The organism is Shinella agrisoli, assembly GCF_046557955.1.
Lineage (GTDB): Bacteria > Pseudomonadota > Alphaproteobacteria > Rhizobiales > Rhizobiaceae > Shinella.
Map to the genome: position 1 here is coordinate 1 of NZ_JBJIEP010000002.1, position 53,559 is coordinate 53,559.

Consider the following 53,559-nt stretch of genomic DNA (forward strand, 5'->3'; position numbering starts at 1 on the left):
CGCGACCGGCTGCGTATCGGCGCGGGTCTTTCCTGGAACGTGTCGGACGACATGACCGTGCGTGCCCGCTACGACGGCCTGTTCTCCGGCGAGCAGGCCAACCACGCGGCCTCCCTCGGCCTCAACATCCGGTTCTGACGTGCGGCCTCTTCGTGTTCAAAGGGTTTCACGGACCCTCGCCGCCGCCTTGCTCCTTTGCGGCGGCAGCGCGATCGCCCAGGGGCTGCCGGGCGGCGCGACCTCCCTCAACGAAACCCATGCCGATTGGACCCTCACCTGCGCAGCTGTCCAGAGTACGGTGCGCTGCACCGTCTCGCAGGCGCAGGTGAACGGCGCGAACCGGCAGCGCATCCTCGCCATCGAACTGACCCCGGCCGAGGGCGGCAGCGCGGCCAACGGAACGCTGGTCCTGCCGTTCGGGCTCGCCCTCGATCAAGGGATCGTGCTGTCCATAGACGAGGACGCATCGTTGCCGCCGCTGCGCTTCTCGACCTGTCTTCCGGCCGGCTGCCTGGTGCCGCTCGCGTTCGACCGGGACGCGGTAACATCGATGCGGATCGGCACCGCGCTGAAGGTCAAGGCGACCGCGAGCGGCAACGCCCAGGAGGTCGGCTTCTCGATCTCCCTCTCCGGGTTCACCGCTGCGCTCGCAAGGGCCGCGGAACTCGGCGGGCCTTGACCGCCATCCGGCACGGGAAAAAGGCCGTTCAAAAGCCACCGGGATTCGTCACGTTCATCCATTCGGTCCAAACTGGACCAATCGACACGCCACTTCGCATCATAGCCGCCTATCCTTTCCACGGTCCTGCACGGGAGAGCAGGACCGGCCGCTTACTGTCCTGCGGCATGCACTACGGGAGGATCATGGTGCTTTTTGCCGTCCATTGTCTCGACCATGCCGATGCGCTGCCGCGCAGATTGGCCAGTTACGAGGCCCACAAGGCCTATCTCGCCAGCGGATCGATCACAACCGTGATTTCGGGACCGCTGCTCGCCGCCGACGGCGAGACGATGATCGGATCGCTTTTCGTCTTCTCCGCCGACAGCATCGAGGATGTGAAGGCGTTCAACGCGGCTGACCCCTTCACCGCCGCCGATGTCTGGCGAAACGTCGAGATCCATCCCTTCCTGCTGCGCGTCGACAATCGCGCCTGACGGGGAAGAACCGCCATGCAGAACTTCATCTACAATGGCCAGCCGGCCCGCGTCGTCTTCGGCTCAGGCACGATCGCGCGCCTGCCGGAAGAGATCGAGCGGCTCGGCCTGAGGCGTGTGCTGATACTCGCGACACCGCAGCAGGCGGCGGATGCACGGCATCTTGCAGACACCTTCGGCGACCGCGCTGCGGGTGTCTATGCCAAAGCGACGATGCACACGCCTGTCTCCGTCACCGAGGATGCGATGCGGGAGGTGGCGGAGCGGGAAGCCGACGGTTTGGTTGCGGTCGGCGGCGGCTCCACCACCGGCCTTGCCAAGGCGATCGCGCTGCGCACCGATTTGCCGCAGATCGTGGTGCCGACGACCTACGCCGGCTCCGAGATGACACCTATCCTGGGCGAGACGAAGGACGGGGTGAAGGTCACCCAGTCGAGCCCGAAGATCCTGCCGGAAGTGGTCATCTATGACGTCGACCTGACCATGACCCTGCCTGCCGCGATGTCCGGAGTGAGCGGCATGAACGCCATCGCCCATGCCATCGAGGCGCTTTACGCCAGGGAGAGCAATCCCGTCATCGGCCTCATGGCGGCGGAGGCCATCGGCGCTCTTGCAGATGCTCTGCCGGTCATCGCGGGCGAGCCGCAGGACCGCGAGGCGCGCTCCCGGGCACTCTATGGCGCCTGGCTCTGCGGCATCTGTCTGGGTTCGGTCGGCATGGCGCTGCACCACAAGCTCTGCCACACGCTGGGCGGTACGTTCGACCTGCCTCATGCCGAAACGCATACGGTCGTGCTGCCGCATGCCCTCGCCTACAATGCTCCGGCCGTTCCGGCGGCGATGGCAAAATTGCGGGCCGTTCTGAAGACGGACGATCCCGCGACGGCGCTCTATGACCTCGCCGAGCGGATCGGCGCCAAGCGCGCGCTTTCGCAGATCGGCATGCCCGAGAACGGGATCGACCTTGCGGCGGACCGTGCCCTGGCCAATCCCTACTGGAATCCGCGCGCCTTGGAGCGCGAACCGATCCGGGCGCTCATCGCCCGCGCCCATGCCGGCGAACCGCCGCAGACGTGAGACCAGCTTTGCAGGAGGAGTTCCATCATGACCAATGCCGCCGAGCCGGCCCGGCCGAAATATCCGTATTTCGAGGAAGAAACCTCTGTCGATGTGGTCAATGCCCGCATGGGCCCCGACGTCGATCCGCGGTTGCGTATGGTGATGAGCGTGCTCGTCAAACACCTTCATGCCGCTGTCAAGGAAATCGAGCCGACGCATGAAGAATGGTTGCAGGGAATAGACTTCCTGACCGAGGTCGGCCGAATGTGCTCAGAATGGCGGCAGGAGTTCATCCTGCTTTCCGATACGCTTGGCGTCTCCATGCTCGTCGACGCCATCAATCACCGGCGTCCGAACGGTGCCACGGAGAACACCATCCTCGGTCCATTCTATGTGCCTGAGGCTCCGCGCTACGAACACGGCACCAATATCTGCCTGGACGGCAAGGGCGAACCGATGGTCGTGCGCGGGCGGGTGCTGGATACGGCGGGCAAGCCGATCGCCGGCGCACTGATCGATGTCTGGCAAACCAATGATGACGGTTTCTACGACGTCCAGCAGAAGGGCGTACAACCGGACTGGAACTTGCGCGGCGTCTTCACGACGGACGAGGAGGGCAGATACTGGTATCGCTCCGTGAAGCCGCGCTATTATCCGATCCCGGACGACGGCCCCGTCGGCAAGATGCTCGCAGCCCTCGGGCGGCATCCGAACCGCGCCGCGCACGTGCATTACATCGTCACCGCGCCGGGTTATGATCCGATCATCACCCACATCTTCACACCGGACTGCCAATATCTCGCCGAAGACGCCGTGTTCGGCGTGAAGGATTCACTGGTTGCCGATTTCAGGAAGGTCGCCGATCCGGAAAAGGCGCGGCAGCTCGGTTTCGAAGCACCTTACTGGTCCGTGGAATGGGACTTCGTTCTCGCCCCCAAGACAGACGGCAACTGATCGGATTATCCTTCGCCCCTCCGGGAGGAAAATGGCTGGATGAACGATCACGAATTCCTGCGCGTCTACGATTTCGTGGACCGCCTGCGCAAACCTTTCCTCGATGTCGTCGATGTCGAGGACGAAGCGGCCTGGCGCATCGTCCACTATCTCATGCGGTCGGAGCTCGAGGGCTATCCGGTTTCGATCAGCAAGCTCGCGCTCGTCTCGAACCTGCCGCGCGGCACTGCGATCCGCCGCATCCAGAGCATGATCGATAACGGGCTGATCGAGAGGCGGCCGGCCTCCGATACGGCCAAGCGCTTCACCCTGCATCCGAGCGCACGCCTTTCCGACCTCGCCGCCAACTATGCAGCCCAGACGAAGGCGCTGATTGCCGAAATCGTCGGCGGGCGCCACAACGAGGAACACGAGGCGAACTACTATTTCGGAGCGCCGCGACGCGGCAATCCCATCATCCCGCCGATAAATCTCCTTACGAACCGGGTGACCAAGGGCGTCGAGCTGCAGTTCCTCCTGAACGACGACAACTATTTCGCCGCGATGCGCAACATGTGGTCCGACTTCCGCAACAACCTGGCGAGCGCCAAAAGCTTCAAACTGATGCACCAGAACGACCTCTACCGCGAGGGGCTTGCGAACGGGGCGCGGGCCGTTTCGGCCTATGACATCATCGCGATCGACATGCCGTGGCTAGGTGAATTCGCGAGCAAGGGCCTCGTCTTGCCGATCGGTGAGATGATCCGCGACTCGGGTATCAACCCCATGGACTTCCATCCCTCGATCTGGTCCACGACGACCTGGAAACGCGTGGAATACGGCGTGCCGATCTACTGCACGATCGAGGTCCTTGCCTGCCGCTCCGATCTCTTCGAACAGGAAGGGATGGCACTGCCGCGCACCTTCGACGACGTCATCAATGCCGGGCGTGCCTTTCACAATCCGGCCATGGGGCAATACGGCATAGCCTGGAACGCGGCGCATCGGCCGCTTGCCTCCAGCTTCATGTTCTTTCTCGGCTGCTGCGGACAGACCGTGCTGTCGATCCGACGCACGCCCACGGGGTTTTCGACCGAAAATCTCGATGCGCAGCACATGCGTCCGCAGATCGACAGCGAAGCGAGCCTGCTGGCGCTCGATTACATGCACCGCTTGCTGGAAATTGCCCAGCCGGGAGCGCTCGATGCCCATTGGGACGATTCCTGCGCGGCCTTCCTGCATGGCCAGGCCGCAATGGGCTATGTCTGGACGATGCGCGCCGCGCGGTTCGAGGCCGAAGTGCGCTCGGCGGTCAAGCGCCGGGTTGCCTATGTGCCGCAGCCTTCCGGTCCAGGCGGCACGAACACGTCGCCGATCGGCGGCTTTCTGCTGTGCATTCCCTCCAACATCGATCCGAAACGCCTGCCGCTCGCGACAGAGGCGCTTGCCTGGATGGCCTCGCGGGAGGCGATGAAGGAGCATGTGAAGAACGGTTTCCCCGTTGCTCCGCGCTTCTCGGTGAGCGCGGATCCAGAGGCGATCGGCAGCTCGCAGCTCGTCCGCTTCGTCGGCAGCCTCGCCAACCGGAACCTTCTGCGCAACTGGCAGCGACCGCCGGTCCCCTTCTATACGGACATGGAGCGCATCGTCGGCGAGGAAATCCACGACGCTCTCTCCGGCCGGAAATCCGATCGGACGGCCCTGAAGGATGCGCAGGACCGCCTCGACCGGATCATCGAGCGCAAGAGCCTCGACGGCTGAACCGTCAGGCAATCGCACGGATCGAGCCGCCATCCACGCCCCAGACCGAGGACGTGACGAAGGAGGCGAGATCGGAAGCGAGGAAGACGATGACGTTCGCCACTTCCTCGGGCTTTCCGAGGCGGCCGAGCGGAAGCTGCCGCAACGACATTTCATGCTCAACCGCCTTCTGCGGTTCCATGTTGTGGAATTTCCCCATGGTTTCGGCGAAGCCACCGGGCTGGGTCCAGAACGGCGTCCACACCGGACCCGGCGCGACCGCGTTTATGCGGATGTTGTTGGCCCCTTCGGTGCGCGCAAGCCCCTTGGTCAGCGCCAACACCGCAGCCTTAGACGCCGAATAATCGATGGGCACTCCTTCCGGTTGACGGGCAAGGTCCGAGCCGTTGTTAACGATCGCGCCGTAACCCTGCTTGCGCATGACCGGCAATACGATGCGCGTGGCGCGGACGTAGCTCATGAAGTTGAGCGAGAAGGTCTTCTCCCACTCCGCATCTGTCAGTTGGTCGAAGGTGCGCACGGCGCCAGCGCCGACATTGTTGACCAGCACATCGACCCTTCCTTCGAAATGGGCAATCGCCGCCGAGACCTTGGCCTCGATATCGCTCGCCGAGGAAAGGTCGACCTTGAAGGTGTCGGCATTGCCGCCCGCAGCCTCCACAGCCAGCGCCGCGTCCGCAAGCGCGGCCTCGTCGATGTCGAAGAGAGCAACATGGCTTGCCTCGCGGCCGAAGGCCACGGCCGTTTCCCGGCCGATGCCCTTTGCCGCGCCGGTGATCAGCACCACCTTACCCTTGAGATTGGTTTCCATCTGCTTCTCCCTCGTTTCCAGAAAACTGCGCCATCGTGGTTTCAAACGAGCGCCGCGCCGCCTCTTCGAGCGGCAGGACGCGATGCCTTTTCGAGATCACTTCGACCGAATAGAAGCTGTCGAAGCCGGTCTTCCGAATTGCATCGATGAAGGCTGGCGGATCGAGCACCCCCTCCCCGCAGAGCCTGCGTTCATAGATCGTGTCTTCCCAGAGGGTACCGACGACCGCTTCATCGGCATCGTCGAGCTCGACGGACACGACGTATTGCTTCGGGATGCCGGCGACGGCCTCGTAGGCAATGCCGCCCCGGCCGATATGCCAGATATCGAGGAGCAGGCCGCCATTCGGCTGCGCCGCGCCCTCGACGATCGCGCGCGCCGTCTCAAGCGTACGCACGTTCGAGAACGGCATCACTTCGAGCGCGATCTTCGTCCCGTAGCGTGCTGCGTCCTGGCAGATGGCGGCAAAGCTGTCGGTCACCTGCGGCAGATCGATGCCATCGGCATCGAACTGGGGAGCGATCTTGACGTCGCGCGCGCCGAGAACCTCTGCGGCCTCGAAAAGCTCCCGGCGCACCTTGTCCGATGCGGCGCGAAGATCGCCTGAAGCGAACCAATGCGTGATGAACTCCAGCTCGACATGCGGCATGCCGTTGGCATCGAGAATGCGGCGCATTTCCTTGAGGCCGATCTTCCCGCGCGTGGCCTGGAGATCCGCGTGGATCAGGCCCACGCCCTTGTACCCGGCCTTCGCCGCCGCTTCGACACGGTCGGCAAAGGGAAAGGGGCTGATTTCGTTTTCGGCGAAGGGATAGACGTCGCCGGAGATGGTCCAGTACGCGGCGACCAGTTCAATAGGCTTGCTCATCATGAATTCCTCAGACCGACGCGCCTTCCGACCCGGTGCGAAAATCGAAACTGGTGGTCAGGCCGCCATCGGCAACGATCTCCGCGCCGTTGAGCGCGGTGGAAGCGTCGGACAGCAGAAAGAGCGCGGCACGGGCGACCTCAGCCGGATCGAGGATGCGGCCGGACGGTTGCCGGTTCGCCCGCGTGGCAAGGAAGCGATCCGGATCGCTTGCGGATTTCATGTGGCGCTCGAAGAGGCCGGCGAGCATCGGCCCCGGGCTCAGCACGTTCGCACGAATGCCCTGGCGCGCATGGTCCATCGCTACGGTGCGGGCGAGCTGGCGGACCGCGCCTTTCGATGCCGCATAGACGGCAAGCTGCTGTTCGGCAAAGGTCGCATCGATACTGGCGACCGCGACGATCGGGCCGCCCCCGCGCGCGATCATCAAAGGCAGCAAGGCACGAAAAGCGAGCGCAGTGCCGATGAAATTGACCGACATGGTCTTTTCGATCGCCGCCTTGTCGAAGTCGAGGATCGTGCCGACATTCAACATGGCGGCCGACGTGACGAGACCGAGCGTGCCGGGATTGGCCCTGGTGATCGTGTCGGCGATTTGCGACCAGGTCGCCTCCTCGGTGACATCGCCCCGGACATGGGCGTAAAATTCGCCGGCAAGGCCTTCCGGCGCGGCCGCGACGTCGATTCCGATCGTGCGCACGCCGTTTTCCGTCAGCAATTGCGCGATGCCGGTACCGAGACCGGAAGCCGTTCCCGAAACCACCACAAGTTCGGGCAGGGCGTTGCTAAAGACTGGCTCCGCGGCCATGGCGTATTCCTTTTTCCTTGGGTCATGAAAGGGCACGGCGGCGTTCGCCGTGCCCGGATTCAGGATCAACGACCGAGAGCGGCGTCGCAGTCGGAGATGTTTTCCTTGGTGATGATCTCGTGCGGCAGGAAGATTTCCTTCTCCACGGATTTGCCGTCGAGAAGGTCGACAACCGCTTGCGCGGCATATTTGCCGTCATCGATCGGCGACTGCAGCACGGTGGCATACTGCGTGCCTTCGTTGATCTGGTTGACGCCTTCGATCGAGCAATTGGAACCGACGAGCACGAGGCTTGCCGGATCGATGCCAGCGCGCTTGGCTGCGACGATGACGCCGGACATCATGTTGTCCGCCTGGGCGTAGACGCCTTTTACCTCCGAGCCGATCTGCGTGAACAGGGCGGCAGCGGCATCCGTGGCCTTGGTCTGATCCCAGTTTCCGTTCTGCTTGCCGGCAATCTCGATGCCGCCTGCCTTTGCGCCCAGAACCTCCTCGAAGCCCTGTGAACGCTGGATTTGCGGCGGGGTCCCCGGAACACCCTCGATGATGAAGATCCTGCCCTCGTCGCCGAGGCTCTTCTCGGCAAAGCCCTTGATCATCGCCTCGGCGGCCGACTGGCCATTGCCGATGTCGGACGGACCGGTGAAGACGTCCCAGAACTCGGCATACTTTTCGTCCGGCCGCGAGTTCGTGATCACCAGCGGGATGCCGGCCTGCTTGATCTTGCGCAGCGAGGGAACGATGGCGCTCGAATCCGCCGGCCAGAGTACGATCGCCGCCGGATTTTGGGCAATCGCCTGATCGACCTGCGAGGCCTGTTCGGCGGCGTCGTAGTTGGTGATCTTCACTTCGAGGTCGACGCCGGCAGCGCCAGCCACCTCCTTGAAGGCCCGCTGGTGCAGCGCGCAGTATTCGCACTCCTCCGTCACCGTCAGCAGGATCACCTTCGATCCCTTGGCCTCGGCGAACGCTGCCGTCGATACCATCAAACTGCCGAGCAGCGTCGTCGCCGTCATCAATTTTGTCAGTGTTGCAAGATGCATGTGATTGGTCCTCCCGTTTCAAGATTGCACGTCTCCCTGCCCCGCCGGTTGGGCCGGCGGCGGATGAAAGGGGCCGTACGGTGGTTCCGCTACGCGGAATTCCGGGCTCGCGACATCGCGATCCGTTCGCTCATCCATGCGCCCAGCTGGCCGTCGAGCAGCACGATTCCCATCAGCACGAGGCCGTTGGCGAAGAGAATCCCGGTTGCGCCCATGCCGATCAAACTCAAGCCATTGTTCATCACCGTCAGGATCAGCGATCCGATAAGGACATGGACCGGCGTGCCCGATCCGCCCGAAAGCGCCACGCCGCCGACGATTGCCGCAGAAACCGCCTGCAGCATGAGAGAGCTTCCGGTCGTTGCCGCGGCACTCGCAAGGCTCATCGAAAGCAGGCTTCCGGCAAGTGCCGCCGCGACCGCGGAGACGACAAAGACGATCCGCAGCGACCGGCCGACATTCGCGCCGCTCGCGGCGGCAACCTGGCGCTTGCTGCCGACGACGCGGATGTCCCGCCCCATCAGCGTGTAGTGCATGAAGAGACCGACGATCAGGAAGGCGGCGAAAGTGATGACGCTGCGCCATGAGAGAACGGCGAGCATGGGATCGTCGAGGGCAAATCCGAGGTCGAAGTTGTCGGTGCTGACGACCTTGCCGCCGGCGAGCCAGAAGGCAAAACCGGAAAGCGCCATCATCGACCCGACCGTTACGACGAGCGACGAGACATTGAAGCGGCTGATGACAATCGCATTGGCCAGACCCACGAGTGCCGCAAAGGCGAGCGCTGCCACCATGCCGTAAACAAGGCTGTCGCCGCCAACGACAAGCGTGAGAAGACCGCCGGCAGCGACCATCGAGCCGACGCTGAGGTCGAACTCGCCCGCAATCATCGTCAGCGACAAGCCGAGCGCGACCAGGCCGAGCAGCGAGAAGGATTGCAGCAGGGCGTAGAGGTTGCGGCCGCTGACGAAGGCCGGGTTCCAGATCGCGAAGAGTGCGACGAGGATAACGAGAAGAGCAAGGCGAAGCAGGGTCGCGCTGGAGATCGCCTTGGATTTGTGAAGGACCGCCATGGACTACCTCCGAAAGCCGAGCGCAAGCGCGCCGAGAATGACAGAGCCGATCACCACCAGCCCCTTGACGATGAGCTGGATTTCCAGCGAGAGTCCCTTGAGGAGCAGGATGTTCGAGATCATCGCCAGGAACACCGCGCCGATCGCCGCGTCGAGCACGCGCCCCTGCCCTCCCTTGATCGCGACGCCGCCGACGAGAACCGCCGCGATCGCGTCGAAATCCAGTCCCGCGCCGAGCTTGAGGTTGCCCTGCGCCGCCTGGGAGCCGTAGAGCGCGCCGGCAAAGGCGGCGGCCATTGCGGCAAAGACATATGCGAGGACCAGGGTGCGGCCGACGCGCAGGCCGGTGAAGTTTGCAGCCTTCGGATTGAGCCCGATCAGGCGCAGCTCCCGACCGAAGCGGGTGCGCTCCACGATGAAACCGAAGACGATCGCGGTCATGGCGAAAAGCAGGATCTGGTTGGGCAGACCCAGAGTCCGCCCGACGCCAAGCCAGCTTGCATCCCCCTGCCCGACAATCGTCAGACCGCCGGAATAGAAGGACCCTGCGCCGGTGATGATCGACGCCATCGCTATCGTGGTGATGATCGGATTGGTCCGGAACAAGCCGACGGCAATACCCTGGGCGAGCCCGAACAGCCCTCCGATCATCACCACCATGGTCAGGCTTGGGAGCAGGCCGAGATGGAGGAAGGAGGCAAACAGGATGGTGGAGACGGCAGCCGTTGCCCCCATCGACAGCATGAAGAGATTGCCGGAAAGGGTGATCAGCGCCATTCCGACCGCGGCGATGCCGACGGCAGAGGTGGAATACATGATCGCCGATATGTTGGCGCCGGACGAAAATCCCGGGATCGCAAGCGTTGCCCACGCGGCGAGCAGCACGGTTGCAACCCACACCGCAGTCGACTGAATGCGTTCCGGCCGCACCAGGCTGGCGCCGAGCGCCTTCACGTCAAATCCGGCCAACACCGTTTCTCCGCCCGTTGTATTGCTTTTGCCGTTCATGCGGCCCTCCCCGCGGCCGGACCGCGCACGACATCACCGAGGATGGAATCCATCGTGGTCTCCTCGACCGGAAGATCATTGACGATTTCACCCCGGAAGACGGTGAGCACGCGCTGCGACAGCTCCCGGATCTCTTCGAGGTCCGTGGAGAAGAAGAGGACCACGAGGCCCTGGCGGGCGAGTGCCTGGATTTCGCGATAGATTTCGGTGCGGGCGCCCACGTCGACGCCGCGCGTCGGTTCGTTGAGGACAAGCACCTTCGGCTCGAGCGCGACCGACTTGGCGATCGCCACCTTCTGCTGGTTGCCGCCCGAAAGCGTGGAGACCGCGAGCGGCAGCCGGCGGGCATCGATCTGGAACCGGCGGGCAAGGTCGGCGGCCCTCTCACGCGCGTCGGCAAGCGTCAGGATGCCGGCGCGATTGAGGCGGTCGAGGATGGCGGCCGTCAGGTTGACCTCTATCGGCGCGCCAAGGAACAGGCTCTTGCCGGCCCGGTCTTCCGACACATAGGCGATGCCGGCCCGCATCGCGGCGGTGATCGACGTGATGTCGACCGGTGTTCCGCAGATGCGGATGGATCCGGCGTGATGCGGCTCGAGGCCGGCAAGGGTTTCGATGAGGGCATTGGCCCCGGAACCGAGCTGGCCGATAACGCCGACGATTTCCCCGGCGCGGAAGGACAGGTCGACCGGCCGGTATTTCCCGGCAACTCCCAGACGCTCAAGTTCCACCACCGTTTCCGCCGCAGCGAGTTCGGAGCGGTTCCGCATGCTGTGGGCGGACGTCACTTCCCGGCCGATCATCTCCGCGACGAGCTCGTCGTTCGTCCAGTCGGCCGTCGCCTTCGTCAGTATGCGCCGGCCGTTGCGGAACACCGTGGCCCGATCGGTCAACGCGAAGATTTCAGGCAAGCGGTGGCTGATATAGATCACCGCTGTTCCCTGGCTGCGCAGCCAGCGCACCGTCTCGAAGACGCGCTGGATTTCCGCGTCGGAGAGGCTTGCCGTCGGCTCGTCGAGGATGAGGACACGCGCTCCGCGCATCACCGCGCGACAGATTTCCAGGAGCTGCTGTTCGGCGATCGCCAGCCGGCCGGCCTCGACGTCGAGCGGTATGCCGGCAAGGCCGAGCTGGTCGAGCGTTTCGCGCACGCGTGCCTTGTAACGCTTGCGGAAATAGAGCTGCGCAATGTCCGGATCGCCGAGCAGCACATTGTCCAGCACCGAGAGGTGCGGGATGATCGAAAGCTCCTGATAGACGACCGACACCTGTTTCGGGCTCGTAAGCTCACCCGGCCTGAGGAGCGCGCCATCAACGCGGATCTCACCCTCGTCCGGAACCATGAGGCCGGCGATCATGCGCACCAGCGTGCTCTTGCCCGCACCGTTCTCGCCGCAAAGAGCGTGAATCTCGCCGGCATGAAGGTCGAAATCGACGCCCTTCAGCGCCTGGATTCCACCGAACGATTTGCGCAGGTCCTTGACCGTCAGAACGGCATGCATGCTCATGAAACCTCCCGACACCGCGCCTCCGAGCGATGTAAGGAGATGCTAAACGACAATTCCGGATGGCCTACCGCTGATTGGTCCAGATTGGACTGCTTTTCCCGCTCAGGCTATTCCATCAGGAACCGATCTGAGCGCTTCTACCGGGATCTAAAGCGATCTGAAGACAACGTCACGCATCTCGGCCACGGGTATCTCGCTCCCGCCGATCGTCAGCGTGCGTCCGGCGGTGTCCCGCTGCGCACATTCCTGTGTGCCGAGGACACCGTCAGATTCGGTGAAATATTCCACTTTCAAGCCGAAGGGCGTCCGTATGTTCGGCACGACCTTGAGGATCTCGTATTCGCCGGAGAAATCGACCGCGCCATCGCCGCACAGCGCCCAGAGGACATCCCGATCCGCTATATTGCCAAAATGCAGCTTCCTGTCTGCGGTTTCGACCAGATCGCGCCTCAAGCTGACGGCCTTGACCGCATTCAACCGGCCGCTGTTCCATGACTGTCCCTCCAACTGCGCATCCGTATCGACGGCGGCGAGTATGCGGATCTTGATATCCTTGGGCTGCTGCAACCCGAGGGAACGCACGAGGCCCGCGGTGAAGGAGACGAGTGCCGTCGCGGGCGACGAGCCGGAATCGGCAACGATATTCCCATCGCCATTGCGCGTTGCAACGCCGCAGCCCGGAGCCGCGAGATCCACATATTCATGGGCGTAGTGGGAAAACGGCGCTTTTCTTCCGGACAGGCCGTGGGCGGCAACCGTGATGATGTTTGGCGCGGAAAAACCGCCATAGCGCGCGGGATACTGCTTTGTGAACACGAGGTTCTGCCCCGGCCCGCCGCCCTGCCTGTTTCCAGCGGCGACGACAAACAGCATTCCCTGCCTTTCCGCAAAGTACCGCTTCACACCGACATGGTCTTGCTTGCCGGCCAGGCTGATATTGACGATGGCGACCTTGTCGCGCTCCAGTTGATCGACCGCCGTCGGCAGCTTGAGCGCGGAAACCATGCCGCCGCTCGCCTCCGAGGATGCAAAATTGACGATGCGAAGCTTGATCGGGGGACGCTTGCCACCCCATTGAGAGGCGACGTTCGGGCCGCCGAGCAGCAAGGATGCCATGCGCGTGCCGTGGTACTGCCAGGAAAGCCGCTCCGGACCGAAGGGCTGGATATCCCCGGACAGCGGCGAGTTGTTGAGATTGACGCCGAATATGTCGTCGATCGCGCCGTTTTTCGGAAGGTCGTCCTTGCCATCCTCGCCGTCCATCTCCTCCTGCTTTACGAGGAGCACGTCGAGCGAGAAGAAGTCGTCTTCCGGGTTCGCCAGCCCCGTATCGATGATGCCGATGCTGGCAACTTCGACCGCGCCGCCCGACAGTAGGGTCTCCTCGTCGAACACGGCCTTGAGGGCGGCCATATCGATTGGTTCGAAAATGTCCTCCGATTCGGAGCAGGGTGTTTCGCCGTCGGCGGAAGCGATCTCGACGGACTCGACCAGCACGTAGTCGCCCTCGTTCCGCGGCCTTGCCTCAGGCCTGGTCACCTGCTCCGCGACAGCCGCGACCTGCGACGTGGAGTTCTCCTGTACCAGTTGCCGGAAATCCGTGCCCGCCGTGCGCGGAACGAAAATCTGCGGCTCGGCCACATACGGAAGCGTGATCTTTTGTCCGACGGCAAGGGTCCGGAAGAACGCTTCGGGACTGCGCGAACCGTTTTTGCCCTTGTTGAGCTCGAACGTCTTGCGAAGCGTGATGGTTCCGTACACGCCCGTGTGCTTGCGAAGCAGGCTTTCGATGGTATCCCCTTCCTGGACCTCCACCTCGATATTGCGCTCGAGCTTCACGCAGCGTGGAATGGAAACGGTTTCGTCCTTGGCCAATATCTCGTCCAGGGACTTTAAGCGGTTCAATTTCAGGGCTTCCGCCGCCAGGGTATCCCGGACAGCCCTCGGCTGCGTCCCGCAGGTCTCGGAGAGGAGGCTCCCCAGGGTCGTGCCGGACGCCTCGACGGTGACGTAGGTCGGCTCGAAACTCTGAGCGATGATTTCCCTGAGCTCGGTCGACATGCCGTCCACGCCCCTGGATATGTATGCAGACGAAGCGTCCTGGCCGAGCGCCGCGCCGACGCAGATCGACCAGGCGAGGATGGAAACGGAGGCCATCGAGGCTTGGAAATGCAGGAGCCTAAAGCACATTCGACGCTCCTTCGATGGCAATGATCGAGACCGCGCTGTTTGCCGAGGTTTCGCAGCCGCCCCGGATATGTACCCCGAGAATATTGCCTTGCTCGTCCCTCACACCGGCCCCTGACGAGGCGCCCAAAGTGTCGATGTCGTCGTAGAAGATGAATGGATCGCGGGCGCTTCTTGCCGTCCCGGCGCCGATCTTCTTGGGCTGGCCGTGCGGATGCTGGATAATGACCAGCGTCTCCCCGGCCAAGGTTGCACGGGATGCGAGCGTGGCCGGCGTCACGAAGGCCGCGGGATATTTGCCGTCCGCATCGGGCGCCAGCTCGACGAGCGCAAAATCGATTCCGCGTTCCTCGTAGACCCGTTCGACAACCCGCTCGATCGCGAAGGTGCGCGCAAGCCGGGGAACGTTCGTTTCGGGGTTCACCTGATAGCCGACATGGACCAACTGCAGTTTCGCGAGCTGCTGGTCGGATGCGTGAACGATCCGGCGCTCTCCGTCAGGTTCGCGAAAATAAGGCGTCGTCCAACCGGATGCACCCCCGCGCTGGGTTTCGAAACAATGCCCCGCGGTCAGGACCAACCTATCGGAGATCAGCGTGCCGGTGCACCAGCGACGGCCGCCGATCGTTCCGGGAGTATAGCCGGGCAGCTCCCTTCGGATAGCCCGTTCCGGCTTCCACTGAAATTGGACCGTGGATCCGTTATTTTTTGCCACATAGTCCTGGCTCACCCCAAGGTTGCCGTCATACTTCTCGACGTCCTGGAGGTCGTTTTCCGGGCCGCACACGGTTTTCGGATCGACTCCCTCGATGAAGGGAAGGCCATACGGGGTCGTTTCGAGATCCTGCGTTTCGCCGGGCCCCGCCAAAAAGGCGACGCCGGCAAAGAGCACCAAATTGACGACTAACTTCCGATTAGCGTGCCGTTCCAAAATGAAACCCTTCCTTGGAAAACGCAGCGCCGGCGCAATGACCTATTTTCATGCCTCTTTGAAGTCTAAGCCCTCTCGAACTCTTTCTACCATAATTTCATAGGCGCATCTATCGCTGAACTATCGTTGACAACGGCCGCTTCTTAATCTTCAATACATGCCACCTATCGGAAATAGCATAGCAGTACATACCGTTCTGGAACTGGAGAACGCTGGTTCTCGAGGGGTCTGCTCATGTCTCGTTTACTCGTTTCCTTGGTTGCAAGCGCCGCCGTCGTCTTCATCGGCAATGCGTTTTCCTCGCACGCAGCGGAAACGGACGGCAAATCGGCAGGACAGGCATCCGACTGGTGCGCTACCTCAGGTGGCAGGCGAACCGTCTGCGCGGACGTCGTCGCTCTCGACCAGACACTCGTCTACAACCGCTTCGGCTCCTTCAATCCGTTCGGAATGATCTTCGCCTTGCGACGCGACGTCGTGCCGGCGACGGAAGGCCCGGAGAAGTATGACGCGGACGCCTGCGGACAGACGGACGGAACCGAAACCTATCGCGGTTCGGATGCTCTCAAGGCCGGAGCGGTCAGGCTGAAGGACTGCAAGCGTCCACGGCCGATGGTCCTGCGCGCCAATGCCGGCGACATCCTGCGGATCCGCGTCCAGAACCTGCTGCGCGACAGCCAGCCGCGATATTCGGAAGACTTCTGCAGATCGGCAAAGGCAGAGCCGGCCCCCGGCAGGATGTGGGAGATGCTGGGAGCGGTGCGGTCCTGGATTTCGGAAGGGACGGCCGATCGCGTCGACCACAAGGAGGCGGATTGCCGCGTGAACACGGCGGGCAAGGGCCCGGGCACGAAAACGGGAAACGAGCCGGATGCCGACGCACCGGCAACGCGGCTGCTTTCCATAGCCATTCAAGGCCTGACCCTCGTGCCGAGCGGAGACGGGATTGCCGACCGGGTCTGCCTCGGCCAGCGCGGCATCAAGCCCGGCGTCTTCATGACATGCACATACAAGGTCGATGAGGAGGGCACCTATTTCCTCTCCAGCACCGCCGCGCCCTCGGGCGGCGAAGGCGACGGTGGGTCGATCACCCACGGGCTCTTCGGCGCAGTCATCGGCGAGCCGAAGGAATCGACCTGGTATCGTAGCCAGGTCAGCAGCAAGGCCTTCACGGACCTATGGGGCACGAAGCCTTCGCCACGCCATGCGGTGAAGGACATGCGGGACACGTTCGAGAACCTGCCCGATGGCGTCGGCGGCGTCCCGATCCTCGCCATGGCCAGGCGGATCGACGAACGCCTGCTGGAAATTGTCCATTCCGACCTCAATGCCATCGTCCAGCGCGACGCCGCGACGCGCCTGGAGGGCCGCCCGCAGAGCTTTCGCGAGTTCTCGGTCTTCTTCCACGACGAGCTCAAGACGTTCTACACACGAAACTTCTCGGAACTGAGCAAGTTCGGAGAGGGCCAGCTCGCCGGCGTGCGCGACGGCTTTGCCATCAACTACGGCTCCAGCGGCATGGGAGCCGCCCTGCTCGCCAACAGGAAAGGCATCGGCCCGGCCGCCGACTGCGCCGAATGCCTCTACGAGGAGTTTTTCCTCACCTCCTGGGCCAACGGGGATCCGGCGCTGCTGGAACAGTTCAGCGACGATCCCTCGAACGTCCATCATTCCTACCTGAACGACCCCGTCGTCTTCCGTAATTTCCATGCGGGTCCGAAGGAAACCCATGTCTTCCATCTTCACGCCCATCAGTGGTTTTCGGGCAATGACGCGAACCGAGGAGCCTATCTCGATTCGCAGACGGTCGCTCCGCAACAGGGGTTCACCTACGACATCTACGGCGGCGGCATGCAGATCTATCGCCGGGGCGCTGCGGGCGAGAAAGGCTGGTACGAGACGCTTGGCTCCGGCAACAGAAACCGGACCGTGGGCGACTCGATATTCCATTGCCATCTCTATCCCCACTTCGCGCAGGGCATGTGGGAGCTTTGGCGTGTTCACGACGTGCTGGAGGACGGAACCCGCAAGCTGCCGGACGGCCAATGGGAGGCGGGCCTTTCGCTCGCGGAAATGAGCAAGGACACGCGGGCGAAGAAACGGCCCGGCTCGGTCACCGCGGGCGGCGCGTGGATCAACCCCGTCGAGGGTTCCCCCGGCTATTCCGTCGGAACGCCGACGCCCGCGCTCGTTCCGTTGCCCGGGGAGGCCTGGCCCCTGCTGCCGACCTATAGCGGCGAGACGACCGTCGCCGCGGTCCTCGACGGCAAGGGCCCCGAAGTCGCCGAGACCGGCGCCTTTCCCGGCTATCCCTATTATATCGGCGGGAAGCCCGGCCACCGGCCCGCGCAGGCACCGCTGGATATCGCAAGGGCGACGGCAGGCGACGGCGTGCCGGAGGGGGAATATCTCGACGGCGGCCTTCCCCGCCACATCGTGCTCGACGAGGCGGAACGCAAACCCGGCGTCGAGGTGCCGGCGGATTTTCTGGAAGCCTTTGCCCCCAACGACGTGACGGACCTCGCGAGCGCCGAAAACAATGCGGCGCTGCGCAAGCGCGAAGCCCGCCAATCGCAACTCGTCGCGAAGATGCTGGCGCTGGGCGACCTCACGATGCACCTTGAAAAAGCGCCGCTCGAGCTTCTTCCCTACGATGGAACGGCGCTCGAGAAGGCGGCGATGGCGTTCCACCACAACGGGTCCGGCCTGGACCTCCTGCTGGCGGACGGGAGCAAGGCGGAATACGATCTCGACCGCGGCGGCTATGCGCGCGCCGCGGCGAGCGGCGGCAAGCTCTTCACCGTGAACGGCGGCAAGGCCAAACCGGGCGCGCCATTCGCCGATCCCTGCGCCGCGCCGGACAGCTACCGAGTCCTGGTGCATGTTCCGGCGTCCGGGAGCGGACCCGCCAGTTATACGTTCGACGGCCGGCCGGTCTACTTCACCAGCGGCGCGGTGGACCAGATACCGGCGGGCACGGCCCATGTCGCGGCCCGCGACGAGGACGTGTCCAACTGGGTCAAGTGGCGCCGGTCGGACAAGCGGATCGCCAAGAGGCCTGCCCTTTACTACCTCGACGACGCCCAGCGGCCCACCGCGCTTGCCGACCAGGACTCGATCACGGTGAGCGAGGTCGATCCCTTCACCGGCGAGGCCGGCTTGACGACGGATCCCGGCGTCGTCGGCTTCCGCCGCTACAAGGCATCCGCCGTTCAACTGGACATGGTGACGAACAAGGCCGGCTGGCACGATCCGCAGGCGCGCATCAACGTCCTGACCGAAAGATCGCACACCTATAAGGGCGAGATCGGCAGCAAGCGGATTTCGCCGCTCATCAGCGCCGGCGAACAGCCGTTCTTCTTCCGGGCGCTTTCCGGCGAATGCATCGAGTTCAGGCATACGAACGAGCTGCCCAAGGAACTTGCGCTGGATGACTTTCAGGTCAAGACGCCGACCGATACGATCGGCCAGCATATCCATCTCGTGAAATTCGACGTGACCTCGTCCGACGGCTCCGGGAACGGGTTCAACTATGAAGACGGCACGTTCGCACCGGACGAGATTGCCACCCGAATCTGCGCCGCGAAGAATGCCGGCATGGCGACCTTCCCCGAGGGAGACGCCGTCCAGCCGCAGTTGCGCGAGTTTCCCGGGCTTTGCAGGAACGAGGCCGGAGATGGCGAGAAGGCCCATTGGGTCGTGGACAAGGACCAAATCTGGCGCCTTTCCATGCAGGAGGGCACCCATCGCCGGCTTTTCCAGACGACGACGCAACGCTGGTTTGCCGATCCGCTGCTTTCGCCGGTCCGCCGCAAGGGCGATGGAGGCACCGACAAGAAAGACGAGGACTATGTCGACCGAACGCTTCGCACGGTCTTCAGTCACGATCACTTCGGGCCGTCGTCGATCCAGCAGCACGGTTTCTACACGGCCCTGCTGATCGAGCCGCAAGGCTCTCAGACCTGCGAGGTGGACGGCAAGACCTGCACTCAGCCCCGGATCGATCGCCAGCTGATCGACGCCAAACCGATCGATGTCGGCAGGGAGAAGATCATCGTCGATTTCGACGCGCTGGACGATGTCTCGACCCGCGAGTTCGCCCTGGCGGTCGCGGACTTCGCCACGCTGTACGATCCGAGCGACACGATGCGGAAGGAGACGCTGCTCGCCGCATTCCCGGACAGGACGACGGACAGCAAGAAGGCCGGCGCGACGATGGAGGAGCCGAAGCTCGCAAAGGGAATGGCGACGCTCTACTGCGAGGCGAAATACGCCCGGCTGGGTCAGACCGGCAACATGAACGAATATTGCGGGTCCGGCATCTCGCAAGACAAGGGCATCTTCTTCGCGGAGCCGGGCAACATGCCTCCGGCCTGGCTCGCCGCCGCCATGCCGAAAGATTCCAAACCCCATTCCGAATACCTCTTCCCGGACCTGATTACCCCCGAAGATGTGGACAGCTTGCGAGACTATCTGACGGCATACCGCCAGAAGGCGGCGGGCAATGACGGCAACGGGGTGATGGCACGGCCGGTGGCCGCGGTGCAGCGACCGGAAAGCATTTCGGTGGATCACCACGATCCATACCTGGTGAACTATCGCGGCGAGCCGATTCCGCTACGCATCGGGACGGACGGATCTCAGTCGCTGACGTGCGAGTTCAAGGAAAGCACGCCCGAACAGTGGGTCGAAAAGCTCGAAAGCGGCGTTTCGGGCAGCGATTCCTGCAGCATCAGCACGCAGAAGAATGGCGATGAGGGCGACCTCGCCAATGTGTTCCTGTCGGGCTACCACAACGACCCTGCAACCCACACGATGAAGACGATGACCGGCGACCGTGTGCAGTTCAGGCTCGTTCAGGGAGCGCAGGAGGTCCAGCACGCCTTCACCCTCGAGGGTTACACCTGGTCCCGGAACATCGACCAACGCTTCCCCTCCGCGATGTTGCCTCGTGACGATACCGCGCCGCGCGTGACGCTGACGCAGAAATGCGACGACGCGACTTTCCTCGTCGCCGGCACTCCGGTGAAGCTCATCGATGCCGGCCATGCGGACGAGTATTTCCACTGGTTGCGGCACGGTGCCGCCAGCCTGTCCGATTCACTCGACTTCTGGGAGGCGACCGAGCGGGGAATGGAATCCTGCATCAATCGCGAGGGGCGGGTCAGCGCCCAGGAGATCGGCATTTCCGAACACTTCGAATTCAGCGGAACGTATCGCAACGACATCAGCACCGAGCGCTTCGGATTGGCGGACGGGATGGCAAACGCCGCCGCTCTCCCCTCCGACACGCTTCAGCATTTCGGATCGCAGGATTCGCTGTGGAACGGCGCCTGGAGCCTGCTGCGGACCTATCCCAAGGGAAGCGACGACATCGCTCCGGTCGCGGAAGCGCAGGCAAGGGCCTATGCACTGAAAACGGCGCTCGGCGACTCCGCCAAGGACAAGCTCCCGGGGGACGGCGAAGCCGAGAGGGCCGGCGCCTTCGCCAATGCGCAACCGGCGGCCTGCCGCTACGAGGCGCCCCTGGTTCACGCCGCCGTGGTGGCTATCGAAGCGAGGACCGTGTTCGGTCCGGACGCCTCGACCAGCGACGTCGGAACGACATACGGCCCGGGGCTCTATGACCGCAACGGCCTGTTCCTGGCGCAGGTCGACCCGATGGCGATCGTCAATCCCAAGCCGGACGGCGTTTCGTGGCCCGATTACCTGCAAGCCCCCGACGCGTGGCGGGATATAAAGCTGGACAAGGTGGTGCAGGCGATCAAGGCGGCATACCGGCGCCCGGAACCGCTTGTTCTGCCCGTCAAGGCCGGCGACTGCGTCATGCTGACGGTCATCAATGCGCTTCGGAAACATTCGAGCTTCAACGGGCTGATAGACGATCTGGGCGACGCGAGAATGCCGTCGATCGTATCCCTCAACACCGAGCCCGAATGGGCGACCGATGATGAGAAGAAGCAAACCGGATCCTGGCATTTCACACAGAAGGACGCGAGCAATGTGCGGCCATCGTCACGCTTCGCTCTGATGCTGCCGCTCCCGACACTGAGCTACACCAACGCGGTCGCGCGGCCGTTCGGCAACAATGCGACGGGCGCGCTTGCAGGCCTTGCGGCCGGCGCAAAGACCTTGACCATGGACGAGAGCGGGACCGGCATCAAGCGGACGGCCCAGATCGAGCAGATCTCGTTCTATGCCGGCCGGGCAGCAGCGAAGGGCAGCGAGGACCTGACGACCGTCACCATAGACGACAACCACGCCGAGGATTTCATCAATTCGCTGAATATCGCCCTCGCAGGAACCTTGAACGGCCGCCAGGCGGCGAAGCTCAGCGGTATCGATTTGATCGAGAACGGGTCGCAGGCGGGCGATTTCAGCTTCGCGGGACGCGCATACAAGATAAGCGTGACCCTCAGCGGCGGCAGCGTCGTCGACCTCGCGCGCATCGTGGCCGCGGATGAAGGCGCGCGCCGAGCCGCCGATCATCTCTGGCAAGCCTATGCCAGGCTCACCCTGAGCGAGAAGGTCAATTTCATACCCTATGCCTACGGCGCGCTTCCGATAAAGAGCATGGGCGACGTCATCGGCCATCCGACGCACGGACTGATCGGTTCGGTCAATGTCCTGCCTGTGGGAGCAATCGTCACGGGCGAGGCCAGGGTCGAAATCGGGCAACTGACCTTCGAGCGCGACCTCTGCAACGATACCAAACCGTCCAATCGCGGCCGCGACTGCCGGATCTTCGTCACCAAGCCGGTGGTCGGCAAGGCGGGCCATGTGAACCCGTTCGGCGAGCTGCGCATCTTGACCAAGGACCCGCAGGGCGCGGGACATGACATCCGGCTCTTCACACTGTTCTGGCAGGACGGCCTGAACCTGCGCGACCGCTCGACGACGGACAGTTTTGCGGCTTCGGACGGGTCGAGCCCGGACCTTGTCACTGATTGCACGGTCTGCGACGACACGTATGACTTCGGCGATCAGGGCGTGAGCCACCGGTCCAGCCCTTTCCATATCCGGCTGCGCAAGGAGCCCGGAAACGCCCGGCTTCCTCAACCCGAACGGCACACCGACCTCAATGCCTACAAGTTCCCTGTCGAGTTCTTCCGGTTGAAGCGGGCGGAAATCGGCAAGAGGGATTCCGTGCCCGTTCTGAAGGTGGTCAAGGGCGAGGAGGTTATCGTGCACGTGGTGCATCCAGGTGGCCGGGCTCGCCAGCATGCATTCGCGACGATAGGCCAGAACTACAATGACCTGTTCCCGGGCTTCGGCTTCCCTCGCTCGGCGCTGGTTGCGCCCGGCAAGGCGGTCACCGCATCGCTGACGCGGAAGATGGCCGTCGGCTGCTACCTCTTCCAGGACGGGCCGACATATCTGCAGGCGGGTGGATTGTGGGGATTGATCGACGTGGTCGCGAACGAGAACGACCTCGGCAACCCGGCAAAAACCTCCTGCGCCCGCACACCCTAGCCCGGCGAGGACGACCATGGGCATCTCGAAACGGGGATCGTTGATTTTGCTGGGCGTCGCCGCGCTGGTTTCGACGTCCCTGCCGGCGATCGGCCAACCCGCCGACAGCGGGCTGGTGGTCAAGATGAGCATTCGCGACCGGTCGGGACGGACGCTACGCACCCCCGAGAGCCGGATTCCGTTTCGGCTCGCGCTGGAGGTTTCTGATGCGAAGACAGGTCAGCGGCCGGCGGGCTTGAGACCGGCCGCGTGGATCCGCCCTGTCGCTGCGGAAAATGCGTCCTGCACGGATACGGCCCGCGCGCTGAGAGCCACGCGAGGCACGCCGCGCGGCGTCATCGACCTCAACGGCGAGTTGATCGCCGTGCTCAACGACGACGGAAGTTTCGGCGTCGTGGATCGCCGGCTCGATCAGAGCGGGGCGAACATGATCGCCGCCGCGACATTCGACCGCCGGCCGGACACCATCGCTTTCGATCAGGCCGGGATGCGTGCGCTCGCGGTTCTGGCCCCGGAGCGCCGGATCGAGGAAGTCGACCTTCTGACGGGCGAAAGACGCCCTGTGCCCGGCGACCTGGCGGCGCCGACGGATGTTCTGGCAACCATGACGGGAAACCTCTGGGTCGCCGATGCAGGACACGACGCTTTCGTGCAGCTGCAACCGGATGGCCAGATCAATGCGCGTTTGACGCTTCCGGATCGGTCGGGAGAGACGAGGAACCGGCTGTTCCTCCGCGAGACCGGCCTTCCGGGATTGGTGGGCGCCTATTCCAGCGACGGCAGAATCGCCCTCCTTGACGATTGGGCTGCCGCCATTCGATGGAGCACGTCAGGCCCACCGGTCCGAGATGCCCGTTTCGCCGGGGATGCGGCCGTCGTCGTCCTGCCTGCGGGCCAAAAGGCTATAGACATCCATTATACGGACGCCCCCGGCGAACCGCTGCGCATTCCCATCGGCATCGATGCGGCGCGCCTGGCAATCAGCGAGAGCGGACGCCATGCCATCGCCTACAGTCCGGGAGAACCTCTCTTCGTCATCGTCGACCTCGCTACGGCCCAACTCATCGAAGCCGGCCACATGCAGGAGCGGATGGCCGTCCAGGAGGCGGCGTTCGTCGGCAAGAACCTCTATGTTCTGAGCGAGGACGGCGGCTCGGTGGCAATCTTTGAAATTGCCGCACTGGGACGAAAGGACCGGCCCGCGCCCCGCATCATTGGCCTGGCCCGCAGCCGGCCGGGCGCCGGGGGAGCCGGCGCGAGAATCGTACCGCTCGATGCAGCCCGCGCCCTGGTCGTCGACAGAGGCGGTCATGTCGGGCTCATACTCCACGATGCCATGGCGATCGGCAATGTGCCGCCCGAAGACTATATCCGATTGCGCAGCGGCGTGCCCCTCTCCATAGGCGTCATCGACCGGCGTCTGCGCGAGGCCGCACCAGGCCGTTTCGAAACGGTCGCGCGCGTCGAGGCCGGCGGCGAGCATGAACTCATCTTCACGACCGGCGTCGGCGGCCTCACGACATGCATCCAGTTCGACGTCGAAGGCGATGCGGCCCGCAAGGAGCAGGTTTTCACGCTGAGGGCGTCTTCGAGGGACGAAGGCTATACCGCCGGCCAGCAGGAAACGATCGACTTCGAGTTCCGCGACGGAGACGGCAGGGAAATCGCCGTCCCAAGCGCTCGCTTCCTCGTCTCCAGCTTGCAGTCGTCCTGGACGATGCTGGTGGACGCGCGACGCGATCGCCAAAGCCGCCTCGAAGCGCAAGTCCGCTTTCCCCACCCCGGCCTTTTCGCAATCAGCCCCGTCGACATACCGCAGGCTTTCGAGCTGCGGGAGCCGGCCCTCGCACAGGTGTCGCCATGAACAGGATCGCCATTGTCGCCGTTCCGTTGGCGGCCTTTCTGGGGCTTGCGGTATCGGCGGCGATTGTCGCCGGCCGGGTGCCGCCCCGGCAGGCCGCGGCAATGGAGCAAGAACCCATAAGCCTTCCCGATGTGTTGCTGACCGACCACCACAATCGCGAGGCGGCGCTGGTCAGCCAGATCGCAGGGGATGACCTCCTGGTGATAACGTTCAACTATACGACTTGCGAATCCGTTTGCGGGGTCGGCAATGCGATCATGCAGAAGCTGGACAAAACCGTCGCATCCCGCATGAAGCGGCCGGTCCGCCTGCTGTCGATAACCATCAACCCGACGGTCGACACACCGGGCATCCTGGCCGAAGCTGCATGGAAGTGGGGGCCGAGCGAGCGCTGGCTCTGGACGACCGGACGGCCGGGCGACATCGAAAAGATCCTGCGGCAGGCGAATGCGCGAACCGCCGATATCGAACTGCACGAGCTCGTCTTCATTGTCGGCGACGCAAAGCAGAAGGATTTTCGCCGCGTGCCCGTCAACGACGCGACCGTCTCAGGCGTGGTTGCGGCGCTGGACGAGTACGATCGTTGAGACTCTCCTGTCTCGCATTGCTATCGCTGTTCTTGTGGGCGGCCTGCGCTGCGGGCAGTGACCGGTTGGACGCCGGCCGCAGCATCTATAACGGCGTTGGGCAGACCCAGGCGACCGTCTCGATGGGAGGCGCTTCGGCGATCCCTGCGACCAGGTTCCCGTGCCGTTCCTGCCATGGGCGGAATGGCGAGGGCGGCCGCGAGGGCGAGGCTCCATCGATCAGGACGGCCGACCTCTTCCGCGCGACGTCCATTCGGCCGGCCTATGACCGCTCCAGCCTGAGACGGGCGTTGTTGAAGGGACGGGCGCCGGATGGGCGCGTCCTGGCCAGCCTCATGCCGCGATATTTCATGGACGAGGCGACCTTCGCCAGCCTCTCTGCCTATCTCGAACAGCTCGACAAGCTGCAACGGAGCGGTGTCCGTCCCCGGTCGGTCACGATCGGCATTGCCATTCCTCCGGACAACGCGGCGACGGCCCGCCGCTATGCGGGACGGCTCAGGGACGCATTGGCCATCCTTCTCGGCGGGCGGCCCGTCCATGGGCGGACGGTCGCCGTCGAGCTCCTTGAGGGAGACGCTGCGGCGATCCTCGCCAGTGCGCAGAAGGATGTGGTCGCGGTCGTCGGCCTTGCGCCGTCCGCACGACTCGACGTCGCGGCGTTCACGGATCGGCAGGTTCCCGTTCTCTTCCCGCTGTTTCCGCTTGCCGGAAGCGAGGACAAGACGATCGTGCGCGGGCTGATGGCGGATCGGCAGGATGCCCTGCGCGCGATCTCGGACCGCTTCGCCTCCGACAGGGTGAAGACCGTGATCGTCATCGACGAACCGGGATGCGGCGGTGCCGCGGACGGTTTCATCAAGCGATACGGCGTCACCGGGATCGGGTACGCGCTATCGACCCCGCCATTGACGAGGGATGCTCAGCACAACGGCACCCGCCACGTTCTGCTGCTTTGCCAGGACCAGCGCAAAGCGAAGGAGGTTCTCCAGGCCCTTCCGGCCGACGCGAAGATCTATGGCCTCGCGAGCGAGCTGTTGTCGCCGATGCAGGGCAGTCGGCACCATTTGGTTCTGGCTCTGCCCGAAATATTCCTGGTTTCCCGAAAAGGGGATGGAAACATCGTGGATGTTCATGCCGTGGCCGCCGCACGCCTCCTCGTATCGGCGTTGAAGGTCGCCGGACGGGGCCTGGACCGGACGAGACTCGTCGCCTCCATCGGTGCGGTTCCTGATGCTGAACTTCCGCTAGATTTCGCAGCCGACGCACTGAACGGCACGAGGTTCGTTACCTTTATCGAAACGAAACCGCGATAAGTCACCGCAGCACCCCACCCGTAGGCCGTGCCGCGCCGGGACAGCGGCAAGGCCGGGGTGAGAGACGTCGACGGCTTCGCCGCGCTGGCCTGGCGGCGCGGGCAACTCGCGGTCGACAATGCCCGTTGTCATACGTGGTCGAAGAGATGAACCGTCACTTTTCAGGACGGATCGTTGTGGCGGGCGAAGAGCTTTCCAGGCGGCGGGTCAGCGGAACGATCGCCATCTCCGATACGCGCGCGGCACTTTCCTTCATCGAGCACGCGCTGCGGGTCAGGGTCACCCGTCTCGGCCCGCTGATCGTCATCCGCGGCTGACCGGCCGTACCCGCGCTTCCCGTCAGATCAGCAGCATCAGCGGCGGAATGCCGAGGACCAGCAGGCTGGCGAGCGTGCCCAGGGCAAACCGCAGGAGAGTCCGGTCGTATTCCTTCTGCTTTTCTGTCCGTACCGCCATTTTGAGCCTCCTTCCAACCCAATGGCACGCGACGATGATTGAGGAAGTGCGTCGTGACCGGATTGTTCCCGATACCGCGGGGCCGGCCCTGCTCTTGAACCGTCGAATCAATGCTCTCACGCACGTCTTGCCCGAGGATTGTCTACTTCAATAGTAAAGGAAATGCTTAATGAACCGACGCGTGCGGCCCGGCCCTGCCACCACCTTCTGCCGTGGCGGCCGCAAACTGTTGCAAATCCGCAAGTTCGGGAGCGCTTCGACGGGGATGGCCGCAAAGTTGGCGCGGCGGCGATTCCCCTTTTGCGCGTGCTGCGCTATTGGCGAATCGAGGCTCCAGATCCCGAGTCGCCGATGAACGGCCGCACGAAGTCCGAGGAAATCGCCATATGAAGTCCCGCATTGCAATCCTGGCAGGCGTTGCGCTTGCCCTTACCGCATGCACCACAACGACCGTCGCTTCCACCCCGCTGCAGGCGCGCTGGAACGGCAAGACCGCCGGCAGCTTCTTCGCGGCCTACGGCCCGCCGCTGTCCGACACGGCAGGCCCGGGCGGCACCACGCTCTACAAGTGGCGCGGCGGCTTCGCCAGGGGCAAGTCCTGCACGGTCGAGCTGACCGTCAACGACGCCTACCGGATCAACAACATCCGCGCCGTCGCCGACCGCGTCGACCCGAAGGGCGGCCCGACGCATTGCGAAAAGGTCCTCGACGCCACCGGCGGGGAGACGTGACCGCCGGCTGAGACCGACCGCCCGGAGCCGCATGGAAACGCGCGGCCTTTTCCCGGAGGAGAGGATGGAAGACCGCCTCTACCACGACCCGGCGCTCGCCGATTTCTACGACCTCGAAAACGGCTGGGAACGGTCGCCGGACCTTGCCTATTGCCTCGCGCTGGCGGCAGATGCGGCGAGCGTGCTCGACCTCGGCTGCGGCACCGGGGAGCTCGCCGTCGCGCTTTCCGGCGACAAAACGGTGGTGGGCGTCGACCCGGCGGCGGCGATGCTCCGGATCGCCCGGGGAAAACCCGGCGCGGACAGGGTGGCGTTCCTGAAGGGCGACGCGCGCACGCTGCGGCTCGGCCGCCGCTTCGACCTCGTCGTGCTGACCGGCCATGCCTTCCAGGTCTTCCTCACCCTGGAGGATCGCCGCGCGGCGCTCGCCACCATCGCGGCGCATCTCGAACCGGCCGGCCGCTTCATCTTCGACAGCCGCAATCCTGCCTGCCGTGAGTGGGAGGAATGGGGACCGGAGGCATCCATGCGCCTCGTCGAGCATCCCCGCTTCGGCACCGTCGCGGCATGGAACGACGCCGCCCTCGATCCGGCGACCGGCATCGTCACCTACGGCACGCATTACGAGATCCGCGCGAGCGGGGCACGGCTTTCCGCCGCCTCGCGCATCGCCTTTCCCGGGAAGGCGGAGCTGGAAGGACTCATCGCCGAAGCCGGCCTCAGGGTCGAGCGCTGGCTCGGCGACTGGGAAGGCAATGCGTGGCGGCCGGGCGCCAGGGAGATCATCCCCCTCGGCGCCCTTGCCTGACGCCGCTCAAACCGAGCGCATCAGGCCGCCGTCGACGCGGATGTTCTGGCCGGTGATATAGCCTGCGCCATCGGAGGCGAGGAAGGCGACGGTGGCGGCGATCTCCTCCATCGTGCCGTAGCGCTTCATGGGCACGCTCTCGCGCCGCTCCTCCGTGCCCGGCAGGCTGTCGATCCAGCCCGGCAGGACATTGTTGATGCGGATATTGTCGGCCGCGTAGGTGTCGGCGAAGATCTTCGCGTAGGCGGCAAGGCCGGCGCGGAAGACCGCCGAGGTGGGGAACATCGAGGACGGCTCGAAGGCCCAGGCGGTGGAGATGTTGACGATCGAGCCGGATTTCTGCGCCTTCATGACGGGCGTCACGAGCCGCACGGGGCGCACGACGTTCATCAAGTAGGTGTCCATGCCCTTGTGCCAGTCCTCGTCGCTGATCGCGGTGATCTCCGCACGCGGGCCGTGGCCGGCGCTGTTGACGAGAACGTCAATGCGCCCCCAGGTCGACACCGCCAGGTCGACGAGCGCCTTCAGGTCGTCGTTCGACTGGTTGGAGCCGGTGACGCCGACGCCGCCGAGCTCCTTCGCCAGGGCCTCGCCCTTGCCGGAGGAGGAGAGGACCGCGACCTTGAATCCGTCCGCCGCCAGCCGCCGGGCCGAGGCCGCTCCCATCCCGCTGCCGCCCGCGGTGATCACGGCTACCTTGTTCGTGCTCATGGTGTGTCTCCTGGTTGATGCGTTCGCGCTACCTGATAGCAGCTTCGGGACGGAAGGAAAAACCTGAGACGATCCGCCTGCCCAAAGCCCGCACCGTTCCCGGCCGCGGCGTCACGACTGCCGGGGAAGCGCGATGCCGAGACGTTCGGCATGCGGCGCGAGGCTGTCCATGATCCCGGCATGCAGCACGACGCCCGTCTCGATCGCGGCGCGCTTGCGCGCCGTCGCCGCCTCGCCCGGCAATCTCACCCTGTTCACGCCCGGCCGGGGCGGGTTGGCGCGGCAGGCGTCGGCGAGCCAGCCGGTCTGCCTGAGGAACGCCTCCCTGCCGCCGAAAGCCTCGGGATCCCATACCTGGACGGTCACCGCCGCGTTGGTGCCCTTCGGCGCGTCCGCCCTTCCGTAGCCGGCAAGCCCCTGGGTCAGCGCCTCGGCGATCAGCGCCATGCCGTAGCCCTTCTGGCCGTGGTCGAGGCCGCCCGTCGGCAGAAGCGTCCCGCCGGCCTCGAGCACGCGCGGATCGCGCGACGGATTGCCGTCGGCGTCCATCAGCCATTCCGCGTCATACTGCCGGCCTTCCCGGATCAGCCGCTGGGCCATGTTCACCGTGGTGATGGATGCGGAGATGTCTATGAGGATCGGCCCGTCGGGGGTCGGAATGCCATGGGCGACCGGATCGGGCGTATAGAGGCCCTTGAGGCCGCCGAACGGGGCGACCTGCGCGCCGGAGGGCGAGGAGGAGGCGATGGAGACGAGCATGCCCTTCCCGGTCGCAATGGGAAGATAGGTCGCGAGCGCTCCGATATGATGGCTGTTGCCGATGACGACGGTGGCCGTGCCGAACCGGCCGGCCCTGTCGACCGCCAGCTTCACCGCCTCACAGGTCAGCCAGGCGCCCGGCAGCCGGTTGCCGTTCCAGCAGACGGACGGGCCGCGGTCGCTGACGACATCGAAGGAGCCGGCCTTCGTCATGACGCCATCGGCAATGCTCTGCAGGTACCAGCCGGCAAGCGCCAGGCCATGGGTGGAATGCCCCATCAGGTCGGCTTCCAGCAGATAGGTCGCGACGGCGGCCGCCTTGTCCGCTTCGAGGCCGGCGGCGGAGAAAAGCGAACGGGCGAAGGCGAGCAGCTCGTCCGCATCGTAACGGGGTGTGGTCATCGGTCGTAAACCTCCGGATTGAGGACGCGCGAGGGCCGCCGCCCGGCGATGAAATCCTTGATGTCGCTGACAACCATCAGGCCGACGTTCTCGAACGCCTCCAGGCTGTCGGCTCCGCTGTGCGGCGTGAAGACGACGTTCGCGAGCTTGAACAGCGGATGCGAGACATCCGGCGGCTCCGTCACGAAGGCGTCGATCGCGGCACCGCGCAGGCGGCCGCCCGAAAGCGCGTCGGCCAGGGCGTCGTAATCGACCACCTCGCCGCGGGCGAGATTGAGAAGGCAGGCCTCCGGCTTCATCAACGCCAGCTTTCGCGCATCGATCAGCGCCGCATTGCCGGTGCCGCCGAAGACATGCAGCGAGACGTAGTGCGAGCGGGCCAGCAGCGCATCGAGGTCGAGGAGTTCGATGCCGTGCTCGGCAAGGAAGGCGCGGTCCGGGCGAAGGTCGGCGGCGACGACGGTCATGCCGAGCGCAATCGCCTTGCGGGCGAGCAGTTTGCCGATATTGCCGAGGCCGACGATGCCGAGCACCTTGCCGGAAATCTCCGTGCCCGGCCGGCGGTCCCAGCCGCCGGAGACGACGCTGTTGTGGCCGACGACGATGTTGCGGGCCATGGCGAACATCATGCCGACCGCCAACTCCGCGACGGCGTTCGAGTTCGCGCCCGGCGTGTTCGTGACCGGGCAGCCTTTCGCCGTGCAGGCCGCGATATCGATATTGTCGGTCCCGACGCCATGCTTCAGCACGGCCTTGAGCCGCGGCGCGTGCGCGATCGTCGCCGCGGTCACGGGAAGCAGCCCGGAGACGAGGAAGTCCGCCGTCCCGATATGGCGGGAGAGCCCTCCATCGGCGAGGTCGCCGTCGGTGCAGCGGATGACGGTCCAGCCGGCCTCCTCGATCAGCTGCGGCAGCCGGCCGTGGCGGCCGAAGCCCGGCGACGTCGTCGCGACCACGACGCTCATGCCGCACTCCCCGGGAGAAGGCCGTATTTTCCGAGGATCCCGGCGATCCGCTCGTCCTGCCGGGGATCCGGCAGGAGGGCCGGCTGGCGGCTCGCGCCGACGGATGCGTCCTGGAGATAGAGCGCGCGCTTCACCATGGCAGGCGGGAAGCCGAGCGCATAAAGCTCCGTGCGGAAGGCGGTATAGATCGCCTGCTGGCGCTCGGCCTCCGCGATGTCGCCCGCTTCGAACGCCTTGAGGATATCGGCAAGCACATGGGGAAGCGCGTTGCCGAGGCCCGAGATGCAGCCGGCCGCACCGTTCTGGAGCGACCACAGGACGAGGTGGTCGGGGCCCGAATAGACCTCGAAGCCGGGATTGTCCTTCGAGACCTGCAAATAGGCGGCGAGCGTTTCCTGGGCGCCGCCGGAATCCTTGATGCCCGCGATGTTGCCGTGCCGGGCGAGCCTTGCCGCCGTCTCCGGCTCGATGTGGTTCTGCGTGCGCGCCGGAATGTCGTAGAGATAGACGGGCGTGCCGACGCTGTCGGCGACCGTCGAGAAATGGCGGACCAGCCCGTCCTGCGTGCAGGCGATGAAGAAGGGCGTGATCACCGCGATGCCGTCCACGCCGATCCTGTCGAAGGCGCGGGCCAGCTGGACCGTCTCGAAGGTCGCCGGCATGCCGGCGTTCACGATGACCTTCGCCCTGCCCCCAACCTCGTCGACGACCTCTTCGGTGAGGCGGATCTTCTCCTCGTGCGTCAGGGCCGTGAAGTCGCCGTTGGTGCCCGCGCACATGATGTTGTTGCCGGCCGCGACCTGGCGGCGGACCTGCGCGCGCGTCGCCTGGTAGTTGATGGTCTCGTCCTCGTTGAAGCAGGTGACGAGGGCGACGAAGGCTTGGCTTGTCATGGGGTCTTCCTTTGGATCGGGAGCGCTCAGGAGGCGCGTTGAAGGCGGGCGGCGCGATGGGCGGCCTGCACGTCGGGATCGGGATCGAGGCCGGCGGAAAGGAGCGCGCGGGTATAGTCTTCCCGCGGCGTCTCGAAGACCTCGCGCACCGTGCCGAACTCCACGATATTGCCCTTCTGCATGACCATGACGTGATCGGCGAAATCGCGCACGACGGGCAGGTCGTGGGCGATGAAGATGAAGGCGATGCCCATCTCGCGGCGCAGCTTGTCGAGCAGCGCGATCACCTGCGCCTGGACCGAGACGTCGAGCGCCGAGACGGCCTCGTCGCAGATGATGAGCTGCGGCTCGAGCGCCAGCGCCCGGGCGATCGCGATGCGCTGGCGCTGGCCGCCGGAGAACTGGTGCGGGTAGCGGCCCATATGCTCCGGGCCGAGGCCCACCTGCACCAGGAGCTCGGCGACCCGCGCGCGCCATTTCGCCTTCGGCAGGATGTCCGGATGGATGACCCAGGCCTCGGAGATGAGCTGGTAGACGGTCATGCGCGGGTTGAGCGACTGCGTGGGATCCTGGAACACCATCTGGAGGTCGCGGCGCAGCTTGTAGAGCTCGACCGGCGACAGGGCGAAGAGGTCGCGGCCCTTCCAGTGCGCCGTGCCGCCGTCCGGCTCGTCGAGCCGGAGCAGGATGCGGGCGAGCGTCGACTTGCCCGAGCCGCTTTCCCCGACGACGGCCAGGGTCTCGCCGGGCATGAGATCGAAGGAGATGCCCTTCAGCGCCTCGAAGGAGCCGTAGCGCTTGCGCACGTCGCGCACCGAAAGAACTGGCTCGAGGCGGGCGGCGGGCGCGTGCATCTCGCCCTTGCCGGGCGCGGCGGCGATCAGCTTCTTCGTGTAGGGATGCTGCGGGTTCTTGTAGACCTCGCGCACCGTGCCGGCCTCCACCAGCACGCCCTTCTCCATCACCACCACGCGGTCGGCGATCTCGGCGACGACGCCGAGGTCGTGCGTGATGATCAGCACCGCCATGCCGGTCTCCTCCTGCAATTCCTCCAGGAGGGCGAGCACTTCGGCCTGCACGGTGACGTCGAGCGCCGTGGTCGGCTCGTCGGCGATGAGGAGGTCGGGGCGCAGCGCCAGCGCCATGGCGATCATGACGCGCTGGCGCTGGCCGCCGGAGAATTCGTGCGGATACTTGCCCAGCGAGCGCTCGGGCTCGGGAATGCCGACGCGCGTCATCAGCCGCAGGGCCTCGGCCGCGGCGGTGGCGGCGTCGGTGCCGTGCGTGGTGAGCGCCTCGCGGATCTGCCAGCCGACGGTATAGACCGGGTTGAGGTGGCTCAGCGGGTCCTGGAAGATCATGGCGATGCGCCGGCCGTTCACCGCGCGCCGCTCCTGCGCCGGCATCTTCAGGAGATCGACGCCGTCGAGCAGGATTTCGCCCGAGCTGATGCGGCCCGGCGGCATGTCGATGAGGTTCATGATCGCCGAGGAGGAGACGGACTTGCCCGAGCCGCTCTCGCCGAGGATCGCCAGCGTCTCGCCGCGGTCGAGGTGATAGGAGATGTCGCGCACCGCCTTGACCACGCCGACGGCGGTATGGAACTCGACCGAGAGGTTGCGGACTTCAAGCAGATAGTCAGCCATTCTTGCGGTCCTTCATTTCGAGGCGCCAGCGCTGCACCGGATCGAGCGCGATGCGCAGCCAGTTCGAGAGCAGGTTGAGCGACATGGTGGTGAGGATGATCGCAAGGCCCGGCCAGAAGGAGAGCCACCAGGCATTGGTGAGATACTGCCGTCCCTGCGAGATCATCAGGCCCCAGGTGATTTCCGGCGGCTGGATGCCGATGCCGAGGAAGGAGAGCGCGCTTTCGGCCAGCATGACATAGGCGAAGTCGAGCGTGGCGAGCGTCGTCAGCGTCGGCAGCACGACGGGCAGGATATGGCGGAAGAGGATGCGCTTGCTCGACGCCCCCATCACGCGGGCGGCCTGCACGAACATGCGCTCGCGGATCTCCAGCACCTCCGCCCGCGTCGTCCTGAGATAGACGGGAATGCGGGTGATCGCGAGCACCAGCATCAGGTTGAGGATCGACGAGCCGAGGATATAGAGCACGATCACGGCGATCAGCAGCGAGGGGAAGGACATGATGACGTCGGCCAGCCGCATGATCACCTGGTTGACGCGCGGCGAGGAGAAGCCGGCGACGAGGCCGAGGAAGGTGCCGACGACCGCCGAAAGCGCGACCGCGCCTGCGGCCACCAGCAACGTGTTCTGCGTGGCGACGATGATGCGGGCCAGCAGCGGCCGGCCGAGCGCATCCGCGCCCATCCACCACACCCAGCCGCGCTCCCAGTCGAAGGGCGCGGCGTTGCGGCCGCGAAGGTTCTGCTTCGTCGCCAGTTCGCCGAGCCAGCTCGGCCCGACGATGGCGAGGATCAGGATGAGGAGGAGGAAGATCGCCGCGCAGAGCGCGAACTTGTCGGCCAGCAGCATGCGGACCATGCGCATGGCGAAATGCGGCTCTTCGACGACGGCCTCGGAGGTCTGAAGGGTCATGGCCGCCTCCTCAGTGCCGGATGCGCGGATCGAGCAGCGCATAGGCAAGGTCGATCAGCAGGTTCATGAGGAAGATCGCCAGCGCGGTGACGAGGATGGCGGCCAGCACGACGTTGAAGTCGCGCTGCAGGATGGAATCGATCATCAGCTTGCCGACGCCCGGAAAGCCGAAGATGGTCTCGACGATGACGGCGCCGTTGAGGAGGCTCGCCGCCTGGTCGCCGATCACGGTGATGACGGGCAGCATGGCGTTGCGCAGGGCATGGACGAAGATGATCGGGCCGGACCTGACGCCCTTGGCGCGCGCCGTCTTCACATAGGCCGAGGAGAGCGCGCCGATCATCGAGCCGCGCACCACCTGGACGATGATGCCGAAGGGGCGGATGAAGAGCACCGAGATCGGCAGGATCCAGTGGAGGAGAGAGCCGGTGCCGGAGGTCGGCAGCCAGGCGAGGTTCACCGAGAAGACGACGATCGCCACGACCGCCAGCCAGAAATCGGGAACCGAGGCGCTGACGAGCGAAACGACGGAGGACAGCCGGTCGAAGAAGCCGCCGGCGCGGAAGGCGGCGAGCGAGCCGACGACGATGGCCGCGGCCGTCACGAGCGTCATGGTGACGAGGGCGAGCCAGAGGGTCCAGACGAAGGCTTCCAGCACCACATCGAGCGCGGGCCGCGCCTTGCGCAGGGATTCGCCGAAATCGCCGGTGACGACGTCGCCGACATAGCGGGCGAACTGCGTGAGCAGCGGGTCGTTGAGGCCGTGCAGCTCGCGGAACTGCTGCTTCATCTCCGCGGAGGCCTCGACCGGAAGGAACAGGGCGGCCGGGTCGCCCGTCAGCCGCGAGAGGAAGAAGACCATGACGATCAGCCCGACGAGCGAGATCAGACTGGCCACAGCTCGTTTTCGAACGAATTTCAGCATGGCATCCTCAGGGAATCCGGCGGCGGGATCATCCCGCCGCCTTGATTGCTGTCGTGGCCGGCGAACGAAGCGTCCGCCGCAGCCGTTACTTTATCTTGATCTCCGAAAGCTGGAGCGTGCCGTTGGTCGCGATGGTCGGCTTGAAGTCCAGGCGTTCGGAAACGCGGGAGAAGCCGACCATGTGGAACAGGAGGACGTCGGCGACGACCTCGTCGTGCAGGTAGGCGAACAGCTCGGACCACAGCTTGGCGCGTTCGTCGCCGACGGCCGCCGACGCGCGCTTGATCAGGTCGTCGACCTTCGGATCGGAGAAGCCGGACTGCGTGCCTTCGGTCGCATACTTGAAGAACATGGTGAACGAGGGGTCGCCCTTCGAGTTGTCGTGCATGGATGCGACGATGGTCGGTCCCCTGCCCTCCTTGAAGGGCTTGGAGTAGTACTGCTCGTGCTCCGCCACCTCGACGAACTTGAGCTCGACCTTGAAGCCGACATCCTGGAGCTGCGCCTGGATGGCCTCCATGATCTCGGTGACGTTCGGGAAGTTGGCCGTGCGCGCGATGATGGTGATCGGCGTGTCCACCGCGACGCCGTCGGCCTTGGCCTCTTCCAAGAGCTTCCTTGCGCCCTCGGGATCGAAGGGGAAGACCTTGACGTCCGGGTTCCAGCCGAGCGTGGTCGGCGGCACCAGCGCCGTCGCGAGCACCGCGCCATCCGGCACGAGCGTGCCGATGAAGGCCTCGCGGTCGATCGCCAGATTGAGGGCGCGGCGGATGCGGACGTCGTTCAGCGGCGGGATATTGTGGTCGATCCGAAGGTAGACCGTCTCGCTGTCGAGATAGGAGAAGTCGGTCGCCGGGTTCGTGGCGTCGAGCTGCGAGATCGAGGGGGAAAGATCCGCCTCGCCGGTCTGGACCATGGCCGCCCGCACGGACGGATCGGAACGGAAGAGGTAGGTCGCCTCCGTCACCTCCGGCTTCTCGCCCCAATAGTCCTCGCGCGCCGTCAGCACGATCTGCTGGCCAGGCGTCCAGTCGGTCAGCTTGTACGGGCCGGTGCCGACCGGCTCGCGGACGAACTCGACCGGCGTCTCCTCCGGCACGATGGTGACGAGCGACATCAGCAGCGGCAGGATCGGCTGCACCGGATCGGCCTTGAAATCGATCGTGTAGTCGTCGACGACTTCGGGCGTCACGGTCATGCCGCCGAAATAGCGGCGCGACTCGCAGGTGATCTTCTCGCTCATGGCGCGCTCGAAGCTGTGCTTGACGTCCTTCGCGTCGAAGGCCGTGCCGTCGGAGAACTTGACGCCCTGGCGCAGGTGGAAGCGCCAGCTGCCGTCCCCGTTCTGCTCCCACTTCTCGGCAAGGCGCGGCATGACGCCCTTGTCGCCGCGCACGTCGATTTCCGTCAGCGTCTCGTTGACGTTCTGCATGATGATGCGGCCGATGTTCGAGCGGGTCGCCATGCACGGCTCGAGCAGGTCGGCTTCCTCCGGCAGGACGATCTTGATGGGGCCGGAGCCGGCGAAGGCCGGCGACAGGGCGGAGCCCAGCATGAGGGCCCCCAGGACAAGCATTTTCTTCACGGCATTTCCTCCCTAGTGAAATTGCGTTCAGGCTATCGTGGTCTTTCCGGATCGCGCGGCGATCAGCGCCGCACAACAAATGAGCCCGCCCCCGCACAGCGTGCTGAGAGCGATGTGTTCGCCGAAGAGCGCGAAGCCGCCGAGCGCCACCAGCGGCAGGCGCAGGAAATCGACGGGGGCGACGATGGTGGCGGGGGCAAGCGAGAAGGCTTGGGTGATCATGGCCATGCAGGCGGCGCCGACGACGCCCTGAAGGGCAAGAAGCGACATCTCCCGCGCATTCGGCATCGCCCAGAACGGCAGCGCCAGGACCAGCGCGATCGGCACGGTAAGAAGAAGGTTCCAGGTAACAAGCGTCACGGGCCGGTCGCCTCTCGACATGGACTTCAGGATCAGCTGGATCACGGATTGCAGCAGGGCGCCGGCGAGCGCAAGCAGGATGGCCAGGCTGAGCCCCGTGCCGGTCGGGCCGATGACCACCAGCGCCCCGACGAAGCCGAGCGCGACGGCGGCGATCATCGCCAGGTCGACGCGCTCTCCGAGAAGGAGCGCGGCGCCGATGGTCACGAAGATCGGCGAGGTAAAGGCGATCGCCGTCACATCGGCGAGCGGCCCCCAGCTGAAGGCGGCGAAGAAGGCGACCATCGCAATCAGCTTGAACCCGGCGCGGACGGCGTGCTGGCGCAGCGGATGCGTCGAGCGCAGGACGGACGGCCGGAGCGCGATGAACGGCAGAAGCGCGACGGCGCCGAAGAAGGCGCGGAAGAAGCCGATCACGAAGGGATGGACGCCGCCGTCGAGCGCACGCACGATCACCGCGTCGACCGCGGCAAGCACGGCTGCGCCGATCGCGAAGATCGCGGCCATCGTCGCCTTCCGTGAATTGCCGGCCTGCGGCATCAGCATCCTCCTTCCGGCATTCCTCCCGCCGGTTTCCCGACCATCCTCTTTTCGCCCTTATTTGTCAAATTAATTCACGATGTAAACCGCATAATGATTTGTATGAAATATTTTTATCACATAAAATCAGTATATTAATCATAACATGAGCAGTATTTCAGCCATTAAATAACATCATCAAACTTGACAACTTTGGAAAAAAGGCGATTTTCGAGGCCAAGCAGGAGGAGCCGATGAATCCCGAGGACATAGCCCGCAGCATGAATGGCCAGCTCAAGGCCGCCCCATCCGGGCGCATGGAGGCCCTGCTGCCTTCCCCGATGGTCCAGAACCATGCGGCGTTCCTGCATCTGCTGCCCGACGGCGCGCTCGCCTGCGCCTGGTTCGGCGGCACGCTGGAAGGTAAGTCGGACATCTCGATCTTCGCCTCCGTGCTGCCCGAGGGCGCGGGAGAATGGGGGCCGCCGCAGCGGCTGAGCTTCGATCCCGCCCATTCGGAGCAGAATCCCGTCCTCTTCACCGCCCCGGACGGCCGGCTCTGGCTCTTCCACACCTCGCAGCCTTCCGGCAACCAGGACGAATGCCGCATCCGCATGGCCGAAATCCGGCGCGATGCGACCGATCCGCTGGTCCTCGCCGCCGCGGACGGCCGCTACCTCGATCTGCCGCGCGGCTGCTTCGTGCGGGCGCCGGTGGTGGTCCGCGACGACGGGGCGTGGCTGCTGCCGATCTTCCGCTGCGTCCAGCGCCCCGGCCGGAAGTGGAACGGCAGCCACGACACCGCCGCCGTCGGCGTCTCGCTCGATCAGGGCGCGACGTGGCGGCTGGAGGATGTCGGCCAGTCGATCGGCTGCGTTCACATGTCGCCCGTCCCGCTCGGCGGCGGACGTTTCGCCGCCTTCTTCCGCCGGCGGCAGGCGGACTGGGTCTACCGGACGGAAAGCCACGACGGCGGGCGCAGCTGGTCCGCGCCCGCGCCGAGCGACGTGCCGAACAACAATTCCTCCATCGCCGCCATCCGCCTCCAGGACGGGCGCGTGGCGATGATCTGCAATCCCGTCAGCGCGGCCCAGTCGGCCGAGCGGCGCGCCTCGCTCTATGACGAGCTCGGCGAGGACGACGGCCGGGCAGACGCGGACCCGACCGGCGGCTGCGTGCCGGTCTGGGGCGTGCCGCGCGCGCCGGTCGCCCTCTGCCTTTCCAAGGACGGCGGCAGGACCTTCCCGGTCCGCCTGCTGGTCGAGGACGGCCCGGGCACCTGCCTTTCCAACGACTCGACCGACGGCCGCAACAAGGAAATGTCCTACCCCTGGCTGCTGGAAGGGCCGGACGGCAGCCTGCACCTCGCCTACACCTATCACCGGCGCGCGATCAAATATGTCCGCCTGGCTCCCGGCTGGGACAGCGCCGGCGCACGGAGACTTCCATGAGCGACATCATCGGCATAACCATGGGCGATCCGTGCGGGGTCGGCCCGGAGATCTCGGTTCGCGCGCTTGCCGGCATGACGCCGCAGGAACGCGCCGCGACCCGCATCTACGGCAATCTCGCGACGCTGGAGGCCGCCCGCGCCGCGCTCGGCATCGATGTCGACCTTGCCCCCCATGTCGTGGACCTTCCCGTCGAGGGCGCGCCGCTGCCCTGGGGCCAGCTCAGCCCCGTCGCCGGCGACGCGGCCTTCCGCTTCATCGAGAAGGCGGTGCGCGATGCCGAGGCCGGCGTCATCGGCTGCATCGTCACCGCGCCGATCAACAAGGAGGCGCTGAACCTCGCCGGCCATCACTATGACGGCCATACCGGCATGCTGCGCAGCCTCACCGGCGCCAGGGCCGCCTACATGCTGCTCGCCTCCGAGCGGCTGAAGGTCATCCACGTCTCCACCCACGTCTCGCTGCAGGAGGCGATCCGCCGCTCGACGACGGAGCGGGTGCTGGCGACGATCCGCGCCGGCGACGCCCATCTCAGGCGCATCGGCTATGCGGCGCCGAGGATCGCGGTCGCCGGCATCAACCCGCATTGCGGCGAGAACGGCCTCTTCGGAACGGAGGACGACGACCAGATCGCACCGGCCGTGGCGGCCGCGCGCGCCGAGGGCATCGACGCCCACGGGCCGATCTCCGCCGACACCGTGTTCTACCGCGCCTATTCCGGCGCTTTCGATCTGGTCGTGGCGCAGTATCACGACCAGGGCCATATCCCGATCAAGCTCGTCGCCTTCGACACCGCCGTCAACGTCTCGGTGGACCTGCCGATCGACCGCACCTCGGTCGACCACGGCACGGCCTTCGACATCGCCGGCAAGGGCATCGCCAATCACGGCAACATGAATTCCGCCATCGCCTATGCCCGCAAGCTGGTGGCCGGCGCGGCCACGCGAGGATGACGCCATGACCATCGCCCCCATCACGCTCCACCAGCCCCGCCGCCTCGCCGTCGGCGCCGGCACGATCGGCGAGGTCGGCGCCTGGGCCGCGGACGCCGCGTCCATCCTCGTCATCGCCACGCCCTTCACCGCCGGCTTTGCCGACCGGCTGAAGCTTGCCGGCCGCGTCACCCTCTTCGACGCCATCCCCGGCGAGCCCGACATCGCGACGCTGGAGGCCGCGCTGGAAGCCGCGCGCAAGAGCCGGCCGGATCTCGTCGTCGGCCTCGGCGGCGGCTCGGTCCTCGACGTCGCCAAGCTCGTCGCCGCACTTTGGGACGGCGAACAGACACTCGCCGACGTCGCCGGCCCGAACCGCGTCGCCGGACGCCGCACGCGGCTCGCCCAGGTGGCGACCACCGCCGGCACGGGCTCGGAAGCGGGCATCCGCTCGCTGATCACCGATCCGGAAAAGGGCAACAAGATCGCCGTCGAAAGCCCGCACATGATCGCCGATTTCGCGGTGCTCGACCCGGAGCTCACCTATACCGTTCCGCCGGCCGTGACCGCCGCGACGGGCGTCGATGCGATGGCGCATTGCGTGGAAGCCTTCACCAACCGCCGCGCCCATCCCATGATCGACGGGTTCGCCCGCATGGGCTTCCGGCTCGTGGGAAAATACCTCGCCCGCGCCGTCCGCGACGGGGCCGACACCGAGGCGCGCGAGGGGCTGATGCTCGCCTCCTATTACGGCGGCATCTGCCTCGGGCCGGTGAACACGGCGGCGGGGCACGCCATCGCCTATCCGCTCGGCACGCGGCTGGGCCTGCCGCACGGCCTCGCCAACGCCGTCATCTTCCCGCATGTCCTCGCCTTCAACCGGAAGGCCGCGGCGGACAAGACCGCGGAAGTGGCAAAGGCGCTGGGCCTCGGCGAGACCCTCTCTTCCGGCGCGCTCCTGGAAGCGGCCCATGGCTTCTGCCGCGACCTCGGCATAGAGATGTCGCTCGCCGCCCACGGCGCGAAGGCGCAGGACCTGCCGCTCTATGCCGGCGAGGCCCATGCCAACCGCCGGCTGATGGACAACAACCCCATCGACATGAGCGTGGAAGACGTGCTCGCCATCTACAAGGCGGCGTTCTAAGGCCGTCTCCCCCCACTCGACAAAACCGCGCAGCCTCTCCGGGCCTTTTGCCGGCAGCCCGGCCCCGGCGCTGCCGGGGTTTTCTTTCGGTTACTTCGTCGCCTGGAAAAGACGGTCGCGGGAGCCGGTGAGATGGTCGTGCATGAGCTGGCGCGCGCCGGCCGCATCGCGGGCGGTAATGGCGTCGGCGATCGCCTCGTGTTCGGCGAAGACGCGCGCGAGGCCGGCCGTCTCGCGCTTGACCGAGACGCCATGGAACCGCATGCCGACGGCGATGTGATCCTTCAGCGCCTCCATGGCGGTGAAGAAGTAGCTGTTATGCGCGGCGCGGGCGATGGCGAGATGGAACTGGAAGTCCGCGTCCTCGCGGTGGGACTGCCGGTTGGTGGCGTCGCGCATCAGCTCCAGCGCCTGGCGGATGGCGGCGAGCGTCGCCGCATCGTGGCGTTCCGCCGCGGCCGCGGCGGCCGCCGGCTCGACGGTGAGGCGGAATTCGTAGCAGTTGAGGAGATCGGCGACGTTTTCTAGCTGGCCGAAGCCGAGCGGCTCGCGCATGCCGACGGCGCGCACGAAGCTGCCGGCCCCGCGCCGCGAATAGATGAACCCCTGCTCGCGCAGCCGCCGCAGCGCCTCGCGCACGATCGGCCGCGACACCTCGAACTCGATCGCCAGGTCATGCTCGGTCGGCAGGCGCTCGTCCGGCTGGTAGGCGCCGGACTTGATGGCCCGGTGCATGCGCTCGAAGACGAGATCGCCGAGGCTCTTGCGTGCTGTTCCGTTCTCCAGTCCCATCTGTCATCCCATCTTGCGGAGGATCCTGTCCGCGATCACCCTCAGCGTTTCCGGCCCGCCGAATCCGCCCGATTTCGCGATGATGCAATGTCCGCGCGCATGCGCCAAGCCCAGGCCCGGAAGGCATTCGCCGGCGAGGCGGAAACGCGTGATCCCCATTCTCTGCAGAACGGCCTCGGCCGTTGCCCCGCCGGAAAGCAGCAGGGTCGCTGCCCTTACCGTCAGGCGTGGAAAAACGCTTTCGGCCAGAGCATCGGAAACCTGCCCTGCGGCGGCAGGCTCCCTGCCCGGCACGGCCTGGACCAGCGTGATCGGGCTTTCGTCCGGCGCGACATCGGCCAGCCGGCCGTTCGGCGCCGGCAGATAACGCGGCTCGACGGCGGCGCGCAGCGCATCGATCTGCGCAAGGGTGATCGGATCGCGGGAGCCGATAACGAACAGGCCGGGGCCTTCCGGTATCTCCGCGGGCTGCGCGGCGGCCCGCCCGCTCATGCGCGCGGCGAGCGCTTCGGCCAGCCCGCGCGCGCCGATCAGGAGATCGACGCCCTTTTCCTCCGCCGCGTCGAGCCAACGGTCCATTTCCTCCCGGGCGGCGACATCCGGGATCATGGCGCGGCCGGCGTGCGGACCGAGCGCTCCCGCGACGGATAGCGGCGTCTCAACCCCGAACCCCTGCAGGTAGCCGGCATTGACGATCCGCCCGAATTCCGGGATGGCCGGCACCACCATGGCCGCGCGGAAAGGCGTGGCGTCCAGCTCGGCGACGATGTTGCCCTTGAGGCGCGAGTCGATCTTCTTGAAAAGGCGTGTGCCCGGCGGCAAGGCCGCCAGGACCGCCGCCGTCGCCCGCCGCGCGGCCTCGGCGGAGACCTCGCGTGAACCGGCATTGATCGACAGCACGCCCGGACGCCCGGACGCGGCTTCGGCGACGGCATCGGGAGTCAGGGCCACTTCCGTGTGAAGGCCCCGGCCGGCAAACGGCGCGGCGGCGTCCAAGGCGCCCGTCAGATCGTCCGCGACAATGGCCAGCATCTTGAGAACCCGAAATTGTTGTTATGTTTATAACGATTGTTTTGCTTGAAAAGTCAACGATTTTTCAGGTGGTGAAACAAATTTATGCGGCTTCCGGCAGCCTGTTGCAGGGCGTTCATCCGGGGAAATGCAGGGACATCTTTCGTCCCGCATTTCCGGAATGCCGGCCAACGATCTCGTCATCCCTCGGGAACCCACCCAAGCCGCAGCCCGCCACTCGCCTTCCGACGTGCAGAAGGGCCTTCGACCGCCTTGTCTGGCGGGCTCTTCACCGCGCGGCGGAAAGCCTAAGAATTGCGAGGCCTGCGTAGGGACCGGCTGCAGGATCGACGAGGAAGATGCGTTATCCTCGGAAACCGAGAATGTTCGACGATACGGGCCTCTTTGCCGCTGAAGCCGGCCACCTTTTATCTAACAGCTTACGGCTTCGTAGAAGATGTTAAGAGCTCGACGGCCAGAGAGCCTTAAGCTCCGCCAGGATGCTTTCCGCCAGAACAACTTCAATGTCGCGTTCAAGTTCGTCGGACACATTGGCTCGACGGCTTGAAATAAGAGCAAAATTAGCCTCTCGGACTGCCGCCATGAAGGCGACATAAGCCGCCTCATGACTTACCTCGCCCCTGATTGCCTTTGCACACATCCGGACAGCGGCGCAATAAGCAGGTGAGCGAGCTTTTGCCCAATGATCCAACAGGTAATATGCCGCTTCCCGGGTGCTATGAATGCGAGTGAACGTGCCGGCGGCATCGTTCATTTCGATGGTCACGGTAGTCGCCCAGACCTCAGCCATGGACCGCCTCTCAAGTATAGTTTCTTCATCTCTAAGGAACGATGCTTGAGTGAAGCTTGATAGAGGGTAAGCCATAAGCGGCAAGCTGAGGCCGTTCAGGCGGTGTCGTTCCAACACCCGTTTTGCCGCCGTCGCTGCCGGCGCGCGTTCGTGCGTATGATTGCCTGGGGCCGGACTGTCCGCTGCCCATCGAGAATTACCGTTGAAGCGACGATCCGTTGAATGTAGGGGCGTGCAAGTGGATATTGCATTTGGCGAGGGCCATCATGTTCTTCGAGAAAACCATTGTTCCGGACGTCATCCTCATCACGCCGAAGAAGTTCGGCGATGCGCGCGGTTACTTCATGGAGACGTTCCGGCAGGCGCTGTTTGCCGAACATGTCGGCCCGTTCGAATTCGTTCAGGACAACCAGTCTCTCTCGGCGGAGGCCGGCACGGTGCGCGGCCTGCATTTCCAGCTGGAGCCGAAGGCGCAGGGCAAGCTGGTGCGTTGCATCGCCGGCGCCCTCCTGGACGTCGCCGTCGACATCCGGAAGGGGTCGCCGACCTTCGGCAAGCATGTGGCGGTCGAGCTGACGGCGGAGAATGGCAGGCAGCTCTGGGTGCCGCCGGGCTTCGCGCACGGTTTCTGCACGCTCGCCCCTCATACCGAGATCAGCTACAAGGTGACGGACTATTATAGCGCGGAGCACGACCGCGGCCTCAGATGGGACGATCCGGCACTCGGCATCGACTGGCCGGTCGCGGCGGGCAAGGCGATCCTGTCGGAGAAGGACCGGCACCAGCCGGTGCTTACCGATCTCGGCACCGTCTTCACCTACTGAGTTTCATTCTTTAGAAGGTGGTGCTCGGAGCCTTATACCGGTGTCGCTTCGCAAGGCCTCTCGACAAGCCCGACCTTCAAGACCCACGGAGACGTCATAGATGCGCATATTGGTTACGGGCGGAGCAGGCTTCATCGGTTCGGCCGTCGTCCGCCATCTCGTCCTCGACAAGGGCTACGAGGTTCTGAACGTCGACAAGCTGACCTATGCCGGCACCCAGACGTCCCTGACGTCGGTCGGCAACCAGGCGGGCTACCGTTTTCTCAAGGCCGACATCTGCGACCGCGGCGCGATCGCCGAGGCCTTCTCGAGCTTCCAGCCCGACCGGGTCATGCATCTGGCCGCCGAAAGCCATGTGGACCGCTCGATCACCGGCGCCAAGGATTTCGTCGATACCAATGTGATCGGCACCTTCACCATGCTGGAATGCGCAAGGCAGTACTGGGCGGGGCTGGAGCCGGCACGAAAAGAAGCCTTCCGCTTCCTGCACGTGTCGACAGACGAGGTCTACGGCTCGCTCGGCGATGACGGGCTCTTCACCGAAGAGACGCCCTACGATCCGAGCTCGCCCTACTCGGCCTCGAAGGCCGCCTCCGACCACCTCGCGAAGGCGTGGATGCGCACCTATGGCCTGCCGGTCGTGGTGTCGAACTGCTCGAACAATTACGGCCCCTTCCATTTCCCGGAAAAGCTCATCCCGCTGACGATCCTCAATGCGATGGAGGGCAAGCCGCTGCCGGTCTACGGCAACGGCGCGAATATCCGGGACTGGCTCTATGTGGAGGACCACGCCCGCGCGCTCGACATCATCGCCGAGCGCGGCCGGATCGGCGAGACCTACAATGTCGGCGGGCGCAACGAGCGGCGCAACATCGATGTCGTCACCCGCATCTGCGAGCTGATGGACGGGTTCCGGCCCGGCCGGCAGCCCCATGCGGCGCTGATCACCCATGTGGCCGACCGCCCGGGCCACGATGCCCGCTATGCGATCGACGCCACCAAGCTGGAGACCGAGCTCGGCTGGAAGGCCGAGGAGAATTTCGACACCGGCATCGAGAAGACCGTGCGCTGGTATCTCGACAACGAATGGTGGTGGGCGCCCTTGCGCAGCGGCTATGCCGGCACGCGCCTCGGCCTGATCGACCCGCCGAAACAGGGTGCCGCATGAGCACGCAGCGCAAACGCATGGTCGTGACGGGCCGCGAAGGCCAGGTCGTCACCTCGCTGATCGAGCGCGCCGCGCTCGGCGGCCGGTTCGAGGTGATCGCCGTCGGGCGGCCGGCGCTCGACCTGTCCCGGCCCGGGAGCCTCGATGCGCCGCTGCGGAAAGCCGGGCCCGACATCATCGTCTCGGCCGCCGCCTATACGGCGGTGGATCAGGCGGAGACCGATGAAGAAGCAGCCGCGATCGTCAACGGCGTCTCGGCCGGGGCCGTGGCTTCGACGGCGGCCGCGCTCGGCGTGCCTATCGTTCACCTGTCCACCGACTATGTCTTCGACGGCACGAAGCCGTCGCCCTATGTCGAGACCGACCCGGTCGCGCCGATCGGCGCCTATGGCCGCACCAAGCTGGCCGGCGAACAGGCGGTCGCCAAAGCGGCCGCGAACCACGCGATCCTGCGCACCGCCTGGGTCTACAGCCCCTTCGGCAAGAATTTCCTGAGGACCATGCTGAGGCTGGCGGAAACGCGCGACAGCATCGACGTGGTGGACGACCAGGCCGGCAATCCGACATCCGCGCTCGATATCGCCGACGGCGTCCTTGCGGTTGCCGCCAATCTCCTGGACAGCGACGCGCCGGCCCTGCGCGGCGTCTTCCACATGACGGGCTCCGGCGAGGCGAGCTGGGCGGATTTCGCGGCCGAGATCCTTTCGCAATCGGCAAGCCGCGGAGGCCCGACCGCCGCCGTCGGCCGCATCCCCTCAAGCGCCTACCCCACGCCGGCAAGGCGGCCGGCAAATTCCAGGCTCGATTGCGGCAAGCTGTCCGATGCCCACGGCGTCAGGCTTCCGCCATGGCGTGAATCGACCGCCGCTGCCGTCGCGCGGCTCGTTTGACAGAGACAACCGAAGGGATTTCCGACCGATGAAGGGCATCATTCTTGCCGGCGGCAGCGGCACAAGGCTTCACCCGATGACCAAGGCGGTCTCCAAGCAGCTCATGCCGGTCTACGACAAGCCGATGATCTACTATCCCTTGTCGACGCTGATGCTGGCCAGCATCCGCGAAATCCTGATCATCTCGACACCGATCGACATGCCGCTGTTCCAGCGCCTGCTCGGCGACGGATCGCAATGGGGGATATCTCTGTCTTATGCCGAACAGCCCTCTCCGGAGGGGCTCGCGCAGGCCTATATCATCGGAGCGGATTTCGTCGGCGACAGCTCGTCCTGCCTGATCCTCGGAGACAACATCTTCTACGGCCACGGCATCAACGATCTTTTCCAGAGCGCCATGGCGCGGCAGGATGGCGCCACCGTCTTCGCCTACCACGTCAACGATCCAGAACGCTATGGCGTGGTCGAGTTCGATGCAGGCATGAAGGCGGTCTCGATCGAGGAAAAGCCGGCCAAGCCGCGCTCCAGCTGGGCTGTCACCGGGCTTTACTTCTACGACCGGGACGTGGTCGATATCGCCGCGAACCTCAAGCCATCGCCACGAGGCGAACTGGAGATCACCGACGTCAACCGCATCTACTTGGAGCGCGGCAAGCTCAATGTCGAGCAGATGGGGCGCGGCTATGCCTGGCTCGACACCGGCACGCCGGACAGCCTCCTGGAAGCCTCCGAATTCGTCGCCACGCTGGAACGCCGCCAAGGCTTCAAGATCTCCTGCCCGGAAGAAATCGCCTACCGCATGGGCTTTATCGATCGAAACGCCCTCACGAAGCTGGCCGAGGCACACGGCAAAAGCACTTATGGGGCATATCTGCGGGAGAAAGTTCTTCTTGAAACGGACCTATCCGGTCTTAACAGGGCGGAATGACCGGTTGTCTCTGCTCCATCCGGGCTGTCAGCACAGCTATGTTTCCGCCGTATGTCCTAAGACTGTGGCCTGTAGGACGTTCATCCTGATGGCCGAGCATCGGTCGCCCGAACCCCTCGTGACACCGGACTGAATAAGGCCGGCGCCGTCGACAATTCAATTGCTTTCGGTCCGGCCGCGATTGTAGTAATGGCAACTTCCGGCAAAACAGGGAGCCGTTTAAAATTCGCTTTCTGAAGACAATCAAACATTTGCTTGCCGCAAGCAGCCGCTGGCCTACGCGCCGCCTCGTGCGGAAGTCGGGCTTGTTTGACAAAGAATGGTATCGGCTCGCCCATCCCCATATCGTCCGCGAGAAGATCGATCCGCTGACGCATTTCCTGCTCCACGGCAGGGAACATCGGCTGTCGCCCAGCAGGGCCTTCGATGCCGGACGCTATCTCGACCAGCACGAAGCAGCGCGGACGTCTGGCCTCAACCCGCTGGTCCATTACCTCAAGCATGGACGCAGGCAGCGGCTGGAAGTTCACCCGGCTCCGCCGAGCGGCGCCGACCGCATCCTCGACTCCGGCCTATTCGATGCGCAGTGGTATCTCGAACGTTACCCTGACGTGGCAGCCGCCCGTTATCCACCGCTGCTGCACTATCTCGCGCATGGCTGGAAGGAAGGCCGCTCGCCCGGTCCCGGTTTCGATACAGATTGGTATCTGAGGCGCTATCCCGACATCCTCGGGACGAATCCGCTGCTGCATTTCATCGACCACGGCCGCGAGGAAGGCCTTACCCCGGTCAAGCCGGCACGCGCGCTCGAGGTGGCCAAGGCGACCCTGGCGAGCGTCGAAGATCTCGATCCGGACCTCTACAGCACGGAGTATTTCGCGGACCCTGACCGAATCGATGTCGTCAACGGCGTCCCGCGTCACCGTGTGGCAAGGGCGTTCGAGCAGATCGTTGGCCGGATCGACTGCGCACCCCTCGCGATCGTCTTTGTGCCCTGGATCATCCATGGCGGAGCAGATCTTGTCGCCGGCCACGCCGTGCGGGCGCTCGCTGAGGCGCACGGAGCGCGGTTCGTGCTGGTCGTCGTCTCCGACAACGATTGCGAGGAAGCCCTCCATCTCATGCCGGACGGCGTACCAATCCTCTCGCTTCCGCGCATCGATCCGGCGCTTTCATCGGAAGAGCGCGTTGCGCTGGTTGATCTTCTCATCCGCGTCCTGCGACCGACGACAGTGCTCAACGTCAACAGCCAGGCATGTTGGGAAGCAATGAAACGCCACGGCAGCCGGCTTGTCCATTTCGCCCGGCTTTATGCCATGCTGTTCTGCCCGGATTACTCTCCCTCCGGCCGACCTAGCGGCTATTCCGATCTATATTTGCGGCATTGCCTGCCGTTCCTGACGGCAATCTATTTCGACAATCGAACGCATATAGAGGAATTGGTGCGCCAGTTCGCAATTCCGGACGAATTGTGCGACCGGCTGGTGACACTGTACCAGCCGGCCGCGCAATTTGCCCTCCCGCAGCGATCCGAGCGGGAGCCCGGTGCTCCGCTTCGTGTATTGTGGGCCGGCCGCTTCGCTGCGCAGAAGAATGTTGATCTTCTGGTTCGGATCGCCGAAAGCGCGCCGCAGTTCGAATTCCATGTTTGGGGACGCGGCGACGAGACACATGAAGCGCGGTTGGCGGAACTTGCGCGGCGCTGCCGCAATGTCCTTTTGAACGGGCCGTTCGAGCGTTTTGAAGCGCTGCCGCTGACGACTTACGATGCCTTTCTCTACACCTCGTTGTGGGACGGCATTCCCAACGTGCTGCTGGAGGCGGCCGCGGCCGGCCTACCGATCGTTGCCGCTCATGTCGGCGGGATCGGCGAGCTCGTCGATGGAGACACCGGATGGCTGATCACCGCGTTCGACGAACCGGCGCCCTATGTCGACGCACTGCAATCGATCGCCGATGACCCGCGCCGCGCACGCGAAGCGGTGAGCGCGATGACACGACGATTGCAGGATCACCATAACTGGCGACGCTATCGAGAGGTTCTTGCCCGCGAGCCATCGGAGAGCGGAGGATTATTGCATGGGTCGGCCAATGATAACGGCAGTGCTGAACGCCCATCGCGAGGGGCTGATCGCCAAACCGTCCCTTGACAGCCTGAAGCGCAACGTGACGCACGCGCAAGGAGCGGGTTTCGACGTCGAGGTCCTCATCATTCTGGACCGGGCCGATCGCCTCACGCGCGCGATGTTGGAAAGCCAGAGCGAGAGGGATTTCCGGCTGGTCGAAACGGATTTCGGCGATCCGGGCAAGGCGCGCAATTTCGCGGTGGAGGCGGCGAAAGGCCAGTATGTCGCCTTTCTCGACGCCGATGACCTCTGGGGGGAGACCTGGCTTGCAAGCGCTGCGCTGATCGCCGCTTCCCGTAAAGAGCCAATCGTCTGGCATCCGGAAATATGCGTCTATTTCGGCGCGGCAAAGCACGTATTCTGCCATGTCGACATGGAAGAAAAATCGTTCAAGCCCGCGGGCTTGGCGATTGAGAACTATTGGACGTCGCTGAGCTTCGCCTCCCGTGAGATCTATGTTCAGACCCCCTACCCCACAACGGATCTGACCTCGGGATTCGGCTTCGAGGACTGGGCGTGGAACATGGAGACGATCAGCCGCGGCGTGATCCACAAAGTCGTGCCGGGGACCGGTCATGTCATTCGCCGGAAAGCTGAATCCGTCTCGATTGCCACCGTGCGGGTCCAGGGTATAACCCGACCCAATTCCTATATCCTGCAATTCCTTGGACGTGGTCTTTAGGCGGCTCGATCAATGCAACAGGAAGCACGTTGCGAGAAATCAGCCACATGCAATACGTTTTTTGATTTTTGCCGGCCACGCTTGCGGCGCATCATCTCTCGCGCCTGCGCAGCAGCGCGGCGTGATTATAAGTCATGATCACTTCGAAGTCGTTTTCAAGTAGGAAAGGCATGGCGGTCTTACCCTTCGCCGTCCATTTGCCTTCATCGTCTTTCCACGTGTCATCGAAGCAGATCAACCCGTCGTCGGCAAGAATGTTCACGAGGGAATGGGCACAGTCGAGGTGCATCTGGTGGCAGGCCGCATCGCTGATGCGGTCGCCCAAGTATCGTTCATAGCGCGACTGGCGTTGTTCGGAATGGTTGCCGTGATCGAAATCATAGGCGTCGAGGAATATGTAATCGATCGGCCCGGGATGTGCCGCGAGATAGTCCTCCCCTTTCGCGGTGATCGCCTTGAAAGGCAAGCCCAGACGTTTGAACATGCGCTGCGCTCGACGGCTGTTGGACGGATCCATGTCGACGGTCACGAAATCCAACCCGAGCTCCGCGCAAAGCTGTGCAAGCTTGCGTGTCGATCCCTGGCCCGGCACGCTTTCCCGGGTCGTGCCGATCTCGACCATGAGCCGTCTACGCTGCAAGGGCAGCGGCGGCATGTCCCGCAGATAGGACATCAACAGCGCGTGGCCATGTTCGCCGTTCGAACTCTTGGCTGCCTCACCGTAAAGGGCCGTATCGAGCGCATCGATCTGTGGCGCTGCCAGAAGCCCGGGGCGCCGCAAACTTGACGCCAAGGCTTCAAGGGCGAGCGCCCCCCGACCCAGGTTCAGATACAGGGATGCGCCGAGCGTGACCAGCGACTGGGCGTGCGGCGGCGCCTCATCGAGGGCTTCCGTGACAAGACCCATCGCAAGTAATGTCTCTCCCTTGCGCGTAAAATGCGCTGCCACCAACAGCATGGCGAGGGCGCGGTCCTCTCCCTCCAGGGTGGAAAACAGCGCATCAAGGGCTTCCGGAACCGCATCGGCAGCGAGTGCTGTATCGATCTGCGCCAGGAGCACCTGGGAATCTGCCGCATCCGGAGGCAAAAGCGCGGCAACCCGGGGCAGGAACCACGAGACCTGCGCGCCACCATCTTGGGGGGCAGCGAGAGGAACGACCGATGCGGAAGACGTTATCCAGTCGGCGCCGAAAAGACGATAGGGATCAAAGCCGAACCTTGTGCAAAGCGCCTCATAGGCAGGTGCCCAACCGAAATAATCGATCGGCTTGCCCTCTTGCGCGTTGGCGGAACCGGGAAAAGTTTGCCGCCCCAGCAAGATCTTTGCCTGCTCCTCCCGGCTATCGCCGAGGTCTTCATAACACAGCGGTTCCGCCAAATCCGGCAGACGCTCGAGAAGCGCGGCGCAGAATCCATCAAGGGAAAAGCCCAAGTCCACACCGGCAGCCGCATAGGCGCGCCAAGGGTGACAGACGAGCAGCCGCGTGCGCGTCGGATCGAAGGCGGAGGAAAGGGCGAAGGGTGTCGCCAGGAAAAAAAGTTCGCGCCCCTCGCGGGCACATTCCTGTTGCATAGCGCGAACGACCGACTCCGAGATATGCAGGTCATTCTCGTCCCCCTGTTCGGGCAGCCGATACAGTTTCACTCCGGCAGCATGGCCGCGCCACCAGCTCAAATTAAGAGGAGGCATCCCCGGAAAGGCCACAAGAATCTGCGGCAATTCCGCTTCCGAGCGCGACGCGATCTGCTCGCATTGCTGCAATAAGCTCGGCAGTGGTTCGCTGGGAAGTCCGGCCTCGATTTGCTGCGGCAGGGAACTGTCGTCTAGTAGCCGGATCATCTCGTCGAACAGAGTGATAGCCTCGTCCAACTTTTTCAGGCCGGCGGCGCTCGGCGTCTTTTTTGCGCCGGCTCTGACCAGAGAGGACGGCTTGCGGACGTTTGCAGAACGGCTCATTTGCTTTCTTTCGTGGTCTTGTTCCGTCGTGGGCGCGCGATATGGGCCGTCTTGTCAGACGGTGCAAATAGCTCCCGTAACTGCCCGGCGGCTTCCTGCAGCCTGGGAGTCAGCTTGCGAACGAGCTGTTCGAGCTGGCGCTTCTCGTCATAAAGGCGAGCATAACGGTCTCGCAGATCGGCGAGGTCAACTTGGACCGCTCGCAGGCTTTCAAGCGTCTCCGACATGTCTTTTCGGGCACGGGCATAATCGCCCCGCGCACGCGCCAAAGCCTCCTCATTTTCATACAGCGCATTCTGCATGCGGCTGGTGGCGGCTTTATGGGATGCGACACGTGCCTGTTCGGCCTTCAAAGCCTTGTCAGCCTGCTCGCGTCCGGCCTGCGCAGCCGTAAGGGCCGCATCGCGCTCGGCTATCGCCTTCTTGTCCGCCTCGGCCTGACTGCGCGCTTTGCTCAGCGCCTCTTCAAGTTGCTCGCGTCCGGCCTGGGCAGCCGTGAGGGCCGCATCGCGCTCGGCTATCGCCTTCTTGTCCGCCTCGGCCTGGCTGCGTGCCTTGCTCAGCGCCTCTTCAAGCTGTTCGCGTCCGGCCTGGGCAGCCGTGAGGGCCGCATCGCGCTCGGCTATCGCCTTCTTGTCCGCCTCGGCCTGGCTGCGTGCCTTGCTCAGCGCCTCTTCAAGCTGTTCGCGTCCGGCCTGGGCAGCCGTGAGGGCCGCATCGCGCTCGGCTATCGCCTTCTTGTCCGCCTCGGCCTGGCTGCGTGCCTTGCTCAGCGCCTCTTCAAG

Annotated in this window: 44 protein-coding genes and 1 pseudogene; 22 read left to right on the forward strand and 23 right to left on the reverse strand. The window is 64.8% G+C overall.

Annotated elements, in window-relative coordinates; genetic code table 11:
• Positions 1 to 187 precede the first annotated feature (187 nt).
• The 5 genes from ACIIOY_RS02535 to ACIIOY_RS02555 are packed head-to-tail and all read left to right on the forward strand — an operon-like array spanning position 188 to position 4,908.
• Positions 188 to 679, forward strand: a complete 492-nt coding sequence (locus ACIIOY_RS02535) for an invasion associated locus B family protein (protein WP_411033052.1) — start codon at positions 188 to 190, stop codon at positions 677 to 679.
• Complete coding sequence (locus ACIIOY_RS02540; protein ID WP_411033053.1) at positions 676 to 1,155, forward strand: YciI family protein; 480 nt, start codon at positions 676 to 678, stop codon at positions 1,153 to 1,155. Before ACIIOY_RS02535 ends, ACIIOY_RS02540 begins: the two co-directional genes overlap by 4 nt.
• Before the next feature lie 15 nt (positions 1,156 to 1,170).
• Positions 1,171 to 2,232 carry a maleylacetate reductase gene (locus ACIIOY_RS02545; RefSeq protein WP_411033054.1) on the forward strand — a complete coding sequence of 354 codons (1,062 nt, stop codon included), beginning with the start codon at positions 1,171 to 1,173 and terminating at the stop codon, positions 2,230 to 2,232.
• 27 nt (positions 2,233 to 2,259) lie between these two features.
• On the forward strand, positions 2,260 to 3,168 hold the full coding sequence (locus tag ACIIOY_RS02550; RefSeq protein ID WP_411033055.1) for an intradiol ring-cleavage dioxygenase: 909 nt from the start codon (positions 2,260 to 2,262) through the stop codon (positions 3,166 to 3,168).
• Between the two features lie 39 nt (positions 3,169 to 3,207).
• The gene (locus tag ACIIOY_RS02555; RefSeq protein ID WP_411033056.1) at positions 3,208 to 4,908 is read left to right on the forward strand and encodes an extracellular solute-binding protein; all 1,701 of its coding nucleotides are present in this window, start codon (positions 3,208 to 3,210) and stop codon (positions 4,906 to 4,908) included.
• 4 nt (positions 4,909 to 4,912) lie between these two features.
• Here the strand turns inward: ACIIOY_RS02555 and ACIIOY_RS02560 are convergent, their stop codons facing one another.
• The 9 genes from ACIIOY_RS02560 to ACIIOY_RS02600 form a co-directional block, all read right to left on the reverse strand.
• Complete coding sequence (locus ACIIOY_RS02560; RefSeq protein ID WP_411033057.1) at positions 4,913 to 5,719, reverse strand: SDR family NAD(P)-dependent oxidoreductase; 807 nt, start codon at positions 5,717 to 5,719, stop codon at positions 4,913 to 4,915.
• Positions 5,697 to 6,590, reverse strand: a complete 894-nt coding sequence (locus ACIIOY_RS02565; RefSeq protein WP_411033058.1) for a sugar phosphate isomerase/epimerase family protein — start codon at positions 6,588 to 6,590, stop codon at positions 5,697 to 5,699. Before ACIIOY_RS02565 ends, ACIIOY_RS02560 begins: the two co-directional genes overlap by 23 nt.
• 7 nt (positions 6,591 to 6,597) lie before the next feature.
• Positions 6,598 to 7,395 carry an SDR family NAD(P)-dependent oxidoreductase gene (locus ACIIOY_RS02570; protein WP_411033059.1) on the reverse strand — a complete coding sequence of 266 codons (798 nt, stop codon included), beginning with the start codon at positions 7,393 to 7,395 and terminating at the stop codon, positions 6,598 to 6,600.
• Between the two features lie 65 nt (positions 7,396 to 7,460).
• Positions 7,461 to 8,438, reverse strand: a complete 978-nt coding sequence (locus tag ACIIOY_RS02575) for a sugar ABC transporter substrate-binding protein (RefSeq protein WP_411033060.1) — start codon at positions 8,436 to 8,438, stop codon at positions 7,461 to 7,463.
• Between the two features lie 89 nt (positions 8,439 to 8,527).
• Positions 8,528 to 9,511, reverse strand: coding sequence for an ABC transporter permease (locus ACIIOY_RS02580; RefSeq protein WP_411033061.1), 984 nt, complete (start codon positions 9,509 to 9,511; stop codon positions 8,528 to 8,530).
• A 3-nt stretch (positions 9,512 to 9,514) separates the two neighbouring features.
• Positions 9,515 to 10,519 carry an ABC transporter permease gene (locus ACIIOY_RS02585; protein ID WP_411033062.1) on the reverse strand — a complete coding sequence of 335 codons (1,005 nt, stop codon included), beginning with the start codon at positions 10,517 to 10,519 and terminating at the stop codon, positions 9,515 to 9,517.
• A complete protein-coding gene (locus ACIIOY_RS02590) occupies positions 10,516 to 12,027 on the reverse strand; it encodes a sugar ABC transporter ATP-binding protein (protein ID WP_411033063.1) in 1,512 nt (503 codons plus the stop codon). The genes ACIIOY_RS02585 and ACIIOY_RS02590 overlap by 4 nt, the downstream gene beginning before the upstream one ends.
• A 147-nt stretch (positions 12,028 to 12,174) precedes the next feature.
• Positions 12,175 to 14,217 (reverse strand): S8 family serine peptidase, encoded by a 2,043-nt coding sequence (locus ACIIOY_RS02595; RefSeq protein WP_411033064.1) that lies wholly within the window; start codon positions 14,215 to 14,217, stop codon positions 12,175 to 12,177.
• On the reverse strand, positions 14,207 to 15,106 hold the full coding sequence (locus ACIIOY_RS02600) for a trypsin-like serine peptidase (RefSeq protein WP_411033094.1): 900 nt from the start codon (positions 15,104 to 15,106) through the stop codon (positions 14,207 to 14,209). The genes ACIIOY_RS02595 and ACIIOY_RS02600 overlap by 11 nt, the downstream gene beginning before the upstream one ends.
• 273 nt (positions 15,107 to 15,379) lie before the next feature.
• On the opposite strand from ACIIOY_RS02600, the gene ACIIOY_RS02605 reads away from it, so the two are divergent.
• From ACIIOY_RS02605 to ACIIOY_RS02640, 8 genes are all read left to right on the forward strand, one after another.
• The gene (locus tag ACIIOY_RS02605; protein WP_411033065.1) at positions 15,380 to 22,618 is read left to right on the forward strand and encodes a hypothetical protein; all 7,239 of its coding nucleotides are present in this window, start codon (positions 15,380 to 15,382) and stop codon (positions 22,616 to 22,618) included.
• Positions 22,619 to 22,634: 16 nt separating this feature from the next.
• On the forward strand, positions 22,635 to 24,482 hold the full coding sequence (locus ACIIOY_RS02610) for an NHL repeat-containing protein (RefSeq protein ID WP_411033066.1): 1,848 nt from the start codon (positions 22,635 to 22,637) through the stop codon (positions 24,480 to 24,482).
• A complete protein-coding gene (locus ACIIOY_RS02615) occupies positions 24,479 to 25,069 on the forward strand; it encodes an SCO family protein (protein WP_411033067.1) in 591 nt (196 codons plus the stop codon). The genes ACIIOY_RS02610 and ACIIOY_RS02615 overlap by 4 nt, the downstream gene beginning before the upstream one ends.
• A gap of 350 nt (positions 25,070 to 25,419) precedes the next feature.
• Positions 25,420 to 26,385 carry a hypothetical protein gene (locus ACIIOY_RS02620; protein WP_411033068.1) on the forward strand — a complete coding sequence of 322 codons (966 nt, stop codon included), beginning with the start codon at positions 25,420 to 25,422 and terminating at the stop codon, positions 26,383 to 26,385.
• Positions 26,386 to 26,561: 176 nt separating this feature from the next.
• The gene (locus tag ACIIOY_RS02625) at positions 26,562 to 26,702 is read left to right on the forward strand and encodes a hypothetical protein (RefSeq protein ID WP_411033069.1); all 141 of its coding nucleotides are present in this window, start codon (positions 26,562 to 26,564) and stop codon (positions 26,700 to 26,702) included.
• 301 nt (positions 26,703 to 27,003) lie between these two features.
• Complete coding sequence (locus tag ACIIOY_RS02630) at positions 27,004 to 27,231, forward strand: hypothetical protein (RefSeq protein ID WP_411033070.1); 228 nt, start codon at positions 27,004 to 27,006, stop codon at positions 27,229 to 27,231.
• Positions 27,228 to 27,572, forward strand: a complete 345-nt coding sequence (locus ACIIOY_RS02635; protein WP_411033071.1) for a hypothetical protein — start codon at positions 27,228 to 27,230, stop codon at positions 27,570 to 27,572. The genes ACIIOY_RS02630 and ACIIOY_RS02635 overlap by 4 nt, the downstream gene beginning before the upstream one ends.
• 64 nt (positions 27,573 to 27,636) lie before the next feature.
• Complete coding sequence (locus ACIIOY_RS02640) at positions 27,637 to 28,380, forward strand: class I SAM-dependent methyltransferase (RefSeq protein ID WP_411033072.1); 744 nt, start codon at positions 27,637 to 27,639, stop codon at positions 28,378 to 28,380.
• A 6-nt stretch (positions 28,381 to 28,386) separates the two neighbouring features.
• On the opposite strand, the gene ACIIOY_RS02645 is transcribed toward ACIIOY_RS02640, so the two are convergent.
• The 9 genes from ACIIOY_RS02645 to ACIIOY_RS02685 all read right to left on the reverse strand — a co-directional run bounded on the left by ACIIOY_RS02645 (position 28,387) and on the right by ACIIOY_RS02685 (position 38,085).
• The gene (locus tag ACIIOY_RS02645; RefSeq protein ID WP_411033073.1) at positions 28,387 to 29,091 is read right to left on the reverse strand and encodes an SDR family oxidoreductase; all 705 of its coding nucleotides are present in this window, start codon (positions 29,089 to 29,091) and stop codon (positions 28,387 to 28,389) included.
• A gap of 111 nt (positions 29,092 to 29,202) precedes the next feature.
• On the reverse strand, positions 29,203 to 30,252 hold the full coding sequence (locus tag ACIIOY_RS02650) for an Ldh family oxidoreductase (protein ID WP_411033074.1): 1,050 nt from the start codon (positions 30,250 to 30,252) through the stop codon (positions 29,203 to 29,205).
• Positions 30,249 to 31,217 carry a phosphoglycerate dehydrogenase gene (locus tag ACIIOY_RS02655; protein ID WP_411033075.1) on the reverse strand — a complete coding sequence of 323 codons (969 nt, stop codon included), beginning with the start codon at positions 31,215 to 31,217 and terminating at the stop codon, positions 30,249 to 30,251. Before ACIIOY_RS02655 ends, ACIIOY_RS02650 begins: the two co-directional genes overlap by 4 nt.
• The gene (locus ACIIOY_RS02660; RefSeq protein ID WP_411033076.1) at positions 31,214 to 32,110 is read right to left on the reverse strand and encodes a dihydrodipicolinate synthase family protein; all 897 of its coding nucleotides are present in this window, start codon (positions 32,108 to 32,110) and stop codon (positions 31,214 to 31,216) included. The genes ACIIOY_RS02655 and ACIIOY_RS02660 overlap by 4 nt, the downstream gene beginning before the upstream one ends.
• A 26-nt stretch (positions 32,111 to 32,136) precedes the next feature.
• The gene (locus tag ACIIOY_RS02665) at positions 32,137 to 33,756 is read right to left on the reverse strand and encodes a dipeptide ABC transporter ATP-binding protein (RefSeq protein ID WP_411033077.1); all 1,620 of its coding nucleotides are present in this window, start codon (positions 33,754 to 33,756) and stop codon (positions 32,137 to 32,139) included.
• The gene (locus ACIIOY_RS02670; protein ID WP_411033078.1) at positions 33,749 to 34,669 is read right to left on the reverse strand and encodes an ABC transporter permease; all 921 of its coding nucleotides are present in this window, start codon (positions 34,667 to 34,669) and stop codon (positions 33,749 to 33,751) included. The genes ACIIOY_RS02665 and ACIIOY_RS02670 overlap by 8 nt, the downstream gene beginning before the upstream one ends.
• Positions 34,670 to 34,679: 10 nt before the next feature.
• Positions 34,680 to 35,594 carry an ABC transporter permease gene (locus ACIIOY_RS02675; RefSeq protein ID WP_411033079.1) on the reverse strand — a complete coding sequence of 305 codons (915 nt, stop codon included), beginning with the start codon at positions 35,592 to 35,594 and terminating at the stop codon, positions 34,680 to 34,682.
• A gap of 85 nt (positions 35,595 to 35,679) precedes the next feature.
• Positions 35,680 to 37,170, reverse strand: a complete 1,491-nt coding sequence (locus ACIIOY_RS02680) for an ABC transporter substrate-binding protein (RefSeq protein ID WP_411033095.1) — start codon at positions 37,168 to 37,170, stop codon at positions 35,680 to 35,682.
• A gap of 36 nt (positions 37,171 to 37,206) precedes the next feature.
• Positions 37,207 to 38,085, reverse strand: coding sequence for a DMT family transporter (locus ACIIOY_RS02685; RefSeq protein WP_411033080.1), 879 nt, complete (start codon positions 38,083 to 38,085; stop codon positions 37,207 to 37,209).
• 227 nt (positions 38,086 to 38,312) lie between these two features.
• On the opposite strand from ACIIOY_RS02685, the gene ACIIOY_RS02690 reads away from it, so the two are divergent.
• From ACIIOY_RS02690 to ACIIOY_RS02700, 3 genes are read left to right on the forward strand one after another with little or no spacing between them, the layout of a single operon-like run.
• On the forward strand, positions 38,313 to 39,509 hold the full coding sequence (locus ACIIOY_RS02690; protein ID WP_411033081.1) for a sialidase family protein: 1,197 nt from the start codon (positions 38,313 to 38,315) through the stop codon (positions 39,507 to 39,509).
• Positions 39,506 to 40,462: a 4-hydroxythreonine-4-phosphate dehydrogenase PdxA gene (pdxA, locus tag ACIIOY_RS02695; RefSeq protein ID WP_411033082.1), complete on the forward strand. Its 957-nt coding sequence runs from the start codon at positions 39,506 to 39,508 to the stop codon at positions 40,460 to 40,462. Before ACIIOY_RS02690 ends, pdxA begins: the two co-directional genes overlap by 4 nt.
• 4 nt (positions 40,463 to 40,466) lie before the next feature.
• Positions 40,467 to 41,585 carry an iron-containing alcohol dehydrogenase gene (locus ACIIOY_RS02700; RefSeq protein WP_411033083.1) on the forward strand — a complete coding sequence of 373 codons (1,119 nt, stop codon included), beginning with the start codon at positions 40,467 to 40,469 and terminating at the stop codon, positions 41,583 to 41,585.
• A gap of 90 nt (positions 41,586 to 41,675) precedes the next feature.
• Here ACIIOY_RS02700 and ACIIOY_RS02705 read toward each other — a convergent pair whose 3' ends face one another.
• The 3 genes from ACIIOY_RS02705 to ACIIOY_RS02715 form a co-directional block, all read right to left on the reverse strand.
• Entirely contained in the window at positions 41,676 to 42,377 is a 702-nt protein-coding gene (locus tag ACIIOY_RS02705) for a FadR/GntR family transcriptional regulator (RefSeq protein WP_411033084.1), read from the reverse strand.
• A gap of 3 nt (positions 42,378 to 42,380) precedes the next feature.
• Positions 42,381 to 43,409, reverse strand: coding sequence for a four-carbon acid sugar kinase family protein (locus ACIIOY_RS02710; protein WP_411033085.1), 1,029 nt, complete (start codon positions 43,407 to 43,409; stop codon positions 42,381 to 42,383).
• Positions 43,410 to 43,848: 439 nt separating this feature from the next.
• A complete protein-coding gene (locus tag ACIIOY_RS02715) occupies positions 43,849 to 44,199 on the reverse strand; it encodes a DUF982 domain-containing protein (RefSeq protein ID WP_411033086.1) in 351 nt (116 codons plus the stop codon).
• Between the two features lie 266 nt (positions 44,200 to 44,465).
• On the opposite strand from ACIIOY_RS02715, the gene rfbC reads away from it, so the two are divergent.
• From rfbC to ACIIOY_RS02745, 6 genes are all read left to right on the forward strand, one after another.
• On the forward strand, positions 44,466 to 45,023 hold the full coding sequence (gene rfbC, locus ACIIOY_RS02720) for a dTDP-4-dehydrorhamnose 3,5-epimerase (protein WP_411033087.1): 558 nt from the start codon (positions 44,466 to 44,468) through the stop codon (positions 45,021 to 45,023).
• 100 nt (positions 45,024 to 45,123) lie between these two features.
• Positions 45,124 to 46,191: a dTDP-glucose 4,6-dehydratase gene (gene rfbB / locus ACIIOY_RS02725; RefSeq protein WP_411033088.1), complete on the forward strand. Its 1,068-nt coding sequence runs from the start codon at positions 45,124 to 45,126 to the stop codon at positions 46,189 to 46,191.
• On the forward strand, positions 46,188 to 47,081 hold the full coding sequence (rfbD, locus tag ACIIOY_RS02730) for a dTDP-4-dehydrorhamnose reductase (protein WP_411033089.1): 894 nt from the start codon (positions 46,188 to 46,190) through the stop codon (positions 47,079 to 47,081). Before rfbB ends, rfbD begins: the two co-directional genes overlap by 4 nt.
• Positions 47,082 to 47,109: 28 nt before the next feature.
• Positions 47,110 to 48,009 carry a glucose-1-phosphate thymidylyltransferase RfbA gene (gene rfbA / locus ACIIOY_RS02735; protein ID WP_411033090.1) on the forward strand — a complete coding sequence of 300 codons (900 nt, stop codon included), beginning with the start codon at positions 47,110 to 47,112 and terminating at the stop codon, positions 48,007 to 48,009.
• Between the two features lie 305 nt (positions 48,010 to 48,314).
• A complete protein-coding gene (locus tag ACIIOY_RS02740; RefSeq protein ID WP_411033091.1) occupies positions 48,315 to 50,159 on the forward strand; it encodes a glycosyltransferase family 4 protein in 1,845 nt (614 codons plus the stop codon).
• Positions 50,113 to 50,817 (forward strand): glycosyltransferase family A protein, encoded by a 705-nt coding sequence (locus ACIIOY_RS02745; protein WP_411033092.1) that lies wholly within the window; start codon positions 50,113 to 50,115, stop codon positions 50,815 to 50,817. Before ACIIOY_RS02740 ends, ACIIOY_RS02745 begins: the two co-directional genes overlap by 47 nt.
• Positions 50,818 to 50,908: 91 nt before the next feature.
• Here the strand turns inward: ACIIOY_RS02745 and ACIIOY_RS02750 are convergent, their stop codons facing one another.
• Together ACIIOY_RS02750 and ACIIOY_RS02755 are read right to left on the reverse strand one after the other, a co-directional pair.
• A complete protein-coding gene (locus ACIIOY_RS02750) occupies positions 50,909 to 52,774 on the reverse strand; it encodes an O-methyltransferase (RefSeq protein WP_411033093.1) in 1,866 nt (621 codons plus the stop codon).
• A pseudogene (locus ACIIOY_RS02755) lies at positions 52,771 to 53,559 on the reverse strand (hypothetical protein); the annotation flags it as partial. The gene ACIIOY_RS02750 and the pseudogene ACIIOY_RS02755, both read right to left, overlap by 4 nt.

What these genes read in the sequence shown, in the direction of transcription:
- ACIIOY_RS02545 (WP_411033054.1), top strand. Translation starts at nt 1,171, where the DNA reads ATGCAGAACTTCATCTACAATGGCCAGCCGGCCCGCGTCGTCTTCGGC.
- ACIIOY_RS02550 (WP_411033055.1), top strand. Translation starts at nt 2,260, where the DNA reads ATGACCAATGCCGCCGAGCCGGCCCGGCCGAAATATCCGTATTTCGAG.
- ACIIOY_RS02555 (WP_411033056.1), top strand. Translation starts at nt 3,208, where the DNA reads ATGAACGATCACGAATTCCTGCGCGTCTACGATTTCGTGGACCGCCTG.
- ACIIOY_RS02560 (WP_411033057.1), bottom strand. Translation starts at nt 5,719, where the DNA reads ATGGAAACCAATCTCAAGGGTAAGGTGGTGCTGATCACCGGCGCGGCA.
- ACIIOY_RS02565 (WP_411033058.1), bottom strand. Translation starts at nt 6,590, where the DNA reads ATGATGAGCAAGCCTATTGAACTGGTCGCCGCGTACTGGACCATCTCC.
- ACIIOY_RS02570 (WP_411033059.1), bottom strand. Translation starts at nt 7,395, where the DNA reads ATGGCCGCGGAGCCAGTCTTTAGCAACGCCCTGCCCGAACTTGTGGTG.
- ACIIOY_RS02575 (WP_411033060.1), bottom strand. Translation starts at nt 8,438, where the DNA reads ATGCATCTTGCAACACTGACAAAATTGATGACGGCGACGACGCTGCTC.
- ACIIOY_RS02580 (WP_411033061.1), bottom strand. Translation starts at nt 9,511, where the DNA reads ATGGCGGTCCTTCACAAATCCAAGGCGATCTCCAGCGCGACCCTGCTT.
- ACIIOY_RS02585 (WP_411033062.1), bottom strand. Translation starts at nt 10,519, where the DNA reads ATGAACGGCAAAAGCAATACAACGGGCGGAGAAACGGTGTTGGCCGGA.
- ACIIOY_RS02590 (WP_411033063.1), bottom strand. Translation starts at nt 12,027, where the DNA reads ATGAGCATGCATGCCGTTCTGACGGTCAAGGACCTGCGCAAATCGTTC.
- ACIIOY_RS02595 (WP_411033064.1), bottom strand. Translation starts at nt 14,217, where the DNA reads ATGTGCTTTAGGCTCCTGCATTTCCAAGCCTCGATGGCCTCCGTTTCC.
- ACIIOY_RS02605 (WP_411033065.1), top strand. Translation starts at nt 15,380, where the DNA reads ATGTCTCGTTTACTCGTTTCCTTGGTTGCAAGCGCCGCCGTCGTCTTC.
- ACIIOY_RS02610 (WP_411033066.1), top strand. Translation starts at nt 22,635, where the DNA reads ATGGGCATCTCGAAACGGGGATCGTTGATTTTGCTGGGCGTCGCCGCG.
- ACIIOY_RS02615 (WP_411033067.1), top strand. Translation starts at nt 24,479, where the DNA reads ATGAACAGGATCGCCATTGTCGCCGTTCCGTTGGCGGCCTTTCTGGGG.
- ACIIOY_RS02620 (WP_411033068.1), top strand. Translation starts at nt 25,420, where the DNA reads ATGGACGAGGCGACCTTCGCCAGCCTCTCTGCCTATCTCGAACAGCTC.
- ACIIOY_RS02630 (WP_411033070.1), top strand. Translation starts at nt 27,004, where the DNA reads ATGCTTAATGAACCGACGCGTGCGGCCCGGCCCTGCCACCACCTTCTG.
- ACIIOY_RS02635 (WP_411033071.1), top strand. Translation starts at nt 27,228, where the DNA reads ATGAAGTCCCGCATTGCAATCCTGGCAGGCGTTGCGCTTGCCCTTACC.
- ACIIOY_RS02640 (WP_411033072.1), top strand. Translation starts at nt 27,637, where the DNA reads ATGGAAGACCGCCTCTACCACGACCCGGCGCTCGCCGATTTCTACGAC.
- ACIIOY_RS02645 (WP_411033073.1), bottom strand. Translation starts at nt 29,091, where the DNA reads ATGAGCACGAACAAGGTAGCCGTGATCACCGCGGGCGGCAGCGGGATG.
- ACIIOY_RS02650 (WP_411033074.1), bottom strand. Translation starts at nt 30,252, where the DNA reads ATGACCACACCCCGTTACGATGCGGACGAGCTGCTCGCCTTCGCCCGT.
- ACIIOY_RS02655 (WP_411033075.1), bottom strand. Translation starts at nt 31,217, where the DNA reads ATGAGCGTCGTGGTCGCGACGACGTCGCCGGGCTTCGGCCGCCACGGC.
- ACIIOY_RS02660 (WP_411033076.1), bottom strand. Translation starts at nt 32,110, where the DNA reads ATGACAAGCCAAGCCTTCGTCGCCCTCGTCACCTGCTTCAACGAGGAC.
- ACIIOY_RS02665 (WP_411033077.1), bottom strand. Translation starts at nt 33,756, where the DNA reads ATGGCTGACTATCTGCTTGAAGTCCGCAACCTCTCGGTCGAGTTCCAT.
- ACIIOY_RS02670 (WP_411033078.1), bottom strand. Translation starts at nt 34,669, where the DNA reads ATGACCCTTCAGACCTCCGAGGCCGTCGTCGAAGAGCCGCATTTCGCC.
- ACIIOY_RS02675 (WP_411033079.1), bottom strand. Translation starts at nt 35,594, where the DNA reads ATGCTGAAATTCGTTCGAAAACGAGCTGTGGCCAGTCTGATCTCGCTC.
- ACIIOY_RS02680 (WP_411033095.1), bottom strand. Translation starts at nt 37,170, where the DNA reads ATGCTTGTCCTGGGGGCCCTCATGCTGGGCTCCGCCCTGTCGCCGGCC.
- ACIIOY_RS02685 (WP_411033080.1), bottom strand. Translation starts at nt 38,085, where the DNA reads ATGCTGATGCCGCAGGCCGGCAATTCACGGAAGGCGACGATGGCCGCG.
- ACIIOY_RS02690 (WP_411033081.1), top strand. Translation starts at nt 38,313, where the DNA reads ATGAATCCCGAGGACATAGCCCGCAGCATGAATGGCCAGCTCAAGGCC.
- pdxA (WP_411033082.1), top strand. Translation starts at nt 39,506, where the DNA reads ATGAGCGACATCATCGGCATAACCATGGGCGATCCGTGCGGGGTCGGC.
- ACIIOY_RS02700 (WP_411033083.1), top strand. Translation starts at nt 40,467, where the DNA reads ATGACCATCGCCCCCATCACGCTCCACCAGCCCCGCCGCCTCGCCGTC.
- ACIIOY_RS02705 (WP_411033084.1), bottom strand. Translation starts at nt 42,377, where the DNA reads ATGGGACTGGAGAACGGAACAGCACGCAAGAGCCTCGGCGATCTCGTC.
- ACIIOY_RS02710 (WP_411033085.1), bottom strand. Translation starts at nt 43,409, where the DNA reads ATGCTGGCCATTGTCGCGGACGATCTGACGGGCGCCTTGGACGCCGCC.
- ACIIOY_RS02715 (WP_411033086.1), bottom strand. Translation starts at nt 44,199, where the DNA reads ATGGCTGAGGTCTGGGCGACTACCGTGACCATCGAAATGAACGATGCC.
- rfbC (WP_411033087.1), top strand. Translation starts at nt 44,466, where the DNA reads ATGTTCTTCGAGAAAACCATTGTTCCGGACGTCATCCTCATCACGCCG.
- rfbB (WP_411033088.1), top strand. Translation starts at nt 45,124, where the DNA reads ATGCGCATATTGGTTACGGGCGGAGCAGGCTTCATCGGTTCGGCCGTC.
- rfbD (WP_411033089.1), top strand. Translation starts at nt 46,188, where the DNA reads ATGAGCACGCAGCGCAAACGCATGGTCGTGACGGGCCGCGAAGGCCAG.
- rfbA (WP_411033090.1), top strand. Translation starts at nt 47,110, where the DNA reads ATGAAGGGCATCATTCTTGCCGGCGGCAGCGGCACAAGGCTTCACCCG.
- ACIIOY_RS02750 (WP_411033093.1), bottom strand. Translation starts at nt 52,774, where the DNA reads ATGAGCCGTTCTGCAAACGTCCGCAAGCCGTCCTCTCTGGTCAGAGCC.